The 55313-nt window shown below is 72.6% G+C and carries 55 protein-coding genes and 1 tRNA gene (2 of these 56 running past the window's edge); 39 read left to right on the forward strand and 17 right to left on the reverse strand.

Annotated features, from left to right (window positions below; translation table 11 throughout):
- The 15 genes from ACZ4VK_RS33000 to ACZ4VK_RS33070 all read left to right on the forward strand — a co-directional run.
- Positions 1-439: the 3' end of a polyamine aminopropyltransferase gene (locus ACZ4VK_RS33000; protein WP_468360377.1), read on the forward strand. It extends 1277 nt beyond the left edge of the window; 439 of the gene's 1716 nt are visible here — the last part of the coding sequence; the start codon falls outside the window, past its left edge; it ends in the stop codon at positions 437-439.
- 127 nt (positions 440-566) lie between these two features.
- Positions 567-1499 carry an SRPBCC family protein gene (locus ACZ4VK_RS33005; protein ID WP_468360380.1) on the forward strand — a complete coding sequence of 311 codons (933 nt, stop codon included), beginning with the start codon at positions 567-569 and terminating at the stop codon, positions 1497-1499.
- Positions 1500-1561: 62 nt separating this feature from the next.
- On the forward strand, positions 1562-2347 hold the full coding sequence (locus ACZ4VK_RS33010; protein WP_468360884.1) for an aldose epimerase family protein: 786 nt from the start codon (positions 1562-1564) through the stop codon (positions 2345-2347).
- Positions 2348-2372: 25 nt separating this feature from the next.
- A complete protein-coding gene (gene pyrE, locus ACZ4VK_RS33015; protein WP_468360383.1) occupies positions 2373-2912 on the forward strand; it encodes an orotate phosphoribosyltransferase in 540 nt (179 codons plus the stop codon).
- 221 nt (positions 2913-3133) lie between these two features.
- Complete coding sequence (gene fbaA / locus ACZ4VK_RS33020) at positions 3134-4156, forward strand: class II fructose-bisphosphate aldolase (RefSeq protein ID WP_468360386.1); 1023 nt, start codon at positions 3134-3136, stop codon at positions 4154-4156.
- A 71-nt stretch (positions 4157-4227) separates the two neighbouring features.
- Positions 4228-5397, forward strand: coding sequence for a MalY/PatB family protein (locus tag ACZ4VK_RS33025; RefSeq protein ID WP_468360887.1), 1170 nt, complete (start codon positions 4228-4230; stop codon positions 5395-5397).
- 46 nt (positions 5398-5443) lie between these two features.
- Complete coding sequence (locus ACZ4VK_RS33030) at positions 5444-6913, forward strand: MFS transporter (RefSeq protein ID WP_468360389.1); 1470 nt, start codon at positions 5444-5446, stop codon at positions 6911-6913.
- A gap of 15 nt (positions 6914-6928) precedes the next feature.
- Positions 6929-7342, forward strand: a complete 414-nt coding sequence (locus ACZ4VK_RS33035) for a DUF3151 domain-containing protein (RefSeq protein WP_073811230.1) — start codon at positions 6929-6931, stop codon at positions 7340-7342.
- Between the two features lie 232 nt (positions 7343-7574).
- The gene (locus ACZ4VK_RS33040; protein ID WP_468360393.1) at positions 7575-8360 is read left to right on the forward strand and encodes a DUF3152 domain-containing protein; all 786 of its coding nucleotides are present in this window, start codon (positions 7575-7577) and stop codon (positions 8358-8360) included.
- A gap of 124 nt (positions 8361-8484) precedes the next feature.
- Entirely contained in the window at positions 8485-9342 is an 858-nt protein-coding gene (locus tag ACZ4VK_RS33045) for a tryptophan 2,3-dioxygenase (protein WP_468360396.1), read from the forward strand.
- Positions 9335-10528, forward strand: a complete 1194-nt coding sequence (gene kynU / locus ACZ4VK_RS33050) for a kynureninase (RefSeq protein ID WP_468360399.1) — start codon at positions 9335-9337, stop codon at positions 10526-10528. The genes ACZ4VK_RS33045 and kynU overlap by 8 nt, the downstream gene beginning before the upstream one ends.
- A 93-nt stretch (positions 10529-10621) precedes the next feature.
- Complete coding sequence (locus tag ACZ4VK_RS33055; RefSeq protein ID WP_468360402.1) at positions 10622-11491, forward strand: alpha/beta hydrolase; 870 nt, start codon at positions 10622-10624, stop codon at positions 11489-11491.
- A gap of 75 nt (positions 11492-11566) precedes the next feature.
- The gene (locus tag ACZ4VK_RS33060; RefSeq protein ID WP_468360405.1) at positions 11567-12910 is read left to right on the forward strand and encodes a sensor histidine kinase; all 1344 of its coding nucleotides are present in this window, start codon (positions 11567-11569) and stop codon (positions 12908-12910) included.
- Positions 12907-13572: a response regulator gene (locus ACZ4VK_RS33065; RefSeq protein ID WP_468360408.1), complete on the forward strand. Its 666-nt coding sequence runs from the start codon at positions 12907-12909 to the stop codon at positions 13570-13572. The genes ACZ4VK_RS33060 and ACZ4VK_RS33065 overlap by 4 nt, the downstream gene beginning before the upstream one ends.
- A gap of 27 nt (positions 13573-13599) precedes the next feature.
- Positions 13600-14796 (forward strand): cytochrome P450, encoded by a 1197-nt coding sequence (locus tag ACZ4VK_RS33070; RefSeq protein ID WP_468360411.1) that lies wholly within the window; start codon positions 13600-13602, stop codon positions 14794-14796.
- Positions 14797-14804: 8 nt separating this feature from the next.
- On the opposite strand, the gene ACZ4VK_RS33075 is transcribed toward ACZ4VK_RS33070, so the two are convergent.
- On the reverse strand, positions 14805-16379 hold the full coding sequence (locus ACZ4VK_RS33075) for an ABC transporter permease (RefSeq protein ID WP_468360414.1): 1575 nt from the start codon (positions 16377-16379) through the stop codon (positions 14805-14807).
- Entirely contained in the window at positions 16376-17272 is an 897-nt protein-coding gene (locus tag ACZ4VK_RS33080; protein ID WP_468360417.1) for an ABC transporter ATP-binding protein, read from the reverse strand. Before ACZ4VK_RS33080 ends, ACZ4VK_RS33075 begins: the two co-directional genes overlap by 4 nt.
- Before the next feature lie 91 nt (positions 17273-17363).
- On the opposite strand from ACZ4VK_RS33080, the gene ACZ4VK_RS33085 reads away from it, so the two are divergent.
- Positions 17364-17882: a GbsR/MarR family transcriptional regulator gene (locus ACZ4VK_RS33085; RefSeq protein ID WP_468360420.1), complete on the forward strand. Its 519-nt coding sequence runs from the start codon at positions 17364-17366 to the stop codon at positions 17880-17882.
- Here ACZ4VK_RS33085 and ACZ4VK_RS33090 read toward each other — a convergent pair.
- Positions 17855-19093 (reverse strand): hypothetical protein, encoded by a 1239-nt coding sequence (locus ACZ4VK_RS33090; protein ID WP_468360423.1) that lies wholly within the window; start codon positions 19091-19093, stop codon positions 17855-17857. The two genes, ACZ4VK_RS33085 and ACZ4VK_RS33090, sit on opposite strands and share 28 nt — an antisense overlap.
- A gap of 30 nt (positions 19094-19123) precedes the next feature.
- Complete coding sequence (locus ACZ4VK_RS33095) at positions 19124-19930, reverse strand: diacylglycerol kinase family protein (RefSeq protein WP_468360426.1); 807 nt, start codon at positions 19928-19930, stop codon at positions 19124-19126.
- 142 nt (positions 19931-20072) lie between these two features.
- Here ACZ4VK_RS33095 and ACZ4VK_RS33100 point away from each other — a divergent pair, with 142 nt between their 5' ends.
- Complete coding sequence (locus ACZ4VK_RS33100) at positions 20073-21356, forward strand: adenylosuccinate synthase (RefSeq protein ID WP_468360429.1); 1284 nt, start codon at positions 20073-20075, stop codon at positions 21354-21356.
- A gap of 91 nt (positions 21357-21447) precedes the next feature.
- On the opposite strand, the gene ACZ4VK_RS33105 is transcribed toward ACZ4VK_RS33100, so the two are convergent.
- Positions 21448-22275, reverse strand: coding sequence for an oxidoreductase (locus tag ACZ4VK_RS33105; protein WP_468360432.1), 828 nt, complete (start codon positions 22273-22275; stop codon positions 21448-21450).
- 93 nt (positions 22276-22368) lie between these two features.
- Between ACZ4VK_RS33105 and ACZ4VK_RS33110 the strand changes: the two genes are divergently transcribed.
- The 3 genes from ACZ4VK_RS33110 (at position 22369) to ACZ4VK_RS33120 (ending at position 24284) form a co-directional block, all read left to right on the forward strand.
- Positions 22369-23274 (forward strand): LysR family transcriptional regulator, encoded by a 906-nt coding sequence (locus ACZ4VK_RS33110; protein WP_468360435.1) that lies wholly within the window; start codon positions 22369-22371, stop codon positions 23272-23274.
- A gap of 75 nt (positions 23275-23349) precedes the next feature.
- A complete protein-coding gene (locus ACZ4VK_RS33115; protein WP_468360438.1) occupies positions 23350-23925 on the forward strand; it encodes a DUF6232 family protein in 576 nt (191 codons plus the stop codon).
- A complete protein-coding gene (locus tag ACZ4VK_RS33120) occupies positions 23922-24284 on the forward strand; it encodes a hypothetical protein (RefSeq protein WP_468360441.1) in 363 nt (120 codons plus the stop codon). Before ACZ4VK_RS33115 ends, ACZ4VK_RS33120 begins: the two co-directional genes overlap by 4 nt.
- A gap of 6 nt (positions 24285-24290) precedes the next feature.
- Here ACZ4VK_RS33120 and ACZ4VK_RS33125 read toward each other — a convergent pair whose 3' ends face one another.
- Together ACZ4VK_RS33125 and ACZ4VK_RS33130 are read right to left on the reverse strand one after the other, a co-directional pair.
- Complete coding sequence (locus tag ACZ4VK_RS33125; RefSeq protein ID WP_468360444.1) at positions 24291-26177, reverse strand: serine/threonine-protein kinase; 1887 nt, start codon at positions 26175-26177, stop codon at positions 24291-24293.
- Positions 26178-26203: 26 nt separating this feature from the next.
- Positions 26204-27742: a PstS family phosphate ABC transporter substrate-binding protein gene (locus ACZ4VK_RS33130; protein WP_468360447.1), complete on the reverse strand. Its 1539-nt coding sequence runs from the start codon at positions 27740-27742 to the stop codon at positions 26204-26206.
- A 157-nt stretch (positions 27743-27899) separates the two neighbouring features.
- Here ACZ4VK_RS33130 and ACZ4VK_RS33135 point away from each other — a divergent pair, with 157 nt between their 5' ends.
- From ACZ4VK_RS33135 to ACZ4VK_RS33145, 3 genes are all read left to right on the forward strand, one after another.
- Positions 27900-28841, forward strand: coding sequence for an NADP-dependent oxidoreductase (locus ACZ4VK_RS33135; RefSeq protein WP_468360450.1), 942 nt, complete (start codon positions 27900-27902; stop codon positions 28839-28841).
- A gap of 208 nt (positions 28842-29049) precedes the next feature.
- A complete protein-coding gene (locus ACZ4VK_RS33140) occupies positions 29050-29898 on the forward strand; it encodes an FG-GAP repeat domain-containing protein (RefSeq protein ID WP_468360453.1) in 849 nt (282 codons plus the stop codon).
- 209 nt (positions 29899-30107) lie between these two features.
- Complete coding sequence (locus tag ACZ4VK_RS33145) at positions 30108-31019, forward strand: glycoside hydrolase family 19 protein (RefSeq protein ID WP_468360456.1); 912 nt, start codon at positions 30108-30110, stop codon at positions 31017-31019.
- A gap of 36 nt (positions 31020-31055) precedes the next feature.
- Here ACZ4VK_RS33145 and ACZ4VK_RS33150 read toward each other — a convergent pair whose 3' ends face one another.
- Together ACZ4VK_RS33150 and ACZ4VK_RS33155 are read right to left on the reverse strand one after the other, a co-directional pair.
- Positions 31056-31526 (reverse strand): MarR family winged helix-turn-helix transcriptional regulator, encoded by a 471-nt coding sequence (locus ACZ4VK_RS33150; RefSeq protein ID WP_468360459.1) that lies wholly within the window; start codon positions 31524-31526, stop codon positions 31056-31058.
- Positions 31523-32128: a DJ-1/PfpI family protein gene (locus ACZ4VK_RS33155; protein ID WP_468360462.1), complete on the reverse strand. Its 606-nt coding sequence runs from the start codon at positions 32126-32128 to the stop codon at positions 31523-31525. The genes ACZ4VK_RS33150 and ACZ4VK_RS33155 overlap by 4 nt, the downstream gene beginning before the upstream one ends.
- Positions 32129-32260: 132 nt before the next feature.
- Between ACZ4VK_RS33155 and ACZ4VK_RS33160 the strand changes: the two genes are divergently transcribed.
- The 3 genes from ACZ4VK_RS33160 (at position 32261) to ACZ4VK_RS33170 (ending at position 35171) form a co-directional block, all read left to right on the forward strand.
- Positions 32261-33625, forward strand: a complete 1365-nt coding sequence (locus ACZ4VK_RS33160) for an aminotransferase class III-fold pyridoxal phosphate-dependent enzyme (protein ID WP_468360465.1) — start codon at positions 32261-32263, stop codon at positions 33623-33625.
- A gap of 69 nt (positions 33626-33694) precedes the next feature.
- A complete protein-coding gene (locus ACZ4VK_RS33165; RefSeq protein ID WP_468360468.1) occupies positions 33695-34399 on the forward strand; it encodes a GntR family transcriptional regulator in 705 nt (234 codons plus the stop codon).
- 121 nt (positions 34400-34520) lie between these two features.
- Complete coding sequence (locus tag ACZ4VK_RS33170) at positions 34521-35171, forward strand: hypothetical protein (protein WP_468360471.1); 651 nt, start codon at positions 34521-34523, stop codon at positions 35169-35171.
- Between the two features lie 34 nt (positions 35172-35205).
- Here the strand turns inward: ACZ4VK_RS33170 and ACZ4VK_RS33175 are convergent, their stop codons facing one another.
- The gene (locus ACZ4VK_RS33175) at positions 35206-35910 is read right to left on the reverse strand and encodes an SLATT domain-containing protein (protein WP_468360890.1); all 705 of its coding nucleotides are present in this window, start codon (positions 35908-35910) and stop codon (positions 35206-35208) included.
- Between the two features lie 268 nt (positions 35911-36178).
- Here ACZ4VK_RS33175 and ACZ4VK_RS33180 point away from each other — a divergent pair, with 268 nt between their 5' ends.
- The 7 genes from ACZ4VK_RS33180 (at position 36179) to ACZ4VK_RS33210 (ending at position 42606) form a co-directional block, all read left to right on the forward strand.
- Entirely contained in the window at positions 36179-36514 is a 336-nt protein-coding gene (locus ACZ4VK_RS33180; RefSeq protein WP_015034576.1) for a YbaB/EbfC family nucleoid-associated protein, read from the forward strand.
- A gap of 130 nt (positions 36515-36644) precedes the next feature.
- On the forward strand, positions 36645-37244 hold the full coding sequence (recR, locus tag ACZ4VK_RS33185) for a recombination mediator RecR (RefSeq protein ID WP_376407087.1): 600 nt from the start codon (positions 36645-36647) through the stop codon (positions 37242-37244).
- 35 nt (positions 37245-37279) lie between these two features.
- On the forward strand, positions 37280-37942 hold the full coding sequence (locus ACZ4VK_RS33190) for a DUF5063 domain-containing protein (protein WP_389680434.1): 663 nt from the start codon (positions 37280-37282) through the stop codon (positions 37940-37942).
- Between the two features lie 132 nt (positions 37943-38074).
- Complete coding sequence (locus ACZ4VK_RS33195; protein ID WP_468360476.1) at positions 38075-39355, forward strand: aspartate kinase; 1281 nt, start codon at positions 38075-38077, stop codon at positions 39353-39355.
- On the forward strand, positions 39352-40404 hold the full coding sequence (locus ACZ4VK_RS33200; protein ID WP_468360479.1) for an aspartate-semialdehyde dehydrogenase: 1053 nt from the start codon (positions 39352-39354) through the stop codon (positions 40402-40404). Before ACZ4VK_RS33195 ends, ACZ4VK_RS33200 begins: the two co-directional genes overlap by 4 nt.
- 262 nt (positions 40405-40666) lie before the next feature.
- Positions 40667-41398 carry a SigE family RNA polymerase sigma factor gene (locus ACZ4VK_RS33205; RefSeq protein ID WP_468360482.1) on the forward strand — a complete coding sequence of 244 codons (732 nt, stop codon included), beginning with the start codon at positions 40667-40669 and terminating at the stop codon, positions 41396-41398.
- A complete protein-coding gene (locus ACZ4VK_RS33210; RefSeq protein WP_468360485.1) occupies positions 41395-42606 on the forward strand; it encodes a hypothetical protein in 1212 nt (403 codons plus the stop codon). Before ACZ4VK_RS33205 ends, ACZ4VK_RS33210 begins: the two co-directional genes overlap by 4 nt.
- Positions 42607-42632: 26 nt before the next feature.
- Here ACZ4VK_RS33210 and ACZ4VK_RS33215 read toward each other — a convergent pair whose 3' ends face one another.
- Both ACZ4VK_RS33215 and ACZ4VK_RS33220 read right to left on the reverse strand, forming a co-directional pair.
- Positions 42633-43373 (reverse strand): SURF1 family protein, encoded by a 741-nt coding sequence (locus ACZ4VK_RS33215; RefSeq protein ID WP_468360488.1) that lies wholly within the window; start codon positions 43371-43373, stop codon positions 42633-42635.
- Positions 43374-43397: 24 nt separating this feature from the next.
- A complete protein-coding gene (locus ACZ4VK_RS33220; RefSeq protein ID WP_468360491.1) occupies positions 43398-45218 on the reverse strand; it encodes a S9 family peptidase in 1821 nt (606 codons plus the stop codon).
- Positions 45219-45280: 62 nt separating this feature from the next.
- On the opposite strand from ACZ4VK_RS33220, the gene ACZ4VK_RS33225 reads away from it, so the two are divergent.
- Positions 45281-46111 carry a class I SAM-dependent methyltransferase gene (locus ACZ4VK_RS33225; RefSeq protein ID WP_468360494.1) on the forward strand — a complete coding sequence of 277 codons (831 nt, stop codon included), beginning with the start codon at positions 45281-45283 and terminating at the stop codon, positions 46109-46111.
- A gap of 45 nt (positions 46112-46156) precedes the next feature.
- Here ACZ4VK_RS33225 and ACZ4VK_RS33230 read toward each other — a convergent pair whose 3' ends face one another.
- Positions 46157-47191, reverse strand: a complete 1035-nt coding sequence (locus tag ACZ4VK_RS33230; RefSeq protein ID WP_468360497.1) for an Lrp/AsnC family transcriptional regulator — start codon at positions 47189-47191, stop codon at positions 46157-46159.
- A 244-nt stretch (positions 47192-47435) separates the two neighbouring features.
- Between ACZ4VK_RS33230 and ACZ4VK_RS33235 the strand changes: the two genes are divergently transcribed.
- From ACZ4VK_RS33235 to ACZ4VK_RS33245, 3 genes are all read left to right on the forward strand, one after another.
- Positions 47436-48827, forward strand: a complete 1392-nt coding sequence (locus ACZ4VK_RS33235; protein WP_468360500.1) for a tetratricopeptide repeat protein — start codon at positions 47436-47438, stop codon at positions 48825-48827.
- A gap of 60 nt (positions 48828-48887) precedes the next feature.
- Positions 48888-49892: an ElyC/SanA/YdcF family protein gene (locus ACZ4VK_RS33240; protein WP_468360503.1), complete on the forward strand. Its 1005-nt coding sequence runs from the start codon at positions 48888-48890 to the stop codon at positions 49890-49892.
- A 78-nt stretch (positions 49893-49970) separates the two neighbouring features.
- Positions 49971-50252, forward strand: coding sequence for a hypothetical protein (locus ACZ4VK_RS33245; RefSeq protein WP_468360506.1), 282 nt, complete (start codon positions 49971-49973; stop codon positions 50250-50252).
- A 40-nt stretch (positions 50253-50292) separates the two neighbouring features.
- Here the strand turns inward: ACZ4VK_RS33245 and ACZ4VK_RS33250 are convergent, their stop codons facing one another.
- Positions 50293-51453, reverse strand: a complete 1161-nt coding sequence (locus tag ACZ4VK_RS33250) for a serine/threonine-protein kinase (protein ID WP_468360509.1) — start codon at positions 51451-51453, stop codon at positions 50293-50295.
- Positions 51454-51741: 288 nt separating this feature from the next.
- Between ACZ4VK_RS33250 and ACZ4VK_RS33255 the strand changes: the two genes are divergently transcribed.
- On the forward strand, positions 51742-52620 hold the full coding sequence (locus ACZ4VK_RS33255; protein ID WP_468360512.1) for a glycosyltransferase family 2 protein: 879 nt from the start codon (positions 51742-51744) through the stop codon (positions 52618-52620).
- Positions 52621-52646: 26 nt separating this feature from the next.
- Here the strand turns inward: ACZ4VK_RS33255 and ACZ4VK_RS33260 are convergent, their stop codons facing one another.
- Positions 52647-53069 carry a MarR family winged helix-turn-helix transcriptional regulator gene (locus ACZ4VK_RS33260; RefSeq protein WP_468360515.1) on the reverse strand — a complete coding sequence of 141 codons (423 nt, stop codon included), beginning with the start codon at positions 53067-53069 and terminating at the stop codon, positions 52647-52649.
- Positions 53070-53228: 159 nt separating this feature from the next.
- On the opposite strand from ACZ4VK_RS33260, the gene eno reads away from it, so the two are divergent.
- Positions 53229-54536: a phosphopyruvate hydratase gene (gene eno, locus ACZ4VK_RS33265; RefSeq protein ID WP_468360518.1), complete on the forward strand. Its 1308-nt coding sequence runs from the start codon at positions 53229-53231 to the stop codon at positions 54534-54536.
- Between the two features lie 71 nt (positions 54537-54607).
- On the opposite strand, the gene ACZ4VK_RS33270 is transcribed toward eno, so the two are convergent.
- Positions 54608-54681 (reverse strand) — tRNA-Pro (locus ACZ4VK_RS33270).
- A gap of 144 nt (positions 54682-54825) precedes the next feature.
- A protein-coding gene (locus tag ACZ4VK_RS33275; protein WP_468360521.1) for a metallophosphoesterase crosses the window boundary here: on the reverse strand, positions 54826-55313 show its 3' portion. 451 nt of this gene lie beyond the right edge of the window; only the last 488 of its 939 coding nucleotides appear in the window; its start codon lies off the right edge, out of view; the stop codon is at positions 54826-54828.

Below are 55313 nucleotides of genomic sequence, written 5' to 3' on the forward strand. Positions count from 1 at the left end.
AATCACGCCCAGCACCAAGTTGTACGCGCAGGAGTTCTACGGGCTCGTGGGCCAGGTCCTCACCCGCTCCGGGCGGTTCGTCGTGCACGCCGGGTCCGTGACCGACCGGCCCCGCACCTTCTGGACCGTGGACGCCACCCTCCGCGCCGCCGCGTTCGCCACCCGCCCGTACAGCGCGAGCGGCCGCACCCCCGGTTTCGCGGCGGGACCCGACCGCGCCGACCGGTCCAGCGGTACGGGGCAGGGCCCGGGCGACTGGGGCTTCCTGCTCGCCGTCCCGGGCGGCCGCCCGCCGGCCCTCGGCCTCGCCGCCGACGCGCCCCGCCTGCGGTCGCTCGGCGAGTCCACCCTGGAGGCCGCGGCCCGGCGAGCCGAGCGCACCCGGGAAGCGGAGCTGCCGCCCTCGACCCTGGTGCATCCGCGGTACGGCGGGGTGTGAGCGTCGACGGCAGGGGGGTCGGTGGAGGGCGCGGGCGGGGGGAGGCGGGGGCGTCGGTGGAGGCGCGGGCGGGGGCGCGGTGCCAAACAGGCGACGTCGCGGCCCGGTCTGAGTAGGCTCGGCTTCCATGGAGCATGAGGTGTTCGTACCGGTCCAGGCCGAGGTCCTGCGCACGACGCTCACGGACCCGAGCCGGGTGGTGCGCTGCGTACCCGGCCTCCAGCGCGACGCCGACGCGGAGGCGGGCCCCCTCACGGGCCGGCTCAAGGTGCGGGTCGGTGGCAACACCATCACCTACCGCGGCGCCCTGAAGGTCGTCGAGCGCGACGGTGCCATCACTTATGAGGGCCAGGGCGCCGAGGCCCGGGGCAAGGGTTCGGCGGAGCTGTCGCTCACCGTCGTCCTCACTCCGGTGGCCGAGGGCACCAGCCTGAGCTTCAGCGGCGCCCTGACGGCCACCGGCCGGCTGGCCGAGGCGACGGACGAGGCACGGTCATCGACGGGCGCGCGGCTGCTCGACAAGTTCGTGGAGGCGCTCGCGTCCCTGGCGGAGGAGTCGGAACAGGAGCCCGCGGAGGAGCTGCCGGAGAAGCCGTCGGAGGAGGCAGCCGGGTCGGCCGCCGCCTCCGCGCCCGGGCCCGGGCCCGGGTTGAACGGCTCCGCCGACGCCGACGCCGACGCCGACGCGGACACCGACTCCGCCGCCGACACCGACGACGACGGCGTCGACGACGGTGTCGAGGAGCCCCGCCGGAGTTCCGTCTTCGACACGCCCGTCCCGCCGCCCTCCCTCGACCCCCTCCTGGACGAGGACTTCGGCGACACCCCCATCGCCTTCCCCGCCCCGCAGCCCGCCGCCGAGGCCGCCCACGCCCGCCGGACGATGATCGGGCGGAGCGCCGAGGAGGTCGACCACGCCCCGCCGCGCGGCCGGTACGCGCCCGTTCCCGCGCCCGAGGCGTCGAGCGCCGGCGCCACCCTGCGCTGGATCGCCCCGGCCGCGGCCCTCGCGCTCGCCTCCGCCGTCGTCGTCGGCAGGGCCTTGCGCCGACGCCGCTGAGACCCGCCCTCGCAGGGTCGGCCCCGTTCGAGGTCTCGCACGATTAGGGTCGGGGCGTGAGCATGCAGACGCGACTGACGGCGGGCGACGCCGAGTTGACCATCAACCCCGAGAACGGCTGCCGGATCGAGAGCCTGCGCATCGGTGGGACCGAGGTGCTGCGCCAGGGTGAGCGGTACGGGAGCTTCCCGATGGTGCCCTGGTGCGGGCGGACCGAGAACGGCCGCTTCCGCAACGGGGCGACCACCCATCAGCTGCCGGTCAACGCGGCCCCGCACGCCATCCACGGCACCGTCCGCGACCTGGCCTGGAAGACCGTCAGGACCTCCACGACCGAGGCCGTCTTCACCTGCGAGCTCGGCGACCCGTGGCCGTACAAGGGCACGGTGACCCAGGTCTTCGAGCTGGCCGAGGACGCCCTCACCCTCCGCTTCGGGGTCGAGACGTACGACGCCTCCTTCCCGGCGCAGGCCGGCTGGCACCCCTGGTTCCTGCGGAACCTCGGCAAGGGCGGCGAGGACGTGCGGATCGACTTCACCGCCGCCTGGCAGGAGGAGCGCGGTGACGACCACCTCCCGACCGGGCGCAGGATCGACCCCCTGCCCGGCCCCTGGGACGACTGCTTCGGCATGCCCGAGGGCGTCGACGTCACCCTCACCTGGCCGGAGGAGCTGGAGCTGAAGGTCAGCAGCCGCGCAGAGTGGGTCGTGATCTACGACGAGCCCGAGGAGGCCGTCTGCGTCGAGCCGCAGTCCGGCCCGCCGAACGGCCTCAACACCCACCCGCGCCTGGTCACCCCGATCGACCCGCTGGAGGTCGAGAGCACGTGGAGCTGGCGGCGACCTTGAGTGGGCTCCGCTTAAGCTGCTGACCATGACTGACGTACGCGCTGAGCTGCTCCAGCAGATCAAGGACAAGGCCGTGGTGCACGGCAAGGTGACCCTCTCCTCGGGTCTGGAAGCCGACTACTACATCGACCTGCGCCGGATCACGCTGGACGGCGAGGCCGCGCCCATGGTGGGTCAGGTGATGCTCGACCTCACGGCCGACCTGGACTTCGACTGCGTCGGCGGTCTGACCCTGGGCGCCGACCCGGTCGCGACCTCGATGCTGCACGCCTCCGCCGCGCGCGGACAGCGCCTCGACGCCTTCGTCGTACGGAAGGCGCAGAAAGCCCACGGGATGCAGCGCCGGATCGAGGGCACGGACGTCAAGGGCCGTCGCTGCCTCGTCGTCGAGGACACCTCGACCACCGGCGGTTCGCCGCTGACCGCCGTCGAGGCCGTCCGTGAGGCCGGCGGCGAGGTCGTCGCCGTGGCCACGATCGTGGACCGGGGCGCCGCCGACGCCATCGCCGAGGCGGGACTGACGTACCTCACCGGCTACCGGCTGGGCGATCTCGGCCTGGCGTAACCGCCGCGAAGTCGTGACGTAGGGCCCGGGCCGGTTGAGAACCGGCCTGACCTGCATATTTGCCAAAGGGCGGGGTGTTTCACGTGAAACACCCCGCCCCTTGTCGTGCCGTGCCCGTGGGAGCCGGCACAAGAGTCTGGAAGGATGGGGGCGACGATGACGTCGCCCCCAGGTCAGGGACAGCAACAGCACACACCCCGCACATCACAAGGAGCGGACGAATGCCCATCGCAACCCCCGAGGTCTACAACGAGATGCTCGACCGGGCGAAGGCAGGCAAGTTCGCCTACCCGGCCATCAACGTGACCTCGTCCCAGACCCTGCACGCTGCTCTGCGCGGCTTCGCGGAGGCCGAGAGCGACGGCATCATCCAGATCTCGACCGGCGGAGCCGAGTTCCTGGGCGGCCAGTACAACAAGGACATGGTCACGGGCGCCGTCGCCCTGGCCGAGTTCGCGCACATCGTCGCCGCGAAGTACGACATCACGGTCGCGCTGCACACCGACCACTGCCCGAAGGACAAGCTGGACGGCTACGTCCGTCCGCTGCTCGACGTCTCCGCCGAGCGCGTCAAGGCCGGTCGCGACCCGCTGTTCCAGTCGCACATGTGGGACGGCTCCGCCGAGACCCTGGCCGACAACCTGGCCATCGGCCAGGAGCTGCTCGCCAAGGCCGCCGCCGCCAAGATCATCCTCGAGGTCGAGATCACCCCGACCGGTGGCGAGGAGGACGGCGTCAGCCACGAGATCAACGACGAGCTGTACACCACGGTCGACGACGCCCTCCGTACCGCCGAGGCCCTCGGCCTGGGCGAGAAGGGGCGCTACCTGCTTGCCGCCTCCTTCGGCAACGTGCACGGCGTCTACAAGCCGGGCAACGTCGTGCTCCGCCCCGAGCTGCTCAAGGACCTCCAGGCGGGCGTCGCCGAGAAGTACGGCAAGGCCTCCCCGTTCGACTTCGTCTTCCACGGCGGCTCGGGCTCCACGGCCGAGGAGATCGCCACCGCGCTTGAGAACGGCGTCGTGAAGATGAACCTCGACACCGACACCCAGTACGCCTTCACGCGTCCGGTGGCGAACCACATGTTCAAGAACTACGACGGTGTCCTCAAGGTCGACGGCGAGGTCGGCATCAAGTCGACCTACGACCCGCGCACCTGGGGCAAGCTGGCCGAGGCCGGCATGGCCGTCCGTGTCACCGAGGCGTGCGCGGCGCTGCGCTCGACCGGCACGAAGCTGAAGTAAGCGTTGTACGACGGGCCCGGCACCTCCACTCTGGCGTGGGGGCGCCGGGCCCTCGTCATGTCCGGAGGAGGCTGTCGGTGACGTACGACTTCGACCAGGAGACAGACCGGCACGGCACCTGGTCGGTGCAGTGGGACGGGATAGCGGACCGCTTCGGCGAGCCCGACCTGCTGCCCTTCACGATCTCCGACATGGACTTCGCCTCCCCGCCGGAGGTGCTCGCCGCCCTGCGCGAGCGCGTCGATCACGGGGTCTTCGGCTACACGGACTGGCGGCTCGGCCCGTTCCGGGAGGCGATCCGGCACTGGTACGCGAGCCGGTACGCCACCGAGATCGACCCCGGCTCGCTCGTGTACGCGCCCTCGGTGCTCAGCCAGCTCTCCCAGCTCCTGCGGATGTGGACGGAGCCCGGCGACGGCGTCGTCGTGCACACCCCCACGTACGACGGCTTCCGCAAGGCCGTCACCGGCCTCGGACGCGAGCTGCGCGGCGTCCCGCTGGGGGACCGCGACGCCCTGGAACGCGAGCTGGCCCGCCCGGACAGCCGGATGCTGCTGCTCTGCTCCCCGCACAACCCGACCGGGCGGGTGTGGACGGAGGAGGAGCTCACCGCCTTCGCCCGGCTTGCCGAGCGTCATGGCGCGGCCGTCGTCAGCGACGAGATCCACGCCGATCTGACCAGGGACGGCCACCGCCACATCCCGTGGACCCGGATCGCGGAGCCCGGCCGGGGCCGCCGCTGGGCCCTCGTCACCTCGGGCACGAAGGCCTTCAACTTTCCGGCGCTCTCCGGCTCGTACGGGCTGATCGGCGACCCCGACGAGCGGGAGGCCTTCATCCGGCGGATGGAGACCGGCGAGGGCCTGGCCTCGCCGGCCGTGCTCTCCCTGACCGCCCACATCGCCGCGTACCGGCAGGGCGCGGCCTGGCTGGACGAGCTGCGCGCGTACGTCGCGGGCACGATGGGCCTCGTCCGGGAGCGCCTCGCGGACGGCCTCCCGGAGGTCGACTGGACGCCGCCGGAGGCCGGCTACCTGGCCTGGATCGACCTGCGGCCGCTCGGCATCGAGGAGGCCAGGCTCCAGGAGGAGCTGGTGGCGGTGGAGAAGGTCGCGATCATGCCGGGCGGGGTGTACGGCACGCCGGGCTTCGTCCGGCTGAACGTGGGCTGCCCGCGTGCGAAGGCCGAGCGGGGCGTGGACGCACTGATCCGCGCGGCGAACAGGCTGCGGAAGGCCTGACCGGGCGCGGGTGCGGGGGGACGCCCGCGCGGGGACCATGGCAGGCATGGACATCCGGCTGAGCTCCGGGACCGGCCGGTGGATCGTGCTCACGACCGTCCTCGGGTCCGGGATGGCGCTGCTCGACTCCACCGTCGTCAATGTCGCGCTGCCGCACATCGGCGCGGACCTCGACGCCGACCTCGGCGCCCTCCAGTGGACGGTCAACGCCTACATGCTGACCCTCGCCGGGCTGATCCTGCTCGGCGGGGCGCTCGGCGACCGGTACGGGCGGCGCCGGGTCTTCGTGATCGGGGTCGTGTGGTTCGCGCTCGCCTCGCTGCTCTGCGGGCTCGCCCCGAACGCCGGGGTCCTCATCGCCGCCCGCGCCCTCCAGGGCGTGGGCGGGGCGCTGCTCACGCCCGGGTCGCTCGCGCTGATCCAGGCGAGTTTCCACGAGGACGACCGGGCGAGGGCGGTCGGCCTCTGGTCGGGTTTCGGCGGGGTGGGCGCGGCGATCGGGCCGTTCGTCGGTGGCTGGCTGGTGGACGGGCCGGGCTGGCGGTGGGTGTTCCTCCTGAACGTGCCGCTCGCCGCCCTCTGCGTACCGGTCGCCCTCCGGCACGTGCCCGAGTCGCGGGACGAGACCGCGCACGGCCGCTTCGACGTGCTCGGCGCGGTCCTGGGCGCGGCGGCGCTCGCCTTCGTGACGTACGCGCTGATCGGCGAGGCCTGGTGGGCGGGGGCGGCCGGCGTGGTGATCGGCGCCGGGTTCGTGGCGGTGGAGCGGCGGCGCGGCGGTGCGGCGATGGCGCCGCCGTCGATCTTCTCCTCCCGGATCTTCACCGCCGTCAACCTGGTCACGCTCTGTGTGTACGCGGCCTTCAGCGGCTTCTTCTTCCTGGCGGCCCTCCAGCTCCAGGTGGTCTCCGGCTACTCGGCCCTCGGCGCGGGTACGGCCCTGCTGCCGACGACCGTCCTGATGCTGCTGCTCTCGGCGAAGTCCGGGGAGCTGGGGGAGCGGATCGGGCCCCGGATCCCGCTCACGGTGGGGCCGCTGCTGTGCGCCGCGGGCATGCTCCTGATGCTCCGGGTCGGTGAGGACGCCTCGTACGTACGGGACGTGCTGCCCGCGCTTCTGGTGCTCGGGTTCGGCATGACGGCGCTTGTCGCGCCGCTGACCGCGACCGTGCTCGCCTCCGTGGACGTGGCCAGGGCGGGTCTCGCGAGCGGCATCAACAACGCGGCGGCGCGGGCGGCCGGGCTGCTCGCGGTGGCCGCGCTGCCGATGCTGGCCGGGATGGGGCCGGAGTCGTACCGCTCGGCGGAGGAGTTCGGGGAGACGTTCCGGCGGGCGATGCCGATGTGCGCCGGGATCCTGGTGGCGGGTGCGGTGCTCGCCTGGACGACGATGCGCGTCCCGGCGCCCGGGGCGGCCTGCCACCCGGAGTGCCGGATGCACTGCGGGGTGACGTCCCCACCGCTGGACCCGGGTGAACGCGACGCCGGCACCCGGCCGTCCGGGCCGCGGGACTGAGGCAGACTGGGGCCCATGGCCATCCACGAGAACCTCCTGGGGGGACCGGCCCCCACCCACCTGCCGGACGACCCGGGCCCGCGCGAGCTGCTCGCGAACGGGACCGCGCCGGCGGACGTCGCCGCGAAGTACCCGACCTCCTCGCTCGCCTGGGCCCAGCTCGCCGACGACGCGTACGAGCGCGGCTCGGTCGTCGAGTCGTACGCCTACGCCCGTACCGGCTACCACCGCGGCCTCGACGCGCTGCGCCGCAACGGCTGGAAGGGCCACGGCCCGGTGCCGTGGGAGCACGAGCCGAACCGCGGCTTCCTCCGCGCGCTGCACTCCCTCGCCCGCGCCGCCGGCGAGATCGGTGAGAAGGACGAGTACGAGCGCTGCACGACCTTCCTGCGGGACTCCTCGGAAACCGCTGCGGAGACGCTCGGCTGACGTTTCCCCCTGCCCGTCGCACGCCCTTTCCTCCGGAGCGGGGAAAGGGCGTTCGACGTGGTCGGTACGATCGCCGGGGGGACCGCAGTACTCGACGCAGTACTCACATGGGGGGAAGTCTGTCGTGGGAAAGCGTGCCGCACCCGCAGGACGGCGACGAGCGCCGAGCCGGCGGAGGGGCAGAAGCAGACGCGGCCCCGTGCGCCGGCTGGCTCTTCCGACCCTGGTCCTGATGACGGTCGCGCTCGGCGCGGGCGTCGCCCTCGCCCACTTCAACGGCCCGGCGACGGACGACACGGCGGCTCCGCCCGCCGCCACCGCGCCGGACCCGGCGACCGAGCCTCCGGCCACGACCACCGCCGCGCCGAAGCCCCGGCCCACCACGACGAAGCCGAAACCCAGGCCGACGGCCTCGGCGAAGCCGAAGCCCACGCCGAAGAAGACCACCGTGCCGCAGTCCGGCAGCGGGACCTTCACGACGGCGAGGGCCTCGGGCGAGCCGGTCGGCGACAGCGGTGTCCTGCGCCGCTACCGGGTCCAGGTCGAGGACGGCATCGAGCTGTCGGCGAGCGAGACGGCCGCCGAGATCCAGGGGATCCTGGCGCATCCGCGCGGCTGGGCCGCGCACGGCCGGGGCCGGTTCCAGCTCGTCTCCGAGAACGCCGACTTCGTCATCCGGATCGCCACCCCGGACACGGCCGACGCGCTCTGCCTCCGGCAGGGCCTGAACACCCGCGGCGAGCTGAACTGCGAGACCACCGACGGCGTCGTGGTGAACCTCAAGCGGTGGATGCTCGGCTCGCCGACCTTCGCGGGGCCGGCCACGGAGTACCGGCATCTGATCATCAACCACGAGGTCGGGCACGAGATCGGCATCCGGCAGCACATGGACTGCGGCGGCCCCGGCAAGCTCGCGCCCGCGATGATGCAGCAGATCAAGGGCCTCAACGGCTGCCGGTCGAACGCATTTCCGTATGACGAAGACGGGACCTACATCACCGGGCCGATCGTGTCATGATGCGGTTGGGACGACGCGCGACCAAGCGCGCGTCCCGAGGGGACCGGGGCTCCCGTGCCACACGGAACGACGTGGACACGGTGGAGCAGACCGCTACCCGGTAGTTCGTATCGAGGAGACAGAAATGTCACCCTTCCCGGCTGCTCCCGACGCCGGAGCCGGTTCGGTCGCCGACGCCCCGAACCTCGACTTCGCCGGCACCACGCCGTACGAGGACTACGTCCAGGCGGACGTCCTCACCCACCTCCAGCACCTCCGCTCGGACGACCCCGGCGAGATGGTCTTCCTGGTCACCACCCAGGTCATGGAGCTGTGGTTCACGGTGATCGTCCACGAGTGGGAGACCGCGAGCCGCGCCCTGCGCGAGGACCGCGTCCCCGTCGCCATGGACGCGCTCAAGCGCTCCGTACGCGAGCTGGAGGCGCTCAACCACTCCTGGCGGCCGCTCGCCCAGCTCACCCCCGCCCAGTTCAACGCCTACCGGTCCGCGCTCGGCGAGGGCTCCGGCTTTCAGTCCGCGATGTACCGGCGGATGGAGTTCCTGCTCGGCGAGAAGTCCGCGTCCATGCTCGTCCCGCACCGGGGCGCGCCCCGCGTCCACGCCGAGCTGGAGAAGGCGCTCCACGAGCCCAGCCTGTACGACGAGGTCCTCGGACTGCTCGCCCGGCGCGGCCTGCCCGTGCCGCAGGCCGTCCTCGGCCGCGACCTGGCGCAGCGGTACGAGTCGTCCCCCGAGGTCGAGGCGATCTGGGCCGGGATCTACGCCGACCCCGACCAGAGCGGTGAGCTCGTCCGGCTCGGCGAGGCCCTGAGCGACGTCGCCGAACTGGTCTGGCGCTGGCGCAACGACCACCTCGTGGCGACCCGCCGGGCGATGGGCGCGAAGACCGGCACCGGCGGTTCGGCCGGCGTCGCCTGGCTGGAGAAGCGGGCCCAGAAGAACGTGTTCCCCGAGCTCTGGACGGCGCGCAGCCATGTCTGACCTCCTCAAGGACAGGGCCCGCGCTCTCGACGCGGCCGACGACCTCGCCGGGCACCGCGAGAGGTTCGCCCTCGACGAGGACACCGTCTACCTCGACGGCAACTCCCTCGGCGCGCTGCCCGCCCACGTCCCCGCCCGCATGGCCGACGTCATCACCCGCGAGTGGGGCGAGCTGCGCATCCGCTCCTGGGACGAGTCCGGCTGGTGGACCGCGCCCGAGCGGATCGGCGACCGGATCGCGCCGATCGTCGGCGCCGCCCCGGGACAGATCGTGGTCGGCGACTCGACCAGCGTGAACGTCTTCAAGGCGGTCGTCGCGGCGGCCCGGCTGAGCGGGGACGACCGGGACGAGATCCTCGTCGACGCGACGACCTTTCCCACGGACGGGTACATCGCGGAGTCAGCGGCACGGATGACGGGTCACCGGATCGTGCCCGTCGATCCGGCGGGGATGCCCGGCGCGGCCGGACCGCGTACCGCGGCCGCGCTCGTCAACCACGTCGACTACCGCTCCGGCCGGCTGCACGACCTGCCCGGCATCACGGCGGCGCTCCACGAGGCGGGCGCGCTCGCCGTCTGGGACCTGTGCCACAGCGCGGGCGCCCTGCCCGTCGGCCTGGACGCCCACGGGGTCGACCTGGCCGTCGGCTGCACGTACAAGTACCTGAACGGCGGGCCCGGTTCGCCGGCCTACCTGTACGTCGCCGAGCGCCACCAGGCCGCCTTCGACTCGCCGCTGCCCGGCTGGAACTCGCACGCCGACCCGTTCGCGATGACGCCCGGGTACGCGGCGGCCCCCGGCGCCCTGCGGGGCCGGGTCGGGACGCCCGACATCCTCTCCCTGCTCGCCCTCGAGTCGGCGCTCGACGTCTGGGACGGGGTCGCGATCGAGGACGTACGGGCCAAGTCCCTCGCGCTCACCGACTTCTTCCTGGAGTGCGTGCGCGCGTACGTGCCCGAGGGCAGCGTCCGGTCGGTGACCCCCGAGGCGCGCGAGGAGCGCGGCAGCCAGATCGCCCTGGCCTGCGAGACCGCCCCCGCCGTCATGGCGGAGCTGATCGAGCGCGGGGTCGTGGGCGACCTCCGCCGCCCGGACGTGCTGCGGTTCGGCTTCACGCCGCTCTACGTCGGCTTCGCGGACGCGGAGCGGGCGGCGCGGACCCTGGCGGACGTCCTCGGAGGCTGATCCGATGATCGCCTGATCTGCGGGGGCACCGGTGCTGGTACCGTCCCCGCAGGTCAGGCCAATTCGGCCTCGTATCCGAGAGGTTGGAACAGCATGCCGGACCCCGCCGCGCGCGCCGCCGCCGAAGAGGCGTCCGCCTTCGCCCACCCGGCCGTCGCCCCGGACGCCTCCGCCGTGTACGGCGACCACCCGGACCAGGTGATCGACTTCTACGCGCCGCGCGACGGCCGCACCAGGGCGCCGCTCGTCGTCGCCCTGCACGGCGGCGCCTGGCGGGCACCGTACGACCGGCAGCACCTGACCCCTTTCGTGGACTTCCTGGCCCGCCGGGGCTTCGCCGTGGCGAACGTCGAGTACCGGCGCGGCAGCGACATCCCCCGACAGGGTGGTGCCGCCCCCGTCGCCGGACGCTGGCCCGAGACCTTCGACGACGTGGCCGCCGCCCTCGACGCCGTCCCCGGGCTCGCCGCCGCGCACCTTCCGCAGGCCGACACCGGCCGGATCGTGCTCACCGGCCACTCGGCGGGCGGCCAGCTCGCCCTCTGGGCCGCCGCCCGGCACGTCCTGCCCGCCGGCTCGCCCTGGCGACTGCCCGCACCGCCCGCGCTGCGCGGAGTCGTCGCCCTCGCCCCCATCGCCCACTTCGCGACGGCGGTCGCGCTCGGGGTGTGCGGCGGCGCGGTCACCGAACTGCTCGGCGGGGAGACCGAGTACGCGGCGAGGGCCGCCTTCGCCGACCCGGCCGTCCTCCTCCCGACCGGGATCGCGACAACCCTCGTGCAGGGCCGCGAGGACGTCGACGTGCCGCACCTCGTCGCCGAGGCGTACGCGGAGGCGTCGGCGAAGGCCGGCGAGGAGGCCGGCCTCACGCTCCTGGAGGGCGTCGGCCACTTCCCTCTGATCGACCCGGCGGCGGACGCGTGCGCGGTGGTGGCGGAGGAGATCGCCCAGCTGGCCTTCTAGGACTCCTAGTACTCAGGGGGGACGCCGCAGGATCCGCATCCAGCGGGACGACCCCGTCTCGCCGGCGCCCGTACCGTGGTTCGCGTGACCCAGACACAGTCCTCCGGGACGACGAGCCGCAGCCCCGAGTTCCGCCTGGTGCAGGTGGCTCTCGGCGGGCTGCGCCAGGAACTCTTCCACGACGCCTTCGCCTACCGGCCGCTGCCGCGGATGGACGTGAACAGCGGGCCCACGCGCCGGCTGCCGGAGCGGATACGCGTCCATCTCGGCCTGCTGCCGCACGCGACCGTCGCCTTCCTCGCCTTCATCGTCTTCCTGCTGGGGGCCGAGCGGATCGACGGCGCCTTCGGGCCGACGGCGCTCGTGTTCTCCCTCGTTCCGCCCGTCGTGGTGCTGGCCACGCTGATCCGGCCGGTCCTGGCCTACTGGGCCTCGCTGTGCTCGACGCCGTTCCTGGCGTTCATCGGCGGGTACTGGGGCGGCTGGCCCTGGACGGAGAACTCGTTCGCCGCCCATCTGATCGTCCTCACCGTGGTCGCCGCCCGCACCGGACCCCGTACCGCCGGATGGATGTGGGCGGGAACGGCGGCCTACGCGCTCTTCGCCGAGATGTTCCTCGGGATAGGCCGCAGCTCCGACTCGGTCCCGCTGCTGTTCGTCGCCGCCCTCGCCCTGCTCACCGTCTCCATGATCCAGGTCCGCCGCCAGGCCACCCGTGAGGTCACCGCCCAGCAGACCGTCACCGCCCAGGAGATCTCCAAGCGGACCGTCCTGGAGGAGCGCACCACCATCGCCCGCGAGCTGCACGACGTCGTCGCCCACCACATGTCGGTGGTCGCGATCCAGGCGGAGGCCGCCCCCTACCGGGTGGAGAACCCGCCGCCCGAGCTGGAGCAGGCCTTCCTCACCATCCGGGAGAACGCCGTCGCCGCCCTGACCGAGCTGCGCCGCATCCTCGGTGTCGTACGGGCCGAGGACTACGAGGCGCCCGACGCCCCGCAGCCGACCCTCGCCGACCTGGACGCGCTCGTCCGCAACGTCGCCGAGGCCGGGCTCGTCGTCGAGAAGACGGTGACCGGCGCCGTACGGGAACTGCCGCAGGGCGTGGAGCTCTCCGCGTACCGGATCGTCCAGGAGGCCCTGTCGAACGTGCTGCGGCACGCGCCGGGCGCGGCGGCGAAGGTCGAGGTCAGCCATGTCCTCGGCGGCCTCGGGCTGAGGATCGCCAACGGCCCGGCGCGCGGCCTGGTCAAGCCCTCGCCCGGGGCCGGGCACGGCATCACCGGCATGCGGGAGCGGGTGACGATGCTCGGCGGGGAGATGACGGCCGAGGCGACCCCGGACGGCGGCTACGAGGTGGCGGCGTTCATCCCCGTACGCCGTGAGGAGACCGTCGGCCGTGAGGAGAGCGCGGAATGAGCATCAAGGTGCTGATCGTCGACGACCAGATGATGGTCCGCGAGGGCTTCTCCGTGCTGCTCGGCGCGATGCCGGACATCGAGGTCGTCGGGGAGGCGGTCAACGGCCGGGAGGCCGTCGCCCAGGTCGCCGCCCTCCGCCCCGACGTGGTGCTCATGGACATCCGGATGCCCGAGCTGAACGGCATCGACGCCACCCGCGAGATCGTCGCCGCCGACGCGGACGCGAAGGTGCTCGTCCTGACCACCTTCGACCTGGACGAGTACGTGTACCAGGCGCTGCGCGCCGGGGCCTCCGGCTTCCTGCTCAAGGACGCCTCGGCCCGGCAGCTCGCGGACGGCGTGCGGGTGGTCGCGGCGGGCGAGGCGCTGCTCGCGCCGACCGTCACGAAGCGGCTGATCACGGAGTTCGCGAAGGCACCGGGGAGTTCTCCGCGGGCGCCGGCGATGGCACGGATCGGGGAGCTGACGGAGCGGGAGACGGAGGTCCTCGTCCTCATCGCGCAGGGCCTGTCGAACGCCGAGATCGCCGAGCACCTCGTCGTCGCCGAGTCCACGATCAAGACGCATGTGAGCCGGATCCTGGTGAAGCTGGCGCTGCGCGACCGCACGCAGGCGGCGGTGTTCGCGTACGAGGCGGGTCTGGTGCGGGTCGGGGGCTGAGCCGCCCGGCGGCGGTAGCGTCCGTACATGGACGCTCTGGACGCTGTGTACGACCCCTGGTCGCCCGATTTCGTCGCCGACCCCTACCCCGCGTACGCCGAGCTGCGGGCGGCGGGCCGCGCCCACTGGCACGGCCCGACCCGCCAGTGGCTGATCCCGCACCACGAGGACGTGTCGGCGCTGCTCCGGGACCGGCGCCTGGGCCGTACGTACACCCATCGCTTCACGCACGAGGAGTTCGGGCAGGAGCCTCCGGCCGCCGCGTACGAGCCCTTCCACACGCTCAACGACCACGGGCTGCTCGATCTGGAGGCGGCCGACCACACCCGGATCCGGCGGCTCGTCTCGAAGGCGTTCACGCCGCGGACGGTGGAGAACCTGGCGCCGACGGTACGGCGGCTCGCCGCGGGGCTCGTCGGCGATCTGGTGGCGGCGGGCGGCGGTGACCTCCAGGCCCTGGTCGCGGAGCCGCTGCCGGTCGCGGTGATCGCCGAGATGCTGGGCGTGCCGGAGGGGGACGAGGAGCGGGGGCGGCTGCGGCCCTGGTCGGCGGCGATCTGCGGGATGTTCGAGCTGAATCCGTCGGAGGAGACGGCCCGGCGTGCGGTGGAGGCCTCGATCGAGTTCTCGGACTATCTGCGGGAGCTGATCGCCCGGCGGCGGCGGGAGCCGGGGGACGATCTCGTGTCGTCGCTGATCGCGGTGGAGGAGCTCACCGAACAGGAGATGATCTCCACCTGCGTCCTGCTCCTCAACGCGGGCCACGAGGCCACCGTGAACACCACGGTCACCGGCTGGTGGACCCTGCTGAAGGAGGGCGTCCGTCCGGATCCCGAAAAGTTGTCCACAGCTGTGGATGAACTTCTGCGCTACGACACCCCGCTCCAGATGTTCGAGCGCTGGGTCCTCGACGACATCGAGGTCGGCGGCGTGACCATCCCGCGCGGCTCCGAGGTCGCCCTGCTCCTCGGCTCGGCCAACCGTGACCCCGCCCGCTTCGGCCCGACGGCCGACGCACTCGACCTGACCCGCGCCGACAACCCGCACATCACCTTCGGCGCCGGCATCCACTACTGCCTGGGCGCCCCGCTCGCCCGCCTCGAACTGACCGCCGTGTTCGGCGAGTTGCTGAGGCAGGCGCCGGGGCTGAGGCTCGTGGCCGAGCCGGTACGGAAGCCGGGGTACGTGATCCGGGGCTTCGAGGAGCTGTTGGTGGAGGTCTGAACGGCGGTTCAGGTCAGCAGGTCCCGGCGCCGCAGCCCCGCGAGGCCCGCCGCCACCAGGGCCGCCGCCACGGCCGTCAGGAGCAGGACCGGGGGCCACGACAGCTCCTGGCCCGGGAGCTTCGGGAGGTGGGCGAACGGGGAGAGGTTTAGGACCGCCTGCGGCAGGCCGAGGGCCGGGCCGATCCAGCCGAGGGCCAGACAGAGGCCCGCCACGCCCCATGCGGCGCTCGCGGCCTTCGGGGCGGCGCCCCAGAGCAGGACCGCGAGGCCCGCGAGCGCCCACACGGCGGGGAGCTGGATCAGGGCCGAGCCCAGGATGGGGCCGAGGTCCTGGCCGTAGGAGAGGGCGAGGCCGAGGCCGCTGAGGACCAGGATCAGGACAGGACCGCCGAACGCGATCAGCAGGTGGCCGGCCGCCCAGCGGAGCCGGCCGAGCGCGTTCGCGAGGAGCGGTTCGGCCCGGCCCGAGGTCTCCTCGCCGTGCGCCCGGAGCACCGAACCGACCGCGAAGAGAGCCGCGATCATGCCGAACAGCGACACCATCGTGGCGAGGAAGGCGTCCGTGAGGGCGCTCTGGCCGCCCATCCGCTCGAAGATCTCGCGGGCCTGCTCGTTGTCGCCGACGAGGTCCGCCGCGCCCTCGACCATCCCGCCGAAGACGAGCCCGCCGAGCAGGAAGCCCAGCGACCAGCCGAGCACCGTGCCGCGCTGGAGCCGCCGGGCGAGCGCCCCCGCCGTCCCGAGCCGCCCCTCGGCGGGACCCGGCCGGGTCGCGAGAAAGCTCGCGCCGACGTCCCGGCGGCCGGTCAGCGCGTACGCCGCCGCCGTCTGGACCACGACGGCCGCGGCGATCAGGAGCAGCACCGCCCAGCGTTCACCGGCGAAGGCGCGGACGTTCTCGGCCCAGCCGATCGGCGAGAGCCAGGTCAGGAGGGAGCCGCCGTCGGCGGTTCCGGCGTCGCCCGCGGCCCGCAGGACGAACGCGAGGCCGAGGACGGCGGCGGTGAGGCCCTTGGCGAGGCGGGCGCTCTCGGTCAGCTGGGCGGCGAGCGCGGCCGTCGTCGCGAAGAGCATGCCGGTGCCGCCGACGGCGAGGCCGAGGGCGAGCGCCCCCGCCGTGCCCTGTCCGGCGAGGCCCGCCGTGATGAGGAGGGCGACGGCGGTGTTGAGGAGGAGTGCGGCGAGGAGGGCGGCGGTGAGCGGCGCCCGGCGGCCGACCGCGCCGGCGGAGAGCATCTCCTGGCGGCCGGTCTCCTCCTCCTCGCGGGTGTGCCGGACGACCACGATCAGGCTGGCGACGGCGGCGAGGACGACGGCGAAGGTGCTGAACCGCCAGGCGACGAGTCCGCCGACGGAGTCGTCGAAGACGGGCCCGTAGAGCGCGCGCATGGAGCTGTTGGCGGTCATGGACGCGGCGACCTCGGCCCGTTCGACGGCCGTGCCGTACAGGCCTTCGAGGGAGCCCGCGCCGCTCGCGACCATGCCGCCGGTGACGAGGGCCCAGAGCGGGATCATCAGCCGGTCGCGGCGGAGGGCGAGCCGGGTGAGCGCCCCGGTGCCGGTGAGCGTGACCGTGCTCATGACGCGGCCTCTTCCGTGGCGTAGTGCCGGAGGAACAGCTCCTCCAGGGTCGGCGGGGTGCTCGTCAGGCTCCGTACGCCCGAGGCGGTCAGGGCGCGCAGGACGGCGTCGAGCTTGTCGGTGTCGACCTGGAGCCGCACGCGCAGGCCGGTCACGGAGACGTCGTGGACGCCGGGGAGGTGGGCGAGGCCGTTGGGCGGGGCGGCGAGTTCGGCGGTGACGCTGGTACGGGTCAGGTGCCGCAGCTCCGCGAGCGAGCCGGACTCCACGGTCCGGCCCTTGCGGACGATGCTGACCCGGTCGCAGAGGCTCTCGACCTCGCTGAGGATGTGACTGGACAGGAGGACCGTCCGGCCCCGGTCGCGGGCCTCCTCGACGCAGCTCTGGAAGACCTCCTCCATCAGCGGGTCGAGGCCGCTGGTGGGCTCGTCGAGGACGAAGAGGTCGGCGTCGGAGGCGAAGGCGGCGACGAGGGCGACCTTCTGGCGGTTGCCCTTGGAGTAGGTGCGGCCCTTCTTGGTGGGGTCGAGCTCGAAGCGTTCGATCAGCTCGGCGCGCCTGGCCCTGTCGAGGCCGCCCCGGAGCCTGCCGTACAGGTCGATGACCTCGCCGCCGGAGAGGTTGCGCCAGAGGGTCACGTCCCCGGGGACGTACGCGATCCGGCGGTGCAGTGCGACGGCGTCCTGCCAGGGGTCCCCGCCGAGGACCCGGGCGGCTCCGGAGTCGGGGCGCAGGAGGCCGAGGAGGACGCGGATGGTGGTGGACTTCCCGGCGCCGTTGGGGCCGAGGAAGCCGTGGACCTCGCCGGTCTCGACGGTGAGGTCGAGGTCGTCGAGCGCGTGCGTCCGCCCGAAGGACTTGTGGAGTCCGGCGACGCTGATTGCCTTGGTCATGTTTTGGAACGTACGCTCATTTCACAAACTTGTGAAGTTAAGGAAGCGTATAAAGTCGGGGCGGAGAGCGAACGAGGGAGACGATGACGGCATGACCACCACCGAAGGCGACAGGGACGCGGCCCTGCGCGACGAGGAGGCCGCCTCCCGTTTCGTCGAGCGCTTCGCCGCCGAGATGACGGAGGCCGGCATGCAGCGCATGGCCTCCCGCGTCTTCGCGGCCCTCCTCGCCTCCGAGACCGCCTCCCTGACCTCGGCCGAACTCGCCGAACAGCTCAAGATCAGCCCGGCGGCCGTCTCCGGCGCGATCCGCTACCTCAGTCAGGTCAGCATGGTCAGCCGCGAACGCGAGCCCGGCACCCGGCGCGAGCGGTACGTCCTCCACAACGAGCTCTGGTACGAGACCTTCACCCAGCGGGACCAGGTCCTCACCCGCTGGGAGAAGGTCCTCAGGGACGGCGCCGGAACCCTCGGCCCCACCACGGCGGCCGGTGCGCGCATCGCGGAGACGGCCGAGTTCTTCGCGTTCCTCCAGCGCGAGATGCTGGGAATCATGGACCGCTGGGGCGCCTACAAGGCGGCTCAGGCCGGGAGGACATCTGCTCCCTGAAGCGCCAGGAACCGCTCGGCCACCTCGGCGAACTCGGCCGTACCCGCTTCCAGGTAGGGACCGGTCGGCCACGCCACCCGCCCACCGGCCCGGGCCGTCACGCACGGCCGTCCGCCGTTGTCCAGGTCCAGCCATCCGTACAGCTCGGCCTCCCCGACCGGTTCGACCGGCGCGGACGAACGCAGCACCGGCAGGGCGCCCTCGGGCACGTCCCCCGGCCCGCCGTGCGCCGGGAAGACGAAGAGGACGGGGGCTCCGCCGTACGGGTCGGACAGCGTCACGTACCGCTTCGGTACGGCCACGGGCGCGCTCGCCGCACGGGCGAGGAGCCGCGCGGCGGGGCGGCCGGAGGTCAGCAGCCGGACCACGGCGACGCAGCACCCCACTCCCAGGAAGAGGCCGATGATCCGAGCGAGCACGGCGTCCTCCGGGACGAGGGCCGAGAGGACGAGGGCCGACACCGTGGCGAGCAGGGACATCCCGATCGTCCGGAGCCCGGAGATCTCCCGCAGCCCCCGGACCCGCCACCAGGCCACGGCCCGGACGTCCGGCTCGGGGCGGCGGAGCCGGCGGGTCTTCGCCGCGGCCGCCTGCCGCCCGGCGGCATCGGCGAGCGACGCGTACGGGAGGACGGGCGCGGCAGCCCGGTGGGGCGGTTCCCTGACCGCCGGGCGCGCGACGAGGCCCCGCGACTCCGCCGCGGCGACGGCACGGCGGCGGGCCCCCGCGCCCCGCACGGGCCGGGTCCAGACGAGCTCGCCCCCACCCGGCGGGGCGATCACCCCGCCGCCGCGCGGGTCGCCGCACCACCACAGGACCCCGCCGGGGCCGGGTTCCACGCGCGCGTACCGGTCCTTGACGGCGACCACCTGCCGGGGGAACAGCACACCCGGCTCCGGACCGGCGAGGACAAGGACGCCCTTCGGCAGGGCGACAGCGGCGTGCGCCGTCCAGTCCCCGGCGGCGAGGACCCGCCGCATCCGGCGGGAGAAGCGCCCCGCCCCGAGGCCGAGGAACAACGCGAAGAGGCCGCCGGCCAGCGGGAACGGCAGGGCTTCCGCGACCCAGTCGGTGCCGGGGGTGTCCACGGACAGCAGGCCCAGGGCCCCGGTCGCGGCGAGGCCGGCGGCGCCGACCCTCACCCACAGGGCGGCCCGCCGCCCGTACCGGTCCACGGCCTCGGCCGTAGCGGCCCGTGCCAGCGCGTTCATGTGACCCCCCAGGTCGTCCGCGACGGCCCCTCAGGCCACCCGGGGCAGCGTAAGCCCCCACGCCCCCGCCCTGGCCGTCCACGTCCTCCGGCGGACCGGGCCCGTGAGGTGGCCGTCCGCGTGGTAGCGGAAGTCCGGGCCCGAGACCGTGAGGACCGTGGCGGTCGTGTGGTGCGGTGGGGCGGCCGAGGGGTGGACGGTCACCTCGGCCGTACCGGCGACCGAGCGGACCGTCAGGCTCTCCAGGGGGGTGTCGACATCGCTGAGCAGCACCCCGTCCGCCTCCACCCGCAGCCGGTGGGTGCGGACCGCCAGGGCCGTCGGGGCCGGGCGGACCAGGGTGCGGACCAGGGAGCGGCAGGTGCCCCAGACGGACGGGGCCGAGGACAGGGCGGGGGCCGCCGGCGCGCCGGGGATGCGGAGGTCGCCGATGACGACCCCGTCACTGTCGTCCACCAACAGGTCCAGGCGCCGTACGGCCCCGTCGAGGACCGCGCGCGCCGCCGCCGGGGTGGAGCGCGGCACGCCGAGCGCGTGCGCGACTTCCAGGGCGCCGGGAGCCCCTATCGGGACGAGGGCGAGGGCGCTGCCGGCGAGCTCCCGCTCCCGGTGCAGCAGGGCCACCGTACGGAGCAGCGCACGGTCGTCGCCGAGCACCACGGGGCGGCGGGAGCCGCGCCGGGCCAGGGCCCGGCAGAATTCCTGAGGGCTGTCCGGCAGGCAGATCTTCGCTTCCGCGCCCGCGGACAGGACATCTTTCGCGATCCGTACGGACTCGCCGTCACTTCGGCGGGCGACCGGGTCGACGATGACCAGCAGCTGGTCGTGATCCGACACCTCGGTCCTTCCTCGGGTAGCATCTTTGTGCAAGAGCCCCTTGCGCTATTGCGCCAGGGGCTTCGTCTATTCCGGGGCACACCGGTGAGGCGGCCTCGGCCCCTGACCTTGGACATGCCCCACCCGGAAGGGGTGTACGCCTGTGCCCGCACTTGTGCTGCTCGGTGCTCAGTGGGGTGACGAGGGCAAGGGAAAGGCCACCGACCTCCTCGGTGGATCCGTGGACTACGTGGTGCGCTACCAGGGCGGCAACAATGCCGGCCACACGGTCGTCGTAGGCGACCAGAAGTATGCGCTCCACCTCCTCCCTTCCGGAATCCTCTCGCCGGGGTGTACCCCGGTGATCGGAAACGGTGTCGTCGTCGACCCGGCGGTCCTGCTCTCCGAGCTGAGCGGGCTGAACGAGCGCGGCGTGGACACGTCCAAGCTCCTGATCAGCGGCAACGCTCACCTGATCACTCCGTACAACGTCACCCTCGACAAGGTGACGGAACGGTTCCTCGGTAAGCGCAAGATCGGCACCACGGGCCGTGGCATCGGCCCGACCTACGCCGACAAGATCAACCGCGTCGGCATCCGGGTCCAGGACCTGTACGACGAGTCGATCCTGAACCAGAAGGTCGAGGCGGCGCTCGAGGGCAAGAACCAGCTCCTCGCCAAGCTCTACAACCGCCGCGCGATCGACGCCGCGCAGATCGTCGAGGAGATGCTCCAGTACGCGGAGCAGATCAAGCCGTTCGTCGCGGACACCACGCTGATCCTCAACAACGCGCTCGACGAGGACAAGGTCGTGCTCTTCGAGGGCGGCCAGGGCACGCTCCTGGACGTCGACCACGGCACGTACCCCTTCGTCACCTCGTCGAACCCGACCGCGGGCGGCGCCTGCACCGGCGCCGGCGTGGGCCCGACGAAGATCAGCCGGGTCATCGGCATCCTCAAGGCGTACACGACCCGTGTCGGCGCCGGCCCGTTCCCGACGGAGCTCTTCGACGAGGACGGCGAGGCGCTGCGCCGCATCGGCGGCGAGCGCGGTGTCACCACCGGCCGTGACCGTCGCTGCGGCTGGTTCGACGCGGTCATCGCGCGGTACGCGACCCGGGTCAACGGCCTGACCGACTTCTTCCTCACCAAGCTCGACGTGCTGACGGGCTGGGAGCAGATCCCGGTCTGCGTCGCGTACGAGATCGACGGCAAGCGCGTCGAGGAGCTGCCCTACTCGCAGACCGACTTCCACCACGCGAAGCCGATCTACGAGATGCTGCCGGGCTGGTCCGAGGACATCACCAAGGCCAAGACCTTCGCGGACCTGCCGAAGAACGCGCAGGCGTACGTGAAGGCCCTGGAGGAGATGTCGGGCGCCCCGATCTCCGCGATCGGCGTCGGCCCCGGCCGCACCGAGACGATCGAGATCAACTCGTTCCTGTAGGAGTTCCTGGAGGAGTTCCCGCAGGAGTTCCCGCAGGCGGTACGCCGAGGGCCCGCACCCCGTACGTCGGGGTGCGGGCCCTTCGCGCGGGTCAGTCCAGCTTCGTGTCCCGGCCCACCTTGTCCCAGGCCGCCAGGTCCGCCCGGACCAGGTCCAGGTGGGCGTGGATCGTGTCGATCGAGTCGTCGCCGAGGGCGAGCCTCAGCGGCGTCTCGTCGGCGTCCAGGGCCGCGAGGACCGCCGCCGCCGCCTTCGCCGGGTCGCCCACCTGCGTGCCGCCGCCCGTCTCCACGAACGTCCGCGTCGCGCCCACCGTCTCCGCGTAGTCGGCGATCCCGTCCGCGCTCACGCTGTGGTTCCCGAACAGGCTCGTGCGGAAGGCGCCGGGTTCGACGATCAGGACGTCGATGCCCAGCGGCCTGACCTCCGCCGCCAGCGCCTCCGACATGCCCTCCAGGGCGAACTTGGTCGCGCTGTACGCCCCGAAGCCGGCCATCGACATCTGCCCGCCGACACTGCTGAGCTGCACGATCGCCCCCGAGCGGCGGGCCCGCATGTGCGGCAGGACCGCCCGTGTCAGCGCCGCGGGCCCGAAGACGTGCACGTCGAAGAGCGAGCGGAGCTCCGCGTCGCCGGTCTCCTCGACCGAACCGACGTGCGTGCGGCCCGCGTTGTTCACGAGGACGTCGATACGTCCGTGCCGCGCCGCGACGTCCCGTACCACCGCGTCGATCGCCGCCGTGTCGGTCACGTCGAGGGCGACGGCCTCGACCTGGTCGGGGTGGGCGGCGACCAGGTCGTCCAGGGTGCCGATCCGGCGGGCCGCGGCGACGACCACGTCGCCGGCCGCGACGGCCGCCTCGGTGAAGGCGCGCCCGAAGCCGCTGTTGGCGCCCGTGATCAGCCAGACCTTGCTCATGTCCGTACTCCCTCGTCCGTGTCCTTCGGTACTCAACAAGGATGTGTTCCAGGGGCGTTGGCCGTCCAAGATCCTTCGTGATAACCCATGGGCATGACCATGGACGTGCACGGACGGGACCTGCGGTACTTCGTCGCCGTGGCCGAGGAGCTCCACTTCACCCGGGCCGCCGAGCGGCTCTACGTCTCGCAGCCCGCGCTGAGCAAGCAGATACGCGCCCTGGAACGGCAGTTGGGCGCGCCCCTCTTCGACCGCGACCGGCAGGGCGTGGCGCTCACCCCGGTCGGTACGGCCCTGCTGCCGCACGCCCGGGCCGTGCTCGCCGCCTGGGACGAGGGCGGGGAGGCCGTACGGCGGGCCAGGGAGGCTGCCGAAGGGACCCTGGTCGTCGGGATGAGCACCAGTCCCGGGCGGGGCGGGCTGCTGCCCGCGATCCGCTCACGGTTCACGGAGGCGCACCCGGAGGCCCGGCTCAGGCTGCGCCACGTCGGCTGGGAGGACCCGACGGCCGGCCTCGCGGACGGCGTCAGCGACGTGGCCTTCGTCTGGCTGCCGCTGGCCGGCGCGGACCGGTTCCGCTGGGTGGTCGTGGCCGCCGAACCCCGGCTCGTCGCGCTGCCGGAGACCCATCCGCTGGCGGCCCGCGAGAGCCTGGACTTCGCGGACCTCCTCGACGAGCCGTTCCTCGCCCTCCCGGACCGGGGCCCCGAACTGCGCGACCACTGGCTGGCCCTGGACGCCAGGGGCGGACGTCCGCCCGTCATCGGCACCGTGATCGGCAGCACCGACGAGGCGTACGAGGCCCTCGTCGGCGGCGTCGGCATCTGCCTGGTCGCGACCGGCAACGCGCCGCTGCTCACCCGCGGCGGCGTCGTCACCCGGCCGGTCCGCGGCCTCACCCCCAGCCACCTCGCTCTCGCCTGGCGCGCGGACGACACTCGCCGGCTGGTCCGCGCCTACGCCCGAGCGGCGGCCGAAGTCAGTCCCCCGGAGGCCTGAACTCGCCTTGTGGGCAGGGTGGTTCGGGCGCCTAATGGGTCTCCTGTCGCACGCTGGACCACGTCAGGGGGAACCATGGCACCGGCAGGCCCACCCGTTCCGCCCCCGCCGCCCTTGTACCCGCCCGAGGAGCCCGGGGCCGACATCAGCAAGATCGACGTGAGCGTCAGCGGGCGGCTCCTGTGGGTGAACATGGCCTGCTACCCGCTGCGGAGCATCGCCCGGGTACGGACCCACGAGGTGGCTCCCGACCGGGGCAAGGCGTTCACGCGATTCCTGAAGAGGCTCGCCATCGTCCTGGTGGTCGTCGCCGTGTCCAACGCCTTCCGGGACGCGGACGCCACACAGACCGGCCTGATCCTGGGGGTGCTCTTCCTGGTCTACGCCGTGGTCGACCTGCTGATCGTCCTCTTCGGGGCCTCGTACTCCGTCCTGGTCGTCGAGACCACGGGCCTGGCGAAGGCCGTGCTCGTCAGCGAGAGCGGCGTCGTGCTCGCGGAGCTCGTCGAGAAGATCGCGTACGCGATCGAGAACCCGGAGGCCGACTTCCGCATGCGGATCGAGAGCCTGACGATCAACCACAGGAACTACGACTTCGGCGACAAGGTCAACATCAACGGCGGCACGGGGAACGTGGGGATCACCAAATGACGACAGGGGACCACTTCCACGGCGACGTGGTGCACATGAACCAGACCACCGACAGCGTCGGCATCGACAAGCGCACGATGGCCGCCGGCCCGCCTCCCCCCACGTCCCCCGACCTCGAACGGGCCCTGGAGAACCTGCTGCCGCTGCTCCAGGAGCTCCGCCGGCAGCTGGGCGAGGAAGCCCGCCCCCTCGCGGTACGGACCGTCGAGCAGGCGGAGGCGGAGGTCACCTCCTCGGCCGAGCCGGAGACCCGCCGCACCGCCCTGGAACGGATCGGCGCGATCGCCGAGACGGCGGGCCCGGCCGGCGCGGCCGCACTCGCCGTGATCCACCAGATCCTGGTGCTGCTCGGTGGATAGAACGCCCTACGACCGGTAGTACTCGTTCGGTTCGCCGTCCAGCATCGGGTAGACCAGAAGCCGGTCCTTGCCGTTCAGCTTGTCGACGACCAGGTAGCGGGAGAGGCCCTCCTGGCATTCGCGGTCCCAGGCGTTGGTGTCCCGGGTGGCGGGCCCGACGACCAGCAGGTTGCCCGCGGCCGCGAGGACGGCCGTGGTGCCGCAGGACCAGTCCTCGTCGGTGGTCACGCCGTCGACGGTGCGCGGATAGCCGTCGAGGGTGCTGATCACGGGGGCGCCGACGGGACCCTGGGTGATCGTCACCCGTGAGGTGTAGCGGTCGTCGCTCTCGCCGTAGACCTCCGGCGCGGGGATGCGCGACCAGGTGCCGAGGAACTCGGCGGGGATGACCTCGGTGCCGGTGGGCGCCTTGCGGAAGGTGGCCTTCGCGGCGCCGGAGGTCCACTCCAGGACGTCGGGGGAGCGGAGGGTGAGGGTCTGGTGGGCGGCGGGGACACAGCGCTCGGCGGGCACGCTGGTCGTCACGTCGGACTCGCCGTAGACGACCTTGTCCTCGTCGGCCGAGACGAGCCGGGAGCGGCCCATGCACAGGCGGTTCTCGGCGACCTGGACGTAGACGGCGCTCTTCGCGCCGGCCGCGCCCTGGCTGATCTCGATCCGGGCGGTCTCCCTGGGATGGTCGGGGGAGCCCTGGAGGACGCCCTCCCAGGCGCCGAGGAACGCGGCCGGGACGATTCCGGCAGGGCGGGCGGAGACGCCGCCCGTGTCGCCACGGGCTTTGTTCCTCTGCTCGTCCCCGCCGGTGTCCGGGTCGGGCCAGAAGGTGTACGTGACCCCCGCCGCGGCCGCCACCACGAGGGCCGCCAGAGCGGCGATCAGAGGGGTACGGCGACGGCGGGGCGCCGGGGCCGGCGCCGAGGGCCGGGTCGGCGCCGAGGACCGGGCGGACGGCAGGGGCGGGGGCGGCGTCGGGTCCCCGGCCCCCGTGGCGGGGCCGTCCTCCGTCTCCGCCTCCAGCAACCGCGCCGCGTGCCGGCCGAGCCGGGCCAGCACGTCCGCCGGCAGCCACGGGTCGGGGACCGGCAGGGTCTCGGCGATCTCGGTGGCCGAGGGGCGGCTCGCCGCGTCCTTGGCGAGGCAGGCCCGGATGAGGCCGGCGAGCTCGGGCGCCAGATCCGTCAGGTCGGGCTCGTCGTGGGCGATGCGGAACATGGTGGCGTGGACGCCGCTGTCCGCCGTACCGAAGGGGGAGCGCCCGGTGGCCGCGTACGCCAGGACCGAGCCGAGGCAGAAGACGTCCGACGCGGCGGTGAGGCGCTCGCCGCGCACCTGCTCCGGCGACATGAAGCCGGGGGAGCCGACGACGGCCCCGGTGGTGGTGAGGTTGCCGCCCTCGGCGACCGTGTCGACGGCGCGGGCGATGCCGAAGTCGATGACGCGGGGGCCGTCGACGGTCAGCAGCACGTTGGACGGCTTGAGGTCGCGGTGGACGAGCCCGGCGGCGTGGATGTGGACGAGGGCGCGGGCGAGCCCTCCGGCCAGCGCCTTCACGGTCGCGGGCGGCAGCGGCCCGAACTCGTCGCCGACCACGGCCCGCAGCGAAGGCCCCGGCACGTAGCCGATGGCCACCCACGGCGATTCGGCGGTGGTGTCCGAGCCGAGGACGGGCGCGGTGCCCGTCCCGCCGACCCGCTCAAGGGCGGCGACCTCACGGGCGAACCGGCGCCGGAACTCGTCCTGGGCGGCCAGTTCGGCGTGCACGACCTTCACCGCGACGGTCCGTCCCCCGGACGAACGCGCCAGGAACACCCGTCCCATCCCGCCGACGCCGAGGCGGCCGAGCAGACGGAACGGGCCGATGCCGGCCGGGTCTTCCGGGTTCAATGGCTCCACGTCGTCAGAGCATGCCAGACCGCGCGTCAGCCGTCCCCGCAGATCCGCAGCCCCTTCGGGGTGGCGCAGGGCAGGTGGCCGTGGGTGCGGATGACGTCCTGGCCGATGCCCCGGCTCAGATAGGTGAGGAAGCTGGAGGTCAGCGAGTCGGCGGGGGGTTCGCCCCAGGTGTAGGCGTACTCGATCTCCCGGTACGGGTAGCCGGACGCGCCGATCTCGTCGAGGACGGGCCCGCGTCCGTCGACGGCCACCCGGTGCAGGCCCTTGAGGCCGCTGCCGGAGCGGAGCTCGGTGTAGCCGAGGGCGCCGGGGAGCCGGGCGACGGTGGACAGGACCTGTTCGGTGGAGTCGAGTTCGCAGCGGATGACCTTCGACCCGGGGTCGTCGAGGTGCTCGCAGTCCCGGGAGGAGTTGGCCGGTTCGTTGCGGCCGAGGACGCGGCGCTGGAAGACCTCCCGCGTACCGGAGTTGGCGTCCCGGCTGACCAGCAGGACCGGCTGGTCCACGCTGGGGACGAGTTCGTTCCAGTTGGTGATGTCGCCCCGGTAGAGGCGGCGGATCTGGTCCAGGGTGAGGTCGTCGACGGGTATCCCGTCGTTGAGGACGAGGGTGAAGAGGGAGACGGCGACCATGCTCTCCCGCAGCTGCGGGTAGCCGCCGGGCTTGCGCCCGTCGGAGAGGGCGATGACAGCCGGGGAGCCCTTGCCCTTCTTCGCGCCGGCGTCGGCGAGCTCCCGTATCCCGGCGGTCGAGCCGTGCGCGTCCACGACGACCGTCGCGCCCTCGCAGTCCTTCTCGTACGCCTCCGCGACCTCGCGCAGGGCGGGTGCGAAGGCCGTCGAGCCGGTGACGGTGAGGGTGCCACGGGCGCAGCCGATCGGCGGCGGGGTCCGCTCCCGGACGATGATCGAGGCCAGGACCATCACGCAGGCGGTCAGGATGACCGTGACGTTGCGGGCGGTCGGGCTGAACCGGGCCGCCTTCTCGTCGGGGGTGGTGCTCCTGTTGCGCCGGATCGAGCCGCCCTGGAGGGTTCCCTCGACCTTGATGTCCTTGTCGGCGACGCGGCCGGAGAGCTGCACGAGCAGCTTGAAGTACTGCCCGCGCTCCAGGGCCACCTTGGGGACGAGGACCGCGCTGCCGTTCCTGCCCAGCCTGGGGGCGCGCTCCAGGTCGTCCCGGATCGAGACCCCGCCGGCCGGGACGGTGGCGACGACGCCCTGGACCTCCCGCTCACCGAAGGTGATCCGCAGCCCGTGGGGGTGGGCGGCGGGCCCGTAGTCCTCGGAGCTGATGTCGAGGTCCCGGTCGTTCTCGATGCGGAGGAGGACGAGGGTGGACTCGTCGGCGGGCGGGGCCATCCCGACCACCTGGCCCTCCCGCACCGTCATGACCTCGCTGTCCCGGTTGCCCTCCCGGTGGAGCGGGGTGTTGAGCTGTACGCGGTAGCCGAGCCGCTTGCGCTGCGGCGAGATCCGGTCGATCCAGACGACCGCCACCGAGACCAGGACACCGAGGAGCGCCGTCCCCAGGGCGATGACGTTCTCCGCGGTTATCCACTCCATGGCCGGGACGGTACGGACGTCCGTACGAACGCGGGGGCGGTGTAGCGGGCGGCCACCTGGACTTCTCCGTTCGTTCAGGTGGACGGGCAGCGGTTGCCGGGGGTGGGGAGCGTGGGTGTAATGGCGACGAGGGGGCCTTCTGTCTGAGGAGTACCCCATGCGTGTCGTCGAAGTGACCGCCTACGGCGGGCCCGAGGTCCTCAGAATGGCCCGCAGGCCCGACCCCGAGGCCGGGGACGTCCCCGGGCGGGTGCGCGTCCGGCTGAAGGCGGCCGGTGTGAACCAGGCCGACCTGCGGATCCGGGCCGGCCGGTACGCCGACGCGGTCGGCGACCTCAGGCCCCCGTTCGTCCTCGGGACGGACTTCGCGGGCAGGCTGCTCGACCCGGTGCCCGGGATGGCGGAGGGCACCCGCGTGGCCGGTTTCATGCCCTGGTACGAGGAGCTGACGGGCGAGGGCACGTACGCGGAGGTCGTACGGGTGGCCCCGGAGTGGCTGGCCCCGATCCCGGACGACGTGGAGTTCACCGTGGCGGCGTCCGTGCCGCTGGCCTCGGCGACCGCGCAGCAGGGCCTCGACCGGCTCGCGCTCCAGCCGGGCGCGACGCTGCTCGTGACGGGTGCGAGCGCGGTGGTGGGCCGGCTCGCGGTGCAGTACGCCCATACGGCGGGGCTGCGGGTGGTGGCCGTCGCCCACGAGGGCGACGAGAGCGAGCTGAGGGTCCTCGGCGCGGACCACACCGTCACGCGCGGTGCGGCGGAGGACGTGGTGCGCCGGGTGGTCGAGGGCGACCCGTACCGGGTGGACGCGGTCTTCGACGGGGCGCTCGTCGGCGAGGGCCTGCTCCCGGTCCTGAAGGACGGCGGCGTCTTCGTCGCGCTCGCCCCCGACCGGGTCCCGGCCCCGGAGCGGAACATCCGGGTCGAGACCGTCCGGGCCAGGCCGGACGCGGCCCGCCTGAAGGAGACCCTGGAGAAGGTGGCGGCCCGGGAGCTGATCACCCGGGTGGCCGACGTCATGCCGCTGGAGGAGGTCGCCGAAGCCCACCGCCGCGCGGAGGCGGGCCACCGGCCGGGGCGGATCGTGCTCCTGATCTGAGGAATCGGCCCCGCGCACCGCGGGACGCCCCCTGGCTCGCCGAGGAGAGGCCCGGGCCTGCAACCTGCTCCAGGCGCAGGCCCTTTGGGCTGTCCGGATCCCTGCCCGCCGGTCTTCGAAATGTGGCCGAATTCCGAAGGTCTGTGGCAGGATTCCAAGATCATCGGCGTGCGAAGTGCGCCGCTGAAGAGTCCCAGGGGGGAACCTGATGACCATCATTCGACGTCGTCGCGCGCTCAAGGGCGCGCTCGTCGCCACCGCCGTCGCGGTCGCGACCGCGACCGTGGCCGGCACGGCCTCCGCCGCCGGTGCGGAGCTGCCGGTGCAGCCCACCTTCGAGATGTACGGCGCCAACAAGCAGACCCAGGAACTCCAGGTCTGGTACCCCATCGGCAACGACATCGAGACCGATGGGCCGCTCGGCGACGTCTCCGACGTCGCCGACATCATCGTCGCCGACAACGACAACGACGGGCACGGCGAGGCCGAGTGGACCGTCTACAAGAACGGGCGGCTGGACTTCTACTCGCCCGACAGCGGCTCCCAGGACACGGACGTCGTCGGCCGGGGCTGGAACATCTACACCACGGTCCTCTCGCCGGGCAACGTCGGCGGTGCCGTGCAGGCCGACCTGCTCGGTGTCGACAAGACCGGCGTGCTGTGGAGCTACCTCTCCTACCCGAACGGCACCCTCACCCCCCGCGTGCGGGTCGGTGGCGGCTGGAACACCTACAGCCAGATCGCGGGCCAGGGCGACCTGACCGGCGACGGCAGGCCCGACGTCGTCGCCCGCGACAGGACGGGTGTCCTGTGGCTCTACAGGGGCACGGGCAACTACAAGGCCCCCTTCACCGGCCGTACGAAGGTCGGCTCCGGCTGGAACACGTACGACCGGCTGCTGTCGACCGGTGACATCGACCTCGACGGCAAGGCGGACCTGCTCGCCCGCAAGGCGAACGGCGACCTGTTCAAGTACCTGGGCACGGGCAACGCCGCGGCCCCGTTCAAGGCGCCGGTCCGGGTCGGTGGCGGGTTCCAGAAGTACAACCTCTTCTAGTCGCACCCGTCCCACCTCGCGTGGCGACCGCATGACGGCGGCCCCGGGCATCGGAACTCCGAGCCCGGGGCCGCCTCTTGTGTTCCCGGGGCGAGTGGACCCCCAACTGTCACAACTCCTGGTCTAGACCTTGACAGGTTCAGACCAATAGCGATGGGATGTGCCTCCCCATCCGGCCCCACCCGGCCCCACCCGGAAGGAAGTTACGCATGCTGCGTAAGTTGGTCGCCTCGCTGGCCGCGTTCTGTACGGCCGTCGGACTCGCCGTCCTCCTCCTCCCCGCCGCCTCCGCCGGCGCGGCTGCCGCCTGCGCGGCGGCATGGAACTCCTCCAGCGTCTACACGGGCGGGATGACGGCCTCCCACAACGGCCACAACTGGCAGGCCAAGTGGTGGACCCAGAACGAGACTCCCGGCACGACCGGCGAGTGGGGCGTCTGGGCCGACCAGGGCGTCTGTGGCGGCGGTGGCACCGCCCCGCCCACCACCCCGCCGCCGACCACCGGATTCGTCGTCTCCGAGGCCCAGTTCAACCAGATGTTCCCGAACCGGAACCCCTTCTACACGTACGCGGGCCTCACCGCCGCCCTGAAGTCCTACCCCGCCTTCGCCACCACCGGCGGCGAGACCGTCAAGCGCCAGGAGGCCGCGGCCTTCCTCGCGAACGTCTCCCACGAGACCGGCGGCCTCGTCCACATCGTCGAGCAGAACACCGCCAACTACCCGCACTACTGCGACCGGAACCAGCCCTACGGCTGCCCCGCCGGCCAGGCCGCCTACTACGGCCGCGGCCCCATCCAGCTCTCCTGGAACTTCAACTACAAGGCCGCCGGTGACGCCCTCGGCATCGACCTGCTGAACAACCCCTGGCGGGTCGAGCGCGAGCCGGCCGTCGCCATGATGACCGGCCTCTGGTACTGGAACACCCAGAACGGCCCCGGCACCATGACCGCGCACAACGCCATGGTCAACGGCGCCGGCTTCGGCCAGACCATCCGGGCGATCAACGGCACCCTGGAGTGCGACGGCGCGAACCCGGCCCAGGTCCAGAACCGGGTCACCAAGTACCAGCAGTTCACCCAGATCCTGGGCGTCCCCACCGGGGCGAACCTGTACTGCTGACCCGTCGAACAGGCCCTAGCCAGGCCTGTTCGCCCCCTAGTCTCGGCGTCGCTCCGCCCGCCGCTCGCCGACCCTCTCCAGGGCGGCCGAGAGCCGGTCGAGGACCCGTACCGTCTCGTCGAAGGCCTCCTGGCCGCCCAGCTCCCGCAGGAGCTCGGCGGCCAGCTCCGCGTGACCGGGGTCGATGCGCCGGATCGCCGCCCGGCCGGCCTCCGTGGGGGCGAGGAGCTTGGCGCGGCGGTGCGCCGGATTCGGCTCGTACGCGGCGAGGCCCTCCCGCACGAGCAGGTCGGCGATCCGCTGGACGCTCTGCCGGGTGATGCCCATGACCCGGGCGATCCCGGCGACGGGGAGGGGTTCGGGGAGTACGGCTCCGAGGACCTGCCACCACGCGGCGGTCAGGCCGGCCGGTTCGGCGAGCCGCTCCGAGACGGCGAGGAACTGGCCGTTGAGGCGGAAGACGCCGAGGGCGGTGCGGGAGAGGGCGTCCTGCGGCTCGCGGCTCACGCGTTGAGCTCCTCGAAGGCCGCCGGGTCGGAGTCGTGGAAGAGGCGGAACCAGGCGTCCCGCTTCCCCTCGTACGCGCCGAGCCGGGCGAAGATCTCCCGGGCGAAGGCGACCGGCTCCGTCGGGCCGGCCGTGATGAGGTCCCCGTCCCGCACGGCGTCCGCGTCGACGTAGTGGTCGCCGCCCTTGTAGCCGGTGGCGGCGAGGTAGAACGAGACCGCGCTCGTGTGCGCGCGGTCGTCGAGCAGGCCCTCCTTGGCGAGTCCCGCCGTGGCGCCGCAGATCGCGGCGACCGGCACACCGGCGTCGAGGAAGGCGCGGGCCTTGGCGGTGAAGGGGGCGAGCCCGTCGCCCTCGTCGTACGTCTCGGCGCCCGGGAGGATCAGCAGGGCGCTGTCCTCGGGGCGGAGGTCGTCGAGCGCGAGGTCGGGGACGATCCGGATGCCGGCGAGGGTGGTGACGGGCTCTCCGGCGACCGGGCCGACGGTCCTGATCGTGTATCCGGCGCGGGCGAGCCAGGCGGTGGCGTGGCCGGTCTCCCAGTCGGCGAGGGTGTCGTAGACGGCGAGGTGGACGGTCGTGGTCTCAGTCTCGGTTCCCATGACAGAAGACTGTCATGACGACAGTAAGCTGTCAATGAAGGCCGGGGCAGAACAAGGTGTCGCGTCCGCCCGGGTCTCGGTGGACAAGATGGCCATGGCCCGCCCCACCTGCGTTTCCTTACCCTCGACCCCATGACCCCTCATGTCATCGAACCCGATCCCCAGGCCGGCGCCGCCGTCAAGGCAGCCGACCGCGCGCACGTGTTCCACTCCTGGTCCGCCCAGGGCCTGATCGACCCGCTCGCCGTCGCCGGCGCGGAGGGTTCGTACTTCTGGGACTACGACGGAAACCGCTACCTCGACTTCACCAGCGGCCTCGTCTACACGAACATCGGCTACCAGCACCCCAAGGTCGTCGCCGCGATCCAGGAGCAGGCCGGGAAGCTCGCCACCTTCGCCCCCGCCTTCGCGATCGACGTCCGCTCCGAGGCCGCACGCCTCATCGCCGGCCGCACACCGGGCGACCTGGACAAGATCTTCTTCACCAACGGCGGTGCCGAGGCCGTCGAGAACGCCGTCCGCATGGCCCGGCTGCACACCGGCCGTACGAAGGTGCTCTCCGCCTACCGCTCGTACCACGGCGCCACCTCCACCGCGATCAACCTGACCGGTGACCCGCGCCGCTGGGCATCCGACAACGGCTCCGCCGGCGTCGTGCGCTTCTGGGCGCCGTTCCTCTACCGCTCGCCCTTCTACGCCACCACGGAGGCGGAGGAGAGCGCGCGGGCCCTGACGCACCTGGAGGACACGATCGCCTTCGAGGGTCCGGCGACCATCGCCGCGATCATCCTGGAAACCGTCCCCGGCACCGCCGGCATCATGACCCCGCCGCCCGGCTACCTCGCCGGCGTCCGCGAGATCTGCGACAGGTACGGCATCGTCTTCGTCCTGGACGAGGTCATGTCGGGCTTCGGCCGCACCGGACGGTGGTTCGCCGCGGACCACTTCGACGTCGTGCCCGACCTGATGACCTTCGCCAAGGGCGTGAACTCCGGCTATGTGCCGCTCGGTGGCGTCGCCATCAGCGCCGAGATCGCCGCCACCTTCGACAAGCGCCCCTACCCGGGCGGACTGACCTACTCCGGTCACCCGCTCGCCTGCGCCGCCGCCGTCGCCACCCTCCAGGTGATGGAGGAGGAGAAGGTCGTCGAGCACGCCGCCCACATCGGCGAGACCGTCCTCGGCCCCGGCCTGCGCGAGCTCGCCGAGCGCCACCCGTCCGTCGGCGAGGTCCGCGGCATGGGCGTCTTCTGGGCGCTCGACCTGGTCAAGAACAAGGAGACCCGCGAGCCGCTCGTCCCGTACAACGCGGCCGGCGAGGCCAACGCGCCCATGGCCGCCTTCGGCGCCGCGGCGAAGAAGAACGGCCTGTGGCCCTTCGTGAACATGAACCGCACCCACGCCGTTCCCGCCTGCAACGTCTCCGAGGCCGAGGTCAAGGAAGGCCTCGCGGCCCTCGACGCGGCCCTCTCGGTGGCCGACGAGCACACCGCGTAACCGCGGTACCGGAGAGGTCTCCTCCGTCTGGACTAGGGTGTGCCGAAGCCGGACGGAGGGGGCCGACCCATGCCCGCGAGCGGAGCTGTCACCCGCAACACCTTGCGACAGCAGATCGCGGACGCGCTCCGTGACGAAGTGCTCGCGGGCCGTCTCCAGCCGGGCGAGGAATTCACCGTCAAGCAGATCGCCGAGCAGTACGGCGTGTCCGCGACGCCGGTACGGGAAGCCCTCGTCGACCTCTGCGCGCAGGGCCTCCTCGACTCCGACCAGCACCGCGGCTTCCGCGTCCACCAGTACTCGGTCGACGACTACCGCGGCATGGTCGAGGCCCGGATGCTCGTCGTCGACGGCATCTTCCGCCGCCACGCGCCCGCGACCACCCCGCCCCCGGCCGCCGAGCCCGACCTCGGCATCGGGGTCGCGCTCGTCTCCGTACGGCGCCGGGGCGAGGCGGCGGCCCGCGCGGCCCACGCCGGGGACCTCGACGTCCTCATCGGCTACGACATCCGTTACTGGCGCGAACTGGGCCGCCTGGTCTCCGCCAACGACTACATCGCCGACTTCCTGCACCGGCTCCGCGTCCAGGCCTGGGTCTTCTCGGTGCCGTACCTGCGCTCCGAACGGGACATGCTGGGCTGGCTCTGGAGCGGCCACGTCGACCTGGTCGACGCCATCACCCGCGGCGACGCCGACGCGGCCGTCGCGGTCGTCCGCGCGTACAACACGCACTCGATGGAATGGGCGGACCGCCTGGAGCGGCGGGGCGGTTGAGGGCCGGTCTCCGGGGGCAGGTCCTCAGGGGGTGAGCGGTGACCGCGGGGCGCCGACTAACCTGGCCGTCCCCGCGAACGCCCGCGAGCGTCCCCCGCAACTGACGGAGAGCGAGCCTCCCTTGGCCTGTGACCTGTGGCTGGTCCCCCTCGTCGACGTGCTGTGCCACAGCCCCGACAACCCCTTCGCCGAAGAGATCGCCGCGTACGACGCCGTGCTCAGCGCCTCCGGGCTGCCGACCGTGCCCGTCTACGCGTACATGCCGGGACTCTCCGGTGACGTCGCCCCGGTCGCCGGCTTCGACTACGAGGCCCTGCACTTCCTGCGGCGCGCCTACCTCCTCCAGATGTGCGGACTGCCGGTCGAACCGGTCGGTGAGCTCGGCGGGGACTACGAACAGCTCCTGGAGATGTTCGAGCCGACCGCCCAGCAGTCGCACCTGGTCTGGCACTACGACCACGCCGGGGCGTACGTGCCGGTCGACTTCCCGGTGCCGCTCGCCAGCGACGAGCTCCTGGAGGGCGGCGGGCCACTCGGCTCCTCGTACGGACTCCTGCGCGAGCTGGAGTTCGTGGCGCCCTCGATCGGCATCGACCCGGCGAACCCGCCGGCGGCCCCCGTACCGCCGGAGCGGCCGACCGCCCTGGAGGAACCGGCCGTGCCGATCCCGCTGGACGGGGGCCCCTTCGCGCGGGAGCGCCATGTGTGGCTGGGACTGCACGCGGCGGCGACCCGGAGCCTGGCGCAGGGCTCGATGATCATTCTCAGCTGAAGGTTTCTCTTCCCGTCGCAGCCTCCGGGGGGCCTCAGCGGGCCTCCGGGGGCCGCTGGCGCGGCATGTTCGGGCGGGTGCCGGGCGGCAGCGGAAAACGGCCCGAGAGGGGGGAGTTCTCCGCCCGGGCGGGCACCACGCCGACCGACTGGAGCGCGAGCGGCGCCGGGCCCGAGCGGAACTCGACCATCCAGTCCGCCGTCTCCGCCCGTACGAGCTCGGTCACGTCCTCCGAGAAGCGGCGCAGCACGCCCAGACACCGCTCGGCCGCCTCGCTCGCCGTGCCCTCCGTGGGGCCGAGCACCTCCCGGACGCTCTCCGACGCCCAGTCGAACTGCAGCGCCTGGAGACGCCGCTGCACGGCCTGGGCGGTCGCCACGTCCCTCATCCAGCCGGACGTCAGGCCGAAGTACCGGTCACAGGCCATGCAGGCGGCACCGAGAAGCAGCGAGAGATAGCCCCAGCCGGCGGCGCCCTCCGCGACCCCGGTCAGGTCGAGCAGGGGCAGCGCGGCGCCCGCGATCACCCCGGCGGCCGTGCCGATCCGCAGGATCCGGGCGCAGACGCGCTTGCGGACACGGTCGGAGAGATACCACTCGACGGTGCGCAGGGCGTTGGACTCCACCCAGCGGTAGAGCTCGTCGAGCCGCTCGGCGGGCTCGCCCCAGTCGCCCAGGGGGAACGGCGTACCGGTCAGATCGCGGTGGACGTCTCCCCCGGGGGGTCCCGGTGGCGGCATCTCCGGCTGCTGGCTCACCGGGGGACTCCTCTGTTCAGCTCAGCGCGCATGTCGCTCTGTGACGTGCGGTGCACGTGGTGCCTGCCCTTCCTACCGCCGAATGGTGGGCGGTGGGCCCGGAATCCCGGGATTTCCGCCCGCAAGAGGGTGTTGATCAGGTAGAGGAGCCCGCAGTTTCTCACTCGAAAGAGTGATGGAGGCGGGGCGGGCGGGGACCACGTAGGCTCGGCGTACCGACATACGGACGTACCGAACCTCAGGAGTGACCGTGATTCCCGGTGGTGGTCAGCCCAACATGCAGCAGCTTCTCCAGCAGGCCCAGAAGATGCAGCAGGACCTCGCCCGAGCCCAGCAGGAGCTCGCCGCGACCGAGGTCGACGGGCAGGCGGGCGGCGGCCTGGTCAAGGCGACGGTGACGGGCTCCGGGGAGCTGCGCGGCCTCGTGATCGACCCCAAGGCCGTCGACCCGGAGGACACCGAGACGCTCGCCGACCTCATCGTGGCCGCCGTCCAGGCCGCCAACGACAACGCGCAGCAGCTCCAGCAGGCCAAGCTCGGCCCGCTGGCGCAGGGCATGGGCGGCATGCCGGGCCTCGGCTTCTGAGGCCGCTGAGGCGGGGCCTTCGAGGCCCTTCCTCCCGCGGGCTTCTTAGGCCCGCTTCAAGCCACTACCGTAAGAATCAAGCACCCCTTTGAAGGGCCGAAAAGGGCTGAAAGGGCTGAAAGGGCGTTCCGTGTACGAAGGCGTGGTTCAGGACCTCATCGACGAACTGGGCAGGCTGCCCGGCGTCGGTCCCAAGAGCGCGCAGCGGATCGCCTTCCACATCCTCCAGGCGGAGCCCACGGACGTCCGGCGGCTCGCGCACGCGCTCCTGGAGGTCAAGGAGAAGGTCAGGTTCTGCGCGGTCTGCGGCAACGTGGCCCAGCAGGAGCACTGCAACATCTGCCGCGACCCGCGCCGCGACCTGACCGTCATCTGCGTGGTCGAGGAGCCGAAGGACGTCGTGGCGATCGAGCGGACCCGCGAGTTCCGGGGGCGGTACCACGTCCTCGGCGGCGCGATCAGCCCGATCGAGGGCGTCGGCCCGGACGACCTGCGCATCCGCGAACTGCTCGCGCGGCTCGCCGACGGCACCGTCACCGAGCTGATCCTCGCGACCGACCCGAACCTGGAGGGCGAGGCGACCGCGACCTATCTGGCGCGGATGATCAAGCCCATGGGACTCAGGGTGACCCGGCTCGCCAGCGGCCTCCCGGTCGGCGGCGATCTGGAGTACGCCGACGAGGTGACCCTCGGCCGTGCCTTCGAGGGACGGAGGCTGCTAGATGTATGACGACCGGGCCGGCGCGCTCTCAGGGAGGCTCCTCGATGTCTGACCCCACGCTGCACGCGATCACACAGAACCCCGACGACTTCGCGGTCCAGATCGCCGACTCCATCGAAAGCTTCATCGTCGCGACGACCGAGGTCGCCAAGGGCGACGAGCCGGACAGCGCGGTCCCCTTCCTGCTCCTGGAGATCTCGCAGCTGCTCCTCGCGGGCGGCCGGCTGGGCGCGCACGAGGACATCGTCCCGGACGAGCGCTACGAGACGGACACGGGCCTCGAACCCGACATGGACGACCTGCGGGAGCGGTTCGCCGTGCTCCTGGAACCGGTCGACGTCTTCTCCGAGGTCTTCGACCCCTACGAGCCGCGCAAGGCCCCGGTCCCGGCCCGGATCTCCGACAACCTCGCCGACATCGTCGCCGACCTGCGGCACGGCCTCGCCCACTACCGGGCCGGCCGCACCAGCGAGGCCCTGTGGTGGTGGCAGTTCTCGTACTTCTCCAACTGGGGCCCCACCGCCTCGGCCACCCTCCGGGCCCTGCAGTCCCTCGTCGCCCACGTCCGCCTCGACCAGCCGCTCGCGGCCCTCGACGGTCTCGACATCGACGAGGACCTCACGGAGGACGACCTCGCGGAGGAGGCGGGGCGCGTGATGGTGGAGGAGATCGGCACTCCGCTGGGGATGCGTCCGCTCCGCAAGTAGCCGATCGCCGCGTCTGATCACTCTGTGAGCGCCGTGTCTCAGCATTCGATATCACATGGGTGTTCGCGGGGCGCTCGTTAGACTGAGCCGATCGCAGCGCCGGCTGCGGCACACACTGATCGAGGAGCGCACGTGGGCCTTGTCGTGCAGAAGTACGGAGGCTCCTCCGTTGCCGATGCCGAAGGCATCAAGCGCGTCGCCAAGCGGATCGTGGACGCCAAGAAGAACGGCCACCAGGTGGTCGTCGTGGTTTCCGCGATGGGCGACACGACGGACGAGTTGATCGATCTCGCCGAGCAGGTATCCCCGATCCCTGCCGGGCGAGAGTTCGACATGCTGCTGACCGCCGGAGAGCGGATCTCCATGGCCCTGCTGGCCATGGCGATCAAAAACCTGGGCCATGAGGCCCAGTCGTTCACGGGCAGCCAGGCGGGTGTCATCACCGACTCCGTCCACAACAAAGCGCGCATCATCGATGTCACGCCGGGCCGGATCCGCACCGCCCTCGACGAGGGCAACATCGCGATCGTCGCCGGCTTCCAGGGCGTGTCCCAGGACAAGAAGGACATCACCACCCTGGGGCGTGGCGGTTCCGACACCACCGCCGTGGCGCTCGCCGCCGCGCTTGACGCCGAGGTCTGTGAGATCTACACCGACGTCGACGGCGTGTTCACGGCCGACCCGCGCGTGGTGAAGAAGGCGAAGAAGATCGACTGGATCTCCTTCGAGGACATGCTGGAGCTCGCGGCCTCCGGCTCCAAGGTGCTGCTGCACCGCTGCGTAGAGTACGCGCGCCGCTACAACATCCCGATCCACGTCCGCTCGTCCTTCTCGGGGCTGCAGGGCACGTGGGTCAGCAACGAGCGACACACCAACGAAAAGGGTCCCAAGGTGGAGCAGGCCATCATCTCGGGCGTCGCCCACGACACCTCCGAGGCGAAGATCACCGTCGTCGGTGTGCCGGACAAGCCGGGCGAGGCCGCGGCCATCTTCCGGGCCGTCGCGGACGCCGAGATCAACATCGACATGATCGTGCAGAACGTCTCCGCGGCCTCCACCGGCCTCACGGACATCTCCTTCACCCTCCCCAAGGCCGAGGGCCGCAAGGCCATCGACGCCCTGGAGAAGGCGAAGAACGCGATCGGCTTCGACTCGCTGCGCTACGACGACCAGATCGGCAAGATCTCCCTGGTCGGCGCCGGGATGAAGACCAACCCGGGCGTCACCGCGGACTTCTTCCGCGCGCTCTCCGACGCGGGCGTGAACATCGAGCTCATCTCGACCTCCGAGATCCGCATCTCGGTCGTCACCCGCGCCGACGACGTCAACGAGGCCGTGCGCGCCGTCCACAGCGCCTTCGGTCTGGACAGCGACTCGGACGAGGCCGTCGTCTACGGAGGCACCGGCCGATGACGCCGAAGCCGACGCTCGCGGTCGTCGGTGCGACCGGAGCCGTCGGCTCGGTGATGCTCCAGATGCTCACGCACCACGCGGACGTCTGGGGCGAGATACGCCTGCTCTCCTCCCCGCGCTCGGCCGGCCGGAAGGCCTCCGTGCGCGGGGTGGAGTGCGAGATCCTCGCGCTCGGCGAGGAGGCCCTGGACGGCGTCGACCTGGCGCTCTTCCTGGTACCCGAGGCGGTGGCAGCACAGTGGGCGCCCATCGCCGCAGCCAAGGGCGCCGTCGTCGTCGACACCTCCGCCGCCTTCCGCGCGGACCCCGACGTCCCCCTCGTGGTCCCCGAGACCAACCCCCACGCGGCGCGCGTACGCCCCCGGGGCATCGTCGCGAGCCCCGGCTGCACCACCCTCGCGCTGATCGTCGCCGTGGGCGCCCTGCACGCCGAGTTCGGCCTCACCGAGCTGGTCGTCACCGCCCAGCAGGCCGCGAGCGGCGCCGGACAGGCGGGCGTCGACGCGCTCAGGGCGCAGCTGGGCCTGGTGGCCGCCGACGGCGACCTGGGCAACCGGCCCGGGGACGTACGGCGGGCCGTCGGCGAGAGCACCGGCCCGTTCCCCGGCCCCCTCGCCTCCAACGTGCTGCCCTGGTCGGGCACGGCGGGCGCCGAAGGCGCCTCGTCGGAGGAGGAGCGCGTCCGGGACGAGACCCGCCGGATCCTCGGACTGCCCTCCCTGCGGGTCGCCGCCACCTGTGTGCGGGTGCCCGTCGTCACCGGGCACTCCGTCTCCGTGCACGCCCGCTTCGAGCACCCCGTGCCGGTCGTACGCGCCCACGAGATCCTCGCGACCTCGCCGGGAGTGGTCCTTTACGACGACCCCGGGGCGGGCGACTTCCCCACCCCCGCCGACGTCGTCGGCACCGATCCGGCCTGGGTCGGACGGGTGCGGCGCTCCCTCGACGACGAGCGGGCACTCGATTTTTTCGTCTGCGCCGACAATCTGCGGAAGGGTGCGGCGCTCAACGCGCTGCAGATCGCGGAATCGGTTGTCACGGATTTGTAGGATCTGTGAACGACCTGTGAGCAAATAGGCGTCAAATACCCCTTGAACTGCGGCGATGCCGTGGTCGACGATGCTCTTTCCCCTTGCTGCAACCAGTAGTTGGGTGGAGGCGTCTCTGCGTTCACCCACAGTCGTGGCGCGCGGACACGCTGTGAAGGCGGGGCATCGGGGGAGAACGGTTACGCATGAGGACAGACGACGCACCGTCGAAAAGGGTGGCGTACGCGTACAACCCTGCCGGGGGGAAGCGTGTCCAACAGGCGTGGCAGACGTACTCGACCTCGCGATCATCGCTCCGCCGCGCGGCGCGGGCACGGCGGTGCTCCCCGTGCGGAGCGTCGCCGTCGTCCCCGTACGCGGCTCGGCGGTCAGCCCGTACCGGCGCCCACGTGTTCTCGGAGGGATGCCGGTGATCGCCCCCGTGCCCACCGGAGCCCGCGCCGGCTCCGTGGAAGGCATCCCGTCGCCCCGGACGAGCGCCGAAGGCGCCCAGGCCGCCGCCGGGACCACCGTCGACCACCTCACCGAGACCTACCGCGCCCACTACCGGTCGCTGCTCGGTCTCGCCGCGCTGCTCCTCGACGACACGGCCTCCTGCGAGGACGTCGTCCAGGAGGCGTTCATCCGCGTCCACTCGGCCCGCAAGCGGGTCCGTGAACCGGAGAAGACGCTCGCCTATCTGCGCCAGACCGTCGTGAACCTCTCCCGGTCCGCGCTGCGCCGCCGCATCCTCGGCCTCAAGCTGCTGTCGAAGCCGATGCCGGACATGGCCAGCGCCGAGGAGGGCGCGTACGACCAGCTGGAGCGCGAGGACCTCATCAAGGCCATGCGCGGCCTCCAGCGGCGCCAGCGCGAGGTGCTGGCCCTTCGGTACTTCTCGGACATGACCGAGGCACAGGTCGCCGAGGCGCTCGGGATATCCCTGGGCTCGGTGAAGGCGTACGGTTCGCGGGGCATCGCGGCGCTGCGCGTCGCGATGGGAGCGACGTCATGAGCGAGGAGCTCGGCAAGGACGACGAGAGCACGGGTGCCGGTGGCGCCCCCGTGCCGCGTGACGCCCGAGAAGAACGTGACGACCTGAGTGGACAGCGCATGGTGAACATCGAGCCCGGCGAAGGCGAAGGCGACGAGGAACTGGCGCTGCGGCGGCTGTTCCAGAGCGCCGTGTCCGGCCTCGAACCGTCCGCCGACTCCCTGGACCACCTGCGCCGGGCCGTGCCCGCGCGGCGCGCCCGCAAGCGACAGGCCGTCGTGGGCGCCGCCGCGGCCGCGGTCCTCATCGGGACGGCCGTGCCCGCCTTCGTGCACGTCGCCGCCTCGGGCGGCGTCTCCGCCGCCGGGAACCCGGTGAACGCGGGCCACGGCGAGGAGGCCCAGGGCGGCACCGGCACCGAGACCGGCATCGAGGGCGGCCAGAGCGCGACGCCCCCGGCGAGCAGCGTGTCCCCCAGCCAGGGCGCGGCGGACGGCCCCGAGGGCAAGCCGCAGCGACCCGGCCCCGGCGTCTCCGGCACCGGCCCGCGGGAGACACAGGGCGCCGACACCGGCTCCCTGCCGCGGTGCGGGGCCGAACAGCTCGGCGTCAGTGCCGCGCAGGCCGGCGGGCCCGACGGCGAGGGCAAGGTGCACGGCGCCTTCCGCATCGCCAACGTCTCCGGCCAGGACTGTGTCGTGGACGGCGGCGGAGTCGTCAGCTTCGAGGCCCGCGGCGCGGCCGACCCCGCACGGATCTCGGTGGTCCGGCACACCGCGGGCGACGGCGGGAGCGGGCTGCCCGATCCCTCGCAGGAGTCCTCCCCGCTCGTCCTGAGGGCGAGCGGCTCGTACGAGGTGAAGTTCGTCTGGGTGCCCAGCGAGACCTGCCCGACGACCGGGACCACCCCGACCCCCACCCCGACCGAGCCGTCCGAACCGCCGACCACACCGCCCCCGACGGACACCCCGACCGGCGGCACCGCCGACCCGGACCCCAGCGACGGCACGGGATCCGGCGGCACCGGCACGGGTCCTGGCACCGGCACCGACACGGGCACGGGCGCGGACACCGGCACGGCACCCCAGCTGCTCCACGAGGACGGCCCGGCGGACGGCAGCGTCCTGGTCAGCCATGTCGCGGAGCCGGGCGGCCCCTCGGCGACGGCGACCATCCCCGACGCCTGCGCGGGCACCATCTACAGGACCGGAGTCCTCGACGCCTCCTGAGGCTCCCTCGGGGGCCGCGCTTCCCGCTACAGGCCCAGAGCCTCGTCGCGGGACGCCTCCGCCTCACGGCGCACCAGGCGGAACCACATGAAGAGGACGAAGCCCGCGAAGACGAACCACTCCGCGGTGTAGCCGAGGTTCTGGAAGGCCTTCACGTCCAGGCTCGTGCCCGCCGCGGCGGCCGCCGGCACCGGCGTGAGGCCGGCGGGGGCGTCCGTGAGGGTGATCCAGGCGTCGTAGACGTCGTCCGGCACCACGTTCACCAGGGCGGCCGCGCTGATCAGGCCGAGCTGCCCCTCCGGCAGCCCGCCGGCCGTGTTCGCGCCCTTCGTGCCCGGGTTCTCGGAGGCCTGGAGCGCGCCGACCACCGTGACCTCGCCGGACGGCGGGGCCGGGACCTTCGCGCCCGTGGGGAGCCAGCCCCTGACCACCGGCAGGGACCGGCCGCCGTCCGTCCGCAGCATCGTCAGGACGTACGAGCCCGTCCGGCCGTCCAGCTCACGGTCAGGGACGAGGAACTGCTCCCCGAACCGGCCGCGCGCCTCGGCCGACCGGCCCGAGGTCTCCTTGTCCACCGGAAGCAGGGACTCCAGCGGCTCCGTCCTCAGCGAGCTCGCGGCGGGCCGCTTCTCGGCCTCCTGATGGGAGTCGACGCGATCCTCGAACTTCCCCAGCTGCCAGGTCCCCATGAAGACACAGAACGGGATCGCGAGCAGGACGAAGACGTTGATCCCCCACCAGCGGGGCGTTCTCAGGAACCGGTACACGCCCCCCACGGTACGCAAGCGGCCTCAGCTCCCCGTCGGCCGGGTGCCCAGGTGCTTCGCGGCGAACGCGAGGTCCAGGGCGACCTGCTTGATCCGCTCCTCCACCACGAGCGAGCCGTGGCCCGCGTCGTACCGGTACACCTCGTGGACCGCGCCCCGGGCCCTGAGCCGGTCGACGTAGTTGTCGATCTGACGGATGGGGCAGCGCGGGTCGTTGACGCCGGCCGAGATGTGCACCGGGGCCTTCACCGCGTCCACGTACGTCAGCGGCGACGAGTCCGCGTACCGCTCGGGCACCTCGTCGGGCGAACCGCCGAGGAGGGTCCGGTCAAGCGCCTTGAGGGCCTCCATCTCGTCCTCGTACGCCGTGACGTAGTCCGCGACCGGGACCGCGGCGAGACCCACCGCCCAGGCGTCCGGCTGGGTGCCGAGGCCGAGGAGCGTGAGATAGCCGCCCCAGGATCCGCCGGACAGGACGAGCCGCGCAGGGTCGGCGAGGCCGCTCGTCACCGCCCACGCGCGGACCGCGTCGATGTCCTCGAGCTCGATCAGGCCGACCCGGTGCTTGAGCGCGTCCGTCCACTCCCTGCCGTACCCCGTGGAGCCCCGGTAGTTGACCCGCACCACCGCGTACCCGTGGTCCACCCAGGCCGCAGGGCCCGACGCGAAGGCGTCGCTGTCGTGCCAGGTCGGACCGCCGTGCACCTCGAACACCGTCGGGAACGGGCCCTCGCCCTCCGGGCGCTGCACGAGCGCGTGGACCCTGCCGCCGGGGCCCTCCACCCACACGTCCTCCACCGGCACCGACGGCGGCGCCTTCGGGCCCGGCGGGTCGAGGACCACACGGCCGTCCGTGGAACGCACCACCGGCGGCTCGGCCGCCGAGGACCACAGGTACTCCACGCTGCCGTCGGGACGGGCCGTCGCGCTCGACACCGAACCGGCCGGGGTCTCCACCCGCACCAGGGCGCCGGTGGCGATCTCGTACCGCCACAGCTCGCTGCGGGCCTCGAAGCTGTGCACGATCAGCAGACCGGATCCGTCCGGATACCACTCCGCCGACACGTCCCCCGGCAGGTCGAGCGCCAGGTCCTTCTCGGTGCCCGCCGCCACGTCCCAGAGCATCGGCTCCCAGCGGCCGCGCCGCTGGTGCCCGACGAGCAGCCGGGTGTCCCCCGCCACCGGCGCGAAGCCGAGGACCGCGAGCCCCAGCTCCTCCGTCCCGCCCTTCGTGTCGTCGAGCTCGGCCACCACCGCCGCGTCCGACGCGCGCAGCACGCGCAGCGCCGAGTGCATCGCGTCCCCGTGCTCGGTGTGCTCGATCGCGATCAGCGAGCCGTCGTGCGACAGGTCCCCGACCCCGGCCGATTCCCGGTGCCGGTAGATCTCGACCGGGGCGCCGGCCCCCGGCCGTACGAGATGGATCGTCGAGCCGTCCTCGTCCGTGGAACGGCCCACCACGAGCGTGCCCTCCCGGCCGATGGCGAGGCCCGCCGGGTAGGAGGCGCCGAGACCGGGGACGGCCGGCTCGTCCGCGCCGCCGTCGAACGGCTGGCGCATCCACACCCCGAACTCGTCCCCGTCCGAGTCCGCGAACCACCAGATCCACTCGCCGTCCGGCGACAGCGTGCCGTCCGTCGTGCCGTTCGGCCGGTCCGTGACCTGCCGCTGCCGCCCGCTCGCCCGGTCCCAGGCGTACAGCTCGTACGTCCCCGTCGCGTTGGACACGAACAGCGAGCGGTCCGGTGCCTCCTCGGCCCACTCGGGAAGGGAGACGCGCGGCGCGCGGAAACGCTGCTCCCAGACGGGGGTGTCGATTGCCTTGCTCTCAGTCATGGCACCCATCATGCTCCGCGCGGCGGACAATCAGCTCGCGTCGCCCCGAACCTGTGGATAACCTCGCCGACATGTACTCCACGACCCCCGAGGACTGGCGCGAGGCCAACCGCGCGCGCTGGGACGAGCGCGTCCCGATCCACGCCGCGAGCCGGTTCTACGACCTCGACACCTTCCGCGCGGGCAAGGACGCCCTGCGGGACTTCGAGCTCGCGGAGGTCGGCGACGTCACCGGGCGCTCCCTGCTGCACCTCCAGTGCCACATCGGGCTCGACACCCTCTCCTGGGCGCGCCACGGCGCCTCGCACGTCGTCGGCCTCGACTTCTCCGAGCCCGCCGTCGAGACCGCCCGCTCCCTCGCCGCCGACCTGGGTCTCACCCCGGAGCGGGCCGCGTTCGTCGCCGCCGACGTGTACGACGCCGCCGAGGCCGTGCCGGACCGCGCGTACGACATCGTCTACACCGGCAGCGGGGCGCTGTGCTGGCTGCCCGACATCGAGCGCTGGGCGGAGACCGCCGCCTCGCTCGTCGCCCCCGGCGGCTTCCTCTACGTGGCGGAGTTCCATCCGCTGACCGACTCGCTCGACGACGAGACCGGCAGCCGGGTCGTGCACGACTACTTCGTCCGCGATCCGTGGGTCGACACCTCGCCCGGCACCTACGCCGACCTCGACGCCGCCACCGTCCACAACCGCAGCGTGGAGTGGGTGCATCCGGTCGGCGAGGTCGTCACCGCGCTCGCGAGGGCGGGCCTGCGCATCGACTTCCTGCACGAGCACGACGCCTCGCTGTTCCCCCGCTACGGCGCGCTCCAGCGGCACGAGGACGGCTTCTACCGCTTCCCGCAGGACCGTCCCCGCATCCCCCTGATGTACTCGATCAAGGCGTCGAGGCCGGCCTGAGCGGGCCCTGCGACCGCCGGCCCGAACGGGCCCTGCGCGGGCGGGTCAGGAGGGTGGGTCAGGACGTATGTGATGCGTCCGGCGACCGTCAGGGCCGAGGACCTGCGCCCCGATCTTGTGGGTGCGCAGCGAGAGCGCGGTGCCCGCGATCCGCAGCGCCGGGGCGGCCCGTACGAGCGCCGCCGTCACGTCGTGCAGTTCGTCGACCGTACGGAGCCACAGCGCGACGGCCAGGTTGTGCGGCCCCGTGACCGAGGTGACGAGCCGGGTCTCGCGCAGCCGGGCCAGGGCGGCCACCGTCGCCGGCACTTCGAGCGGCGGTACGTCGGTCGTGACCATCGCCCACACCGGCCGCCCGGAGAACCTCGGGGCGGGCAGGCAGTGGTGGTGGAGGGCGCCGCCCGCCGTCAGGACGTCCAGCCTCCGCCGTACCGTCGACTCGCTCGTGCCGCACTGCCGGGCCAGCTCGGCGGCGCTGCGGCGGGCGTCCCCCGCCAGCTCCGCGACCAGCCGGCGGTCGAGCTCCGTGAGGTTCGGCCCGGAGCGCACGCGCGCGCGTGGCCGCCGGTCACCGCCCGTCATCCCCGTGAGGAGCTGGACCTGCCCCGGGGTGAGCTGCTCGATCCGTGACCGATAGGGGCGGTTGTGCAGGCGGGTGACGACATGGGTACGGGCCCGGATCACCCCGGGCAGCCGCCGCACCCGTCCGGCGAGATACGTGTCGAGGGCGTACAGGTCGGGGGAGGCCACGAGCAGTACCAGATCGGCGTCACCGGTCACCTGGTGCACCCCGAGGGTGCAGGGATCGCCCGCGACCTCGGTCGCGGTGGCCTCCGCGTCCCCCGCGACGCACTCCAGCTCGATCCAGGCGTAGAGCATGGCGTCCGTGCCGCGGCGGGCGGCGAGCAGCGAACTCCAGGCGTATCCGCCGGCCGTCAGGTGCTCCCAGCGCCGGGCGAGGGTGTCGGGGCTCGACCCCAGCACGGCCGAGAGCTGGGTCCAGCTGGCGCGCGGGGCTATCTGCAGTGCGTGGATCAGCGAAAGATCCGCCTCTCCGAGGACGGATTCCCCGGTACGCATTTTCCTCCTTGGCCGATCCCTGGGAATCCGTGGGTATGGGTCCCGGAGCGCCCCAGGATGTGGACCGGGGCCTCTGCATTCAAGCCGCAACGGCGACGGTTCGCCATCGACTCGGACACACACGCGTACGAACGGCCGGGACACGCGCCCGGACTCACGCGGGGACGCACGTCGGAACACGCGCCGGGACACACGTCGAGCAGCGTCACGAATGCGGGCACGGAACGAGCGGGGGCGGGAACACATGGCGACCGGGGAACCACCGAAGACGGAACTGCTCTGGGGCGAACCGGTGACCTCCGAGCAGCTCGCCGCCGCGGAGCGCGGATACGCCCGCTGCCGGCCCGCCGAACAGCTCCTGTGGGAACGGCTCTCCGTCTTCGAGGGAGCCTTCGGCAGGGACGCCGTCCGCGAGGTGTGCGCCTCGGACACCCTGCCCCCGGAGACGATCCCGCCGGTCCTCGACCGGCTGGCCCCCGCCGCTCTCCTCCCCGTCGACGACCTCCTCGACGGCGAGGGCGACGGACCCCGCTACTGGATGCCGCACCCCATGCGGGCGGTCGGCGCCCGCCGGCTCACCGCGCGCGGCGACCGCCGGTCCGTCGTCGAGCACCACCGGAGATGGTGCGTGACGCTCGCCCGTCGGGCCGCCGACCGGTGGCACAGCGGTCGGCAGCTCGACGCCCGCGACCTCGCCCTGCGCGAACTCCCCGACCTGGCCGCCGCCATGGACCCGACGACCGCGCCGCTCCCGTCGAGCGCCGAGGCCGAGACGGCCGTCGAGATCGCCGTCTCCCTGTGGTTCCTCTGGGTCGCCTGCGGGCGGATCGCCGAGGGCCGGACCCGGCTCCGCCACGCCCTCTCCCTGCACACCGGAGAGCCGGCACCCCGCGCCCTGTGGCTCGCCGCCTTCCTGGAACTGGAGTCGGGCAGGCCCGAGGAGGCCGACCCGCTCCTCGTACGGGCCAGGGCGGCGGCCTTACGGGCGAGGGACGACCGGACGCTGGGCCTGCTGGCCCATCTGCGCGGCGCGACCGACCTCTACCGGGGGCGTACGCGCGCGGCGGCGGTCGAGTTCAGGGACGCGCTGGCCCTGATGGGGGAGTGCCCGGAGTTCGGGCCGACGCGGGAGCTGTGCTGGGCCGCGCTCGCGCTCTCTCTCAGCCGCACCGACCCGGAGGCGGCCCAGGAGGCCCTTGACCAGCTGGTGCTCGACCCGGCGTCGTGGCGGACCTGGGCGGGGCGCGATCTGTGGGCGGAGGCGTGGACGCACCACGCGCGTGCCGAGCTCCTCGCCTGGGACGGGGAGCGGGAGCGGGCCGCCGACCACGCCCGGCGGGCGCTGCGGGGCCATCTGGCGCTCGGTTCGGCGGTCGGGGCGGCCTGCGCGGCCGAACTCCTCGCCCAGCTCTGTCTCGTGACGGGCCGACCGGCGTCGGCGGCGCATCTCCTTGGCGCCGTGAACCTGTTGAGGACCTCGGTCTTCGACTCCTCGTACCGGCCGGCGGAGTACTGGGCGAGGACACGGGACCGCAGCGAGACGGCCCTGCGGGACATGCTCGACGACCCGGAACTGCGGCGGGCGTACGAGGAGGGCGCGAGGATCGGCCTGTTCACGCTGGCGGAGACGGCGTGACCGCCCCACCGGGGGAACGCTGTAAGGGGTGTTGTCCGTCGTGCTGTCTACGATGAGCAGATGTTCGCCTTGGCCGCGGCCGCGTTCTTCCTGCTGCTCTTCGTGGTCGGTGTGCTGCGCGACCGCCGCCGCTTCGGCAACGCCGTGTACCTCGGCCTCGCCGTCACCTTCCTCGGGATCGCCCTCCTCGCCGGGATCGACGACGCCCCGCCCGGGGTCGCCGAGAGCGTGATGGTCGTCGCGCTGCTCGTGCTCGGCCTCGGCCCGGTCGTCCTCGCCGCTCTGCTCTGCGTCAACGGTGTGAAGATGGTCCGGAAGGAGGGCAGACGCCCGGCCAACCTGCTCTCGCTCCTCGCCGGGCTCGGCATGTTCGGCGTGATGGCCCTGGCGGTGTTCGCCGGCACGACCGGGTCGTGGACCCTGACCATGATCGTCGTCACCACCCTGTTCGTCCTCGGCTACGTCTCCTTCCTCTTCGTCTGCTTCGTCGGCTACGCGTTCCTGTACGGCCGGATGAGACTCCGCCGCGACGCCGACTACGTCGTCGTCCTCGGCTCCGGCCTGATCGGCGGCCGCGTACCGCCGCTCCTCGCGAGCCGGCTGGACCGGGGGCGGCAGGTGTACGAGCGGCTTGCCGCGCGCGGCGGGAACGCGCCCGTCCTCATCACCTCCGGCGGGCAGGGCCCCGACGAGGAGCTCCCCGAGTCCCACGCGATGGCCGACTACCTCGTCGAGCGGGGCTTCCCGGCCGGGGCGGTGGTGCGCGAGGACCGCTCACGGACCACCGAGGAGAACATGCTCTTCAGCAAGGAGCTGATGGAGCGGGACCGGCCGGGCTCCTCGTGCGTGATCGTCACCAACAACTTCCACGCCTTCAGAGCCGCCCTCGCGGCCCGCAGGGCGGGGCTCGACGGGCAGGTGGTGGGCTCGCCGACCGCCGCCTATTTCTGGCCGACGGCGACCATCCGCGAGTTCGTCGCCGTCTTCCTCCACTACAAGGTGGTCAACCTCGGGATCTGCCTGACCCTGGTCCTGCTCGGGGTGCTCGTCTGGGCGAGCCGCTGAGGACCGTGCGGCCGGTGCGGCCTCCGGGAGCGGCGGGAGCGGTGCTCCGTACCTACTCTTGAGGTACGGAGGTGACCCATGAGCCGACGGCACCACTTCCACATCGACCACCGCGGGCACTCGGTGTCCGTGACCGTCCAGACCGGGCACAGGCCCGTCGTCGAGGTCCTCGTCGACGGCAAGGAGACCGGCTACGCCAAGGGCGAAGGTGACCGTCCGGTCACCGTCCCGGTCGAGCTGCCGACCGATCCGCCGACGACGGTGACGGTACGGGCGACCACGGGGCCCGGCGTGCCGCGCTGCCTGCTGATCACCGATCCGGATGGCGAGCCGCTGGTGATGGCGCCGAGACCGTACTGAGGGAGCGCACTGGCCGCAGGGGCCTGCGTACGGGCCGATCTCAGGAGAGCCAGGCCATCCCGATGATCAGGAAGACCACGAAGGCGATGGCTCCGGCCACCGCGGCCGTCTTCCGGGGACGGCGCCGTGAGAGCTCCGCGAGCCCCCCGCCGGCGGGAGCGGGACGCTCGCGCCGCCGGGACGCGGACGGGCCGGCGGGCACGGGTCTGCGCGCCGGTGCCGGCGCGGGTCTGTGACCGTGTCCGGGCATGGCCGCGGGCGTCGGCATCGGCGCGGACACGGGTGCGGGCATGTGGGAGGAGACGCCCGTGGGACGGGTGGCGGCGCCCGAGGGACCGGGGTGGTGGTGCGGGGCGTGGGTCCTGGGCTGCGCCGGGGCGGCCTGCGGGTAGGCGCGCCAGGCGCCGGAGGAGAACCAGTCCGCGATGGCCTGCGCCGGGGGCCGCTGCTCCGGCTGCTTCGCGAGCAGGCTGAGGAGGTACGCCTCGAACTCGGGCGGCAGCGCCACCCCGAGCCGGCCGGGGGGCACGGGGGCGGTGTCGATGTGCTGGTAGAGCAGCGCCGTCGCCGTGTCCGCGCGGAACGGCGGGCGCCCGGTGAGCAGTTGGTAGAGGACACAGCCGAGCGAGTACACGTCGGAGGCGGGCGACGCGGGCTGTCCGAGGGCCCGCTCGGGGGCGAGGTAGAGCCCCGTGCCCACGATCTGGCCCGTCGTGGTGAGCGCCGCCGAGGGATCGTCGACGAACCGGGCGATGCCGAAGTCGGCCAGTTTCACCGTGCCGTCGGTGTCGACCAGCAGGTTCCCCGGCTTGATGTCCCGGTGCACGACACCCTGCCGGTGCGCGGCGGCGAGCCCGGCGGCGGCATGGGCGGCGACCACGGCGACCCGCTCGGCGGGCAGTACCAGCGGATCGGAGGTGTCTCCGGCGAGGCTGTCGCCCTCCACCAGCTCCATGACGAGGAACAGCTTCCCGTCCCACGTACCGAAGTCGAAGACGCCGACCACGTGCGGGTGGCTCAGCCGGGCGGCGGTCTGCGCCTCGAGCCGGAACCGGTCACCGGCGGAGGGGTCGGTCGACTGCGCCAGCATCAGCTTCACCGCCACGGACCGGCCGAGCACCTCGTCGGTGGCCTGCCACACCTCGCCCATGCCGCCCCGGCCGATACACACGTGAAGCCGATATCGGTCCGCGACCAGCACCTGGAGACCACCCTTTCGACGATCGATCAACTAGACGGAAGGGAACCAGCGTAGAGCCGCGCGACCGTGCTCTTCGCCGCGCTCCCCCCAGATCCCGCCCGGACCCCGCCCGCACCCCGTCGGGGGACGCCCGCGCACGGAGTCTCCGTGACCGCGATCCCGCGCGCGTGGGCGCGTCCGGTGGACGGTGGCCGTGGTCCGGATGAACGAGAGATGGCGTCGTCCGGTTAGCATCGCGGCCCGGAGTGAGTGCCGGCGGACGCCGGTGAGCGTGGAACGGAGTGGGTCGTGACGCGACCTCGTGTGGGTGTGGCGGTACTGACGATGGGCACGCGCCCGGTCGAGCTGCGGGCGCTGCTCGACGCCGTGGCCCGGCAGGACGAGCCCGCCGCCCGGATCGTCGTCGTCGGCAACGGCACCGGGACGCTCCCGGAGCTCCCGGAGGGCGTGACCGGCGTGGAACTCCCGGAGAACCGGGGCGTGTCGGGCGGCCGGAACGTCGCCATCGAGACCCTCCGCGCGTTCGGCGACGTCGACGTGCTGGTGGACCTGGACGACGACGGTCTGCTCGTCGACACGGACGTCTTCCGCCGTCTGGCCGACCTGTACGAGGGGGATCCGGCCCTGGGCGTCGTGTCGTTCCGTATCGCCGACGAGACGGGCGAGACGCAGCGGCGCCACGTTCCGCGCCTCGGGGCGAAGGACCCGATGCGCGGCGGGGAGGTCACGACCTTCCTCGGCGGCGGTCACGGCCTGTCGATGCGGATGCTCGACGAGATCGGCGGCTGGCCGGAGGAGTTCTTCTTCACCCACGAGGAGACCGACCTGGCCTGGCGTGCCCTCGACGCGGGCTGGAAGGTCATCTACGAGCCGGCCCTGCTCCTCCAGCACCCGAAGACCAGCCCGGCCCGGCACGCGGTCTACCACCGGATGACCGCCCGCAACCGCGTCTGGCTCGCCAAGCGCAACCTGCCGGCTCTGCTGGTCCCCGTCTACCTCGGCGTCTGGACCCTGCTCACCCTGGCCCGCACCCGCTCCCTGCCGGGCCTGGCGTCCTGGTTCGCCGGCTTCGCGGAGGGCGTGCGCCGCTCCGGCGGCCCCCGCCACCCCATGAGCTGGTCGACGGTCCGCCGCATGACCCGCCTGGGCCGCCCGCCGGTGATCTAGCAGGCGTCTGGGGGGTGCCTTGCCCCCTAGCGCGTGGCGAGCCGCTCAAGGAGGGCGGCGCTCCGGGCCAGCAGGGCCCGCTCCTCCTCCGTGAGTTCGGCCTCGATGGCCTGTGCGAGCCACCCCGCCCTGCGCCCCCGCTCCGCTTCGAGCGCGGCCCGGCCCGCGTCCGACAGCTCGACCAGCGACTTCCGGCCGTCGGTGGGATGCGCCCTGCGCGTGATCAGGCCCTGGTCCATGAGCAGCCCCACGGCCCGGGCCATCGACTGGGGACGTACGCGCTGATCGGCGGCGAGGTCGCTGGTGGTCATGGCGCCGTTGCGGTCGAGTGCGCCGAGCACGGCGGCCTGACCCAGCGGGATGCGGTCCTCGGTCTTGACGCGCCGGAGGAGCTTGCCCATCGCGGTGCGCAGTTCGGCGGCGATGGCGGCGGCTTCCGAGGTGGGCATAGGGCACCTTACCCCCTGGTCAGCAAGGTGCGCACCCGACCTGTACAGCAAAACTGCACAGCAAAACTGCGCAGTATTGCTGTACTGTTCGGGTGTCGGGCTCAGCGCCAGCGTTGTCGCAGCCGGGGCCACGGCACACGACGACGGGAAGGACCTCCCATGTCCACAGAGGCGGTCGGAACCACCGACGCCACCATCGAGACCGTCACCGCCCGCCGGATCATCGACAGCCGGGGCAACCCCACGGTCGAGGTCGACGTCGTCCTGGCGGACGGATCCCTGGGGCGCGCGGCCGTCCCCTCCGGCGCCTCCACCGGCGCCCGGGAGGCCGTGGAACTACGCGACGGGGACTCCGCGCGCTGGCACGGCAAGGGCGTCGACCGCGCGGTGGCCCATGTCAACGGGGAGATCGCGGCGTCCGTGCGCGGCCGGGACGCGGCGGACCAGGCGGGTCTCGACGCCGCGCTCGTCGCCCTCGACGGCACCGCCACGAAGTCCCGCCTTGGCGCCAACGCGATCCTCGGCGTCTCCCTCGCCGCGGCCAAGGCCGCAGCGGCGGCCCACCGCCTGCCGCTCTACCGCTACCTCGGCGGCGCCGACGCCCACCTCCTGCCGCTGCCGATGATGAACATCGTCAACGGCGGGGCCCACGCCGACAATCCGCTGGACTTCCAGGAGTTCATGATCGCGCCCGTGGGTGCGGACACCTTCGCCGAGGCCGTCCGCATGGGCAGCGAGGTCTTCCACACCCTGCGCCGCGACCTGCTGGCCGCGGGGCACTCCACGGGCGTCGGCGACGAGGGCGGCTTCGCGCCCGCGCTGCGTACCGCCGAGGAGGCGCTCGACTTCGTGATGGCCGCGATCGAGCGCACCGGCTACCGCCCGGGCGCCGACATCGGGCTGGTCATGGACCCGGCGTCGTCGGAGTTCTTCCGCGACGGGGTGTACGACTACACGGGCGAGGGCGTACGCCGCACCCCCTCCGAGCACGCCGAACACCTGGCCCGGCTCATCGACGCCTACCCGGTCGTCTCGATCGAGGACCCGATGGCGGAGAACGACCTGGACGGTTGGCGCGAGCTGACCGCCCGCGTCGGCGACCGCTGCCAGCTCACCGGCGACGACGTGTTCTGCACGAACGAGACGCTGCTGCGCGAGGGCATCCGCACCGGCGTCGGCAATTCGGTCCTGATCAAGGTCAACCAGATCGGGACCCTGACCGAGGCCCTGACCGCGGTGGCCACGGCCCACGAGGCGGGCTGGACGGCCGTCATGTCGCACCGCTCGGGCGAGACGGAGGACACCACCATCGCGGACCTCGCGGTGGCGACCGGCTGCGGCCAGATCAAGACCGGCTCACTCTCCCGCTCCGACCGCACGGCGAAGTACAACCAACTGATCAGAATCGAAGAGGAATTGGGCCCGAGGTCCCGCTTCGCCGGCCACTCGGCACTGCGCCGCCCCTGAACACCCCCACAAACCACTCAGGGGCCTGATCCGATTTCTCGAATCAGGCCCCTGACCTGGTCTTACGGCTGTCGGGGTGGCGGGATTTGAACCCACGACCTCTTCGTCCCGAACGAAGCGCGCTGCCAAGCTGCGCTACACCCCGATGTCGCTGTTCTGTAGTTCACGTCGCGGCGACATCGATTACTTTAGCCCACGCGCGCGCTGAGACGAAATCCGGTATTCGGGGGGTCGTGGCGCCGCGCACGGCCCCGCTCCGGGGGTGCGGTACGTCCCTCGGCGTAGGCGGTCAGCTGCGGGCCGTCAGGGTGAGCAGGGTGACCTCCGGCGGGCAGGCGAAGCGGATCGGGGTGTACCGGTTGGTGCCGCAGCCCGCGGAGACGTGGAGGTACGAGGTCCGGCCGGCCGCCGAATGGGTGGAGAGGCCCTTCACGCGGTCGGTGTCCAGGTCGCAGTTGGTGACGAGCGCCCCGTAGAAGGGGACGCAGAGCTGGCCGCCGTGGGTGTGGCCGGCGAGGATCAGCTCGTACCCGTCGGCCGTGAAGGCGTCGAGCGAGCGCAGATAGGGGGCGTGGACGACGCCCATGGTGAAGTCGGCCGTCTCGTCGGGGCCGCCGGCCACCCGCTCGTACCGGTCGCGCTTGATGTGCGGGTCGTCGAGGCCGGTGAACGCGAGGTCCGCCTGCGGCAGCTTCAGGCGGCCGCGGGTGTTGGTGAGGTTCACCCAGCCCGCCGCGTCGAAGGCATCCCGCATCCCCTCCCAGGGATTGTGGACGG

This window comes from Streptomyces sp. NPDC028711 (assembly GCF_055565415.1).

What these genes read in the sequence shown, in the direction of transcription:
- ACZ4VK_RS33120 (WP_468360441.1), top strand. Translation starts at nt 23,922, where the DNA reads ATGACGACAGGGGACCACTTCCACGGCGACGTGGTGCACATGAACCAG.
- ACZ4VK_RS33105 (WP_468360432.1), bottom strand. Translation starts at nt 22,275, where the DNA reads ATGAGCAAGGTCTGGCTGATCACGGGCGCCAACAGCGGCTTCGGGCGC.
- ACZ4VK_RS33235 (WP_468360500.1), top strand. Translation starts at nt 47,436, where the DNA reads ATGGCGACCGGGGAACCACCGAAGACGGAACTGCTCTGGGGCGAACCG.
- ACZ4VK_RS33035 (WP_073811230.1), top strand. Translation starts at nt 6,929, where the DNA reads ATGGCCATCCACGAGAACCTCCTGGGGGGACCGGCCCCCACCCACCTG.
- ACZ4VK_RS33165 (WP_468360468.1), top strand. Translation starts at nt 33,695, where the DNA reads ATGCCCGCGAGCGGAGCTGTCACCCGCAACACCTTGCGACAGCAGATC.
- ACZ4VK_RS33090 (WP_468360423.1), bottom strand. Translation starts at nt 19,093, where the DNA reads ATGAACGCGCTGGCACGGGCCGCTACGGCCGAGGCCGTGGACCGGTAC.
- ACZ4VK_RS33045 (WP_468360396.1), top strand. Translation starts at nt 8,485, where the DNA reads ATGTCACCCTTCCCGGCTGCTCCCGACGCCGGAGCCGGTTCGGTCGCC.
- ACZ4VK_RS33245 (WP_468360506.1), top strand. Translation starts at nt 49,971, where the DNA reads ATGAGCCGACGGCACCACTTCCACATCGACCACCGCGGGCACTCGGTG.
- ACZ4VK_RS33075 (WP_468360414.1), bottom strand. Translation starts at nt 16,379, where the DNA reads ATGAGCACGGTCACGCTCACCGGCACCGGGGCGCTCACCCGGCTCGCC.
- ACZ4VK_RS33055 (WP_468360402.1), top strand. Translation starts at nt 10,622, where the DNA reads ATGCCGGACCCCGCCGCGCGCGCCGCCGCCGAAGAGGCGTCCGCCTTC.
- ACZ4VK_RS33190 (WP_389680434.1), top strand. Translation starts at nt 37,280, where the DNA reads ATGTCTGACCCCACGCTGCACGCGATCACACAGAACCCCGACGACTTC.
- ACZ4VK_RS33080 (WP_468360417.1), bottom strand. Translation starts at nt 17,272, where the DNA reads ATGACCAAGGCAATCAGCGTCGCCGGACTCCACAAGTCCTTCGGGCGG.
- kynU (WP_468360399.1), top strand. Translation starts at nt 9,335, where the DNA reads ATGTCTGACCTCCTCAAGGACAGGGCCCGCGCTCTCGACGCGGCCGAC.
- ACZ4VK_RS33145 (WP_468360456.1), top strand. Translation starts at nt 30,108, where the DNA reads ATGCTGCGTAAGTTGGTCGCCTCGCTGGCCGCGTTCTGTACGGCCGTC.
- ACZ4VK_RS33005 (WP_468360380.1), top strand. Translation starts at nt 567, where the DNA reads ATGGAGCATGAGGTGTTCGTACCGGTCCAGGCCGAGGTCCTGCGCACG.
- ACZ4VK_RS33110 (WP_468360435.1), top strand. Translation starts at nt 22,369, where the DNA reads ATGACCATGGACGTGCACGGACGGGACCTGCGGTACTTCGTCGCCGTG.
- ACZ4VK_RS33220 (WP_468360491.1), bottom strand. Translation starts at nt 45,218, where the DNA reads ATGGGTGCCATGACTGAGAGCAAGGCAATCGACACCCCCGTCTGGGAG.
- ACZ4VK_RS33040 (WP_468360393.1), top strand. Translation starts at nt 7,575, where the DNA reads ATGACGGTCGCGCTCGGCGCGGGCGTCGCCCTCGCCCACTTCAACGGC.
- ACZ4VK_RS33135 (WP_468360450.1), top strand. Translation starts at nt 27,900, where the DNA reads ATGCGTGTCGTCGAAGTGACCGCCTACGGCGGGCCCGAGGTCCTCAGA.
- ACZ4VK_RS33130 (WP_468360447.1), bottom strand. Translation starts at nt 27,742, where the DNA reads ATGGAGTGGATAACCGCGGAGAACGTCATCGCCCTGGGGACGGCGCTC.
- ACZ4VK_RS33225 (WP_468360494.1), top strand. Translation starts at nt 45,281, where the DNA reads ATGTACTCCACGACCCCCGAGGACTGGCGCGAGGCCAACCGCGCGCGC.
- ACZ4VK_RS33070 (WP_468360411.1), top strand. Translation starts at nt 13,600, where the DNA reads ATGGACGCTCTGGACGCTGTGTACGACCCCTGGTCGCCCGATTTCGTC.
- ACZ4VK_RS33010 (WP_468360884.1), top strand. Translation starts at nt 1,562, where the DNA reads ATGCAGACGCGACTGACGGCGGGCGACGCCGAGTTGACCATCAACCCC.
- eno (WP_468360518.1), top strand. Translation starts at nt 53,229, where the DNA reads ATGTCCACAGAGGCGGTCGGAACCACCGACGCCACCATCGAGACCGTC.
- fbaA (WP_468360386.1), top strand. Translation starts at nt 3,134, where the DNA reads ATGCCCATCGCAACCCCCGAGGTCTACAACGAGATGCTCGACCGGGCG.
- ACZ4VK_RS33065 (WP_468360408.1), top strand. Translation starts at nt 12,907, where the DNA reads ATGAGCATCAAGGTGCTGATCGTCGACGACCAGATGATGGTCCGCGAG.
- ACZ4VK_RS33230 (WP_468360497.1), bottom strand. Translation starts at nt 47,191, where the DNA reads ATGCGTACCGGGGAATCCGTCCTCGGAGAGGCGGATCTTTCGCTGATC.
- ACZ4VK_RS33240 (WP_468360503.1), top strand. Translation starts at nt 48,888, where the DNA reads ATGTTCGCCTTGGCCGCGGCCGCGTTCTTCCTGCTGCTCTTCGTGGTC.
- ACZ4VK_RS33210 (WP_468360485.1), top strand. Translation starts at nt 41,395, where the DNA reads ATGAGCGAGGAGCTCGGCAAGGACGACGAGAGCACGGGTGCCGGTGGC.
- ACZ4VK_RS33260 (WP_468360515.1), bottom strand. Translation starts at nt 53,069, where the DNA reads ATGCCCACCTCGGAAGCCGCCGCCATCGCCGCCGAACTGCGCACCGCG.
- ACZ4VK_RS33085 (WP_468360420.1), top strand. Translation starts at nt 17,364, where the DNA reads ATGACCACCACCGAAGGCGACAGGGACGCGGCCCTGCGCGACGAGGAG.
- ACZ4VK_RS33155 (WP_468360462.1), bottom strand. Translation starts at nt 32,128, where the DNA reads ATGGGAACCGAGACTGAGACCACGACCGTCCACCTCGCCGTCTACGAC.
- pyrE (WP_468360383.1), top strand. Translation starts at nt 2,373, where the DNA reads ATGACTGACGTACGCGCTGAGCTGCTCCAGCAGATCAAGGACAAGGCC.
- ACZ4VK_RS33115 (WP_468360438.1), top strand. Translation starts at nt 23,350, where the DNA reads ATGGCACCGGCAGGCCCACCCGTTCCGCCCCCGCCGCCCTTGTACCCG.
- ACZ4VK_RS33030 (WP_468360389.1), top strand. Translation starts at nt 5,444, where the DNA reads ATGGACATCCGGCTGAGCTCCGGGACCGGCCGGTGGATCGTGCTCACG.
- ACZ4VK_RS33140 (WP_468360453.1), top strand. Translation starts at nt 29,050, where the DNA reads ATGACCATCATTCGACGTCGTCGCGCGCTCAAGGGCGCGCTCGTCGCC.
- ACZ4VK_RS33175 (WP_468360890.1), bottom strand. Translation starts at nt 35,910, where the DNA reads ATGCCGCCACCGGGACCCCCCGGGGGAGACGTCCACCGCGATCTGACC.
- ACZ4VK_RS33200 (WP_468360479.1), top strand. Translation starts at nt 39,352, where the DNA reads ATGACGCCGAAGCCGACGCTCGCGGTCGTCGGTGCGACCGGAGCCGTC.
- ACZ4VK_RS33160 (WP_468360465.1), top strand. Translation starts at nt 32,261, where the DNA reads ATGACCCCTCATGTCATCGAACCCGATCCCCAGGCCGGCGCCGCCGTC.